Annotated in this window: 56 protein-coding genes and 1 riboswitch (2 of these 57 cut by a window edge); of the genes, 30 read left to right on the forward strand and 26 right to left on the reverse strand. The window is 69.0% G+C overall.

Translation table 11 applies throughout. The features are described 5' to 3' along the window. On the forward strand, positions 1-91 hold the 3' end of the coding sequence (locus tag AS181_RS10915) for a DUF6928 family protein (protein ID WP_058251606.1). The gene continues 677 nt to the left of window position 1, outside the view; the window shows 91 of its 768 coding nt (coding positions 678-768); its start codon lies off the left edge, out of view; the stop codon is at positions 89-91. Here AS181_RS10915 and AS181_RS10920 read toward each other — a convergent pair. Then, positions 88-387 (reverse strand): DUF2537 domain-containing protein, encoded by a 300-nt coding sequence (locus AS181_RS10920; protein ID WP_058251607.1) that lies wholly within the window; start codon positions 385-387, stop codon positions 88-90. The genes AS181_RS10915 and AS181_RS10920 overlap by 4 nt on opposite strands. Further along, the gene (locus AS181_RS10925; RefSeq protein ID WP_058251608.1) at positions 384-1,238 is read right to left on the reverse strand and encodes a TrmH family RNA methyltransferase; all 855 of its coding nucleotides are present in this window, start codon (positions 1,236-1,238) and stop codon (positions 384-386) included. The genes AS181_RS10920 and AS181_RS10925 overlap by 4 nt, the downstream gene beginning before the upstream one ends. Positions 1,239-1,318: 80 nt before the next feature. On the opposite strand from AS181_RS10925, the gene AS181_RS10930 reads away from it, so the two are divergent. Further along, on the forward strand, positions 1,319-2,542 hold the full coding sequence (locus tag AS181_RS10930; RefSeq protein ID WP_058251609.1) for a GNAT family N-acetyltransferase: 1,224 nt from the start codon (positions 1,319-1,321) through the stop codon (positions 2,540-2,542). 1 nt (position 2,543) lies between these two features. Here the strand turns inward: AS181_RS10930 and AS181_RS10935 are convergent, their stop codons facing one another. Beyond that, complete coding sequence (locus AS181_RS10935) at positions 2,544-3,008, reverse strand: MarR family winged helix-turn-helix transcriptional regulator (protein WP_058251610.1); 465 nt, start codon at positions 3,006-3,008, stop codon at positions 2,544-2,546. A gap of 105 nt (positions 3,009-3,113) precedes the next feature. Then, a complete protein-coding gene (locus tag AS181_RS10940; RefSeq protein WP_058251611.1) occupies positions 3,114-4,682 on the reverse strand; it encodes an NCS2 family permease in 1,569 nt (522 codons plus the stop codon). A 24-nt stretch (positions 4,683-4,706) separates the two neighbouring features. Between AS181_RS10940 and AS181_RS10945 the strand changes: the two genes are divergently transcribed. Beyond that, positions 4,707-4,955, forward strand: a complete 249-nt coding sequence (locus AS181_RS10945; protein ID WP_058251612.1) for a DUF2530 domain-containing protein — start codon at positions 4,707-4,709, stop codon at positions 4,953-4,955. Here the strand turns inward: AS181_RS10945 and AS181_RS10950 are convergent. The 4 genes from AS181_RS10950 to AS181_RS10965 form a co-directional block, all read right to left on the reverse strand. Beyond that, the gene (locus tag AS181_RS10950) at positions 4,952-6,463 is read right to left on the reverse strand and encodes an APC family permease (RefSeq protein ID WP_058251613.1); all 1,512 of its coding nucleotides are present in this window, start codon (positions 6,461-6,463) and stop codon (positions 4,952-4,954) included. The genes AS181_RS10945 and AS181_RS10950 overlap by 4 nt on opposite strands. Before the next feature lie 22 nt (positions 6,464-6,485). Further along, entirely contained in the window at positions 6,486-7,556 is a 1,071-nt protein-coding gene (locus AS181_RS10955) for a phosphotransferase family protein (protein ID WP_058251614.1), read from the reverse strand. 13 nt (positions 7,557-7,569) lie between these two features. Then, positions 7,570-8,820 carry an acyl-CoA dehydrogenase family protein gene (locus tag AS181_RS10960; RefSeq protein ID WP_058251615.1) on the reverse strand — a complete coding sequence of 417 codons (1,251 nt, stop codon included), beginning with the start codon at positions 8,818-8,820 and terminating at the stop codon, positions 7,570-7,572. Between the two features lie 70 nt (positions 8,821-8,890). Beyond that, a complete protein-coding gene (locus AS181_RS10965) occupies positions 8,891-11,461 on the reverse strand; it encodes an outer membrane protein assembly factor BamB family protein (RefSeq protein ID WP_058251616.1) in 2,571 nt (856 codons plus the stop codon). A gap of 327 nt (positions 11,462-11,788) precedes the next feature. On the opposite strand from AS181_RS10965, the gene AS181_RS10970 reads away from it, so the two are divergent. Further along, complete coding sequence (locus AS181_RS10970) at positions 11,789-13,048, forward strand: HNH endonuclease signature motif containing protein (RefSeq protein ID WP_058251617.1); 1,260 nt, start codon at positions 11,789-11,791, stop codon at positions 13,046-13,048. 125 nt (positions 13,049-13,173) lie between these two features. Here the strand turns inward: AS181_RS10970 and AS181_RS10975 are convergent, their stop codons facing one another. Continuing rightward, a complete protein-coding gene (locus AS181_RS10975) occupies positions 13,174-13,755 on the reverse strand; it encodes a phosphatase PAP2 family protein (RefSeq protein ID WP_058251618.1) in 582 nt (193 codons plus the stop codon). Between the two features lie 111 nt (positions 13,756-13,866). Here AS181_RS10975 and AS181_RS10980 point away from each other — a divergent pair, with 111 nt between their 5' ends. Continuing rightward, the gene (locus AS181_RS10980; protein ID WP_058251619.1) at positions 13,867-14,598 is read left to right on the forward strand and encodes a hemerythrin domain-containing protein; all 732 of its coding nucleotides are present in this window, start codon (positions 13,867-13,869) and stop codon (positions 14,596-14,598) included. 19 nt (positions 14,599-14,617) lie between these two features. Here AS181_RS10980 and AS181_RS10985 read toward each other — a convergent pair whose 3' ends face one another. Further along, a complete protein-coding gene (locus AS181_RS10985; protein ID WP_058251620.1) occupies positions 14,618-15,757 on the reverse strand; it encodes an acyl-CoA dehydrogenase family protein in 1,140 nt (379 codons plus the stop codon). A gap of 88 nt (positions 15,758-15,845) precedes the next feature. Between AS181_RS10985 and AS181_RS10990 the strand changes: the two genes are divergently transcribed. After that, positions 15,846-16,442: a TetR/AcrR family transcriptional regulator gene (locus AS181_RS10990; RefSeq protein ID WP_058251621.1), complete on the forward strand. Its 597-nt coding sequence runs from the start codon at positions 15,846-15,848 to the stop codon at positions 16,440-16,442. Here the strand turns inward: AS181_RS10990 and AS181_RS10995 are convergent. Next, positions 16,399-19,215, reverse strand: coding sequence for a sacsin N-terminal ATP-binding-like domain-containing protein (locus tag AS181_RS10995; RefSeq protein WP_058251622.1), 2,817 nt, complete (start codon positions 19,213-19,215; stop codon positions 16,399-16,401). The two genes, AS181_RS10990 and AS181_RS10995, sit on opposite strands and share 44 nt — an antisense overlap. A gap of 17 nt (positions 19,216-19,232) precedes the next feature. Then, a complete protein-coding gene (locus AS181_RS11000; RefSeq protein ID WP_058251623.1) occupies positions 19,233-20,039 on the reverse strand; it encodes a DUF3027 domain-containing protein in 807 nt (268 codons plus the stop codon). 87 nt (positions 20,040-20,126) lie between these two features. Between AS181_RS11000 and AS181_RS11005 the strand changes: the two genes are divergently transcribed. Both AS181_RS11005 and AS181_RS11010 read left to right on the forward strand, forming a co-directional pair. Then, the gene (locus tag AS181_RS11005; RefSeq protein ID WP_058251624.1) at positions 20,127-22,133 is read left to right on the forward strand and encodes an MFS transporter; all 2,007 of its coding nucleotides are present in this window, start codon (positions 20,127-20,129) and stop codon (positions 22,131-22,133) included. After that, positions 22,130-22,642: a DUF2771 family protein gene (locus AS181_RS11010; RefSeq protein ID WP_058251625.1), complete on the forward strand. Its 513-nt coding sequence runs from the start codon at positions 22,130-22,132 to the stop codon at positions 22,640-22,642. The genes AS181_RS11005 and AS181_RS11010 overlap by 4 nt, the downstream gene beginning before the upstream one ends. Positions 22,643-22,648: 6 nt before the next feature. Here AS181_RS11010 and AS181_RS11015 read toward each other — a convergent pair whose 3' ends face one another. Then, a complete protein-coding gene (locus tag AS181_RS11015; protein ID WP_004020198.1) occupies positions 22,649-23,062 on the reverse strand; it encodes a cold-shock protein in 414 nt (137 codons plus the stop codon). Positions 23,063-23,292: 230 nt separating this feature from the next. Here AS181_RS11015 and AS181_RS11020 point away from each other — a divergent pair, with 230 nt between their 5' ends. The 5 genes from AS181_RS11020 (at position 23,293) to AS181_RS11040 (ending at position 26,484) form a co-directional block, all read left to right on the forward strand. Beyond that, positions 23,293-23,502, forward strand: coding sequence for a hypothetical protein (locus tag AS181_RS11020; RefSeq protein ID WP_058251626.1), 210 nt, complete (start codon positions 23,293-23,295; stop codon positions 23,500-23,502). 5 nt (positions 23,503-23,507) lie between these two features. Continuing rightward, positions 23,508-24,053: a flavin reductase family protein gene (locus AS181_RS11025; protein ID WP_058251687.1), complete on the forward strand. Its 546-nt coding sequence runs from the start codon at positions 23,508-23,510 to the stop codon at positions 24,051-24,053. 13 nt (positions 24,054-24,066) lie between these two features. Further along, positions 24,067-25,155 carry a GTP 3',8-cyclase MoaA gene (gene moaA, locus AS181_RS11030; protein ID WP_058251627.1) on the forward strand — a complete coding sequence of 363 codons (1,089 nt, stop codon included), beginning with the start codon at positions 24,067-24,069 and terminating at the stop codon, positions 25,153-25,155. 11 nt (positions 25,156-25,166) lie between these two features. After that, positions 25,167-25,415 (forward strand): hypothetical protein, encoded by a 249-nt coding sequence (locus AS181_RS11035; RefSeq protein WP_058251628.1) that lies wholly within the window; start codon positions 25,167-25,169, stop codon positions 25,413-25,415. A 257-nt stretch (positions 25,416-25,672) separates the two neighbouring features. Further along, positions 25,673-25,857, forward strand: a riboswitch (cyclic di-AMP (ydaO/yuaA leader). Positions 25,858-25,863: 6 nt separating this feature from the next. After that, positions 25,864-26,484, forward strand: a complete 621-nt coding sequence (locus AS181_RS11040) for a transglycosylase family protein (RefSeq protein ID WP_058251629.1) — start codon at positions 25,864-25,866, stop codon at positions 26,482-26,484. A 169-nt stretch (positions 26,485-26,653) separates the two neighbouring features. On the opposite strand, the gene AS181_RS11045 is transcribed toward AS181_RS11040, so the two are convergent. From AS181_RS11045 to AS181_RS11060, 4 genes are read right to left on the reverse strand one after another with little or no spacing between them, the layout of a single operon-like run. Then, positions 26,654-27,100 (reverse strand): molybdenum cofactor biosynthesis protein MoaE, encoded by a 447-nt coding sequence (locus AS181_RS11045; protein ID WP_058251630.1) that lies wholly within the window; start codon positions 27,098-27,100, stop codon positions 26,654-26,656. Then, entirely contained in the window at positions 27,097-27,588 is a 492-nt protein-coding gene (locus tag AS181_RS11050) for a MogA/MoaB family molybdenum cofactor biosynthesis protein (protein ID WP_058251631.1), read from the reverse strand. Before AS181_RS11050 ends, AS181_RS11045 begins: the two co-directional genes overlap by 4 nt. Beyond that, entirely contained in the window at positions 27,581-28,132 is a 552-nt protein-coding gene (moaC, locus tag AS181_RS11055; protein WP_058251632.1) for a cyclic pyranopterin monophosphate synthase MoaC, read from the reverse strand. Before moaC ends, AS181_RS11050 begins: the two co-directional genes overlap by 8 nt. 5 nt (positions 28,133-28,137) lie before the next feature. Beyond that, on the reverse strand, positions 28,138-28,410 hold the full coding sequence (locus tag AS181_RS11060; protein ID WP_058251633.1) for a hypothetical protein: 273 nt from the start codon (positions 28,408-28,410) through the stop codon (positions 28,138-28,140). Between the two features lie 100 nt (positions 28,411-28,510). Between AS181_RS11060 and AS181_RS11065 the strand changes: the two genes are divergently transcribed. Further along, positions 28,511-30,625, forward strand: coding sequence for an RCC1 domain-containing protein (locus AS181_RS11065; RefSeq protein WP_058251634.1), 2,115 nt, complete (start codon positions 28,511-28,513; stop codon positions 30,623-30,625). 126 nt (positions 30,626-30,751) lie between these two features. Beyond that, entirely contained in the window at positions 30,752-33,124 is a 2,373-nt protein-coding gene (locus tag AS181_RS11070; protein WP_058251635.1) for a protein kinase domain-containing protein, read from the forward strand. A gap of 11 nt (positions 33,125-33,135) precedes the next feature. Here AS181_RS11070 and AS181_RS11075 read toward each other — a convergent pair whose 3' ends face one another. Continuing rightward, entirely contained in the window at positions 33,136-33,897 is a 762-nt protein-coding gene (locus AS181_RS11075; protein ID WP_058251688.1) for an IclR family transcriptional regulator, read from the reverse strand. A gap of 153 nt (positions 33,898-34,050) precedes the next feature. Here AS181_RS11075 and AS181_RS11080 point away from each other — a divergent pair, with 153 nt between their 5' ends. The 8 genes from AS181_RS11080 (at position 34,051) to AS181_RS11115 (ending at position 42,452) form a co-directional block, all read left to right on the forward strand. Continuing rightward, complete coding sequence (locus AS181_RS11080; protein ID WP_058251636.1) at positions 34,051-35,325, forward strand: DUF6986 family protein; 1,275 nt, start codon at positions 34,051-34,053, stop codon at positions 35,323-35,325. Further along, complete coding sequence (locus tag AS181_RS11085; protein ID WP_058251637.1) at positions 35,322-36,137, forward strand: bifunctional allantoicase/(S)-ureidoglycine aminohydrolase; 816 nt, start codon at positions 35,322-35,324, stop codon at positions 36,135-36,137. The genes AS181_RS11080 and AS181_RS11085 overlap by 4 nt, the downstream gene beginning before the upstream one ends. 43 nt (positions 36,138-36,180) lie before the next feature. Further along, on the forward strand, positions 36,181-36,837 hold the full coding sequence (locus AS181_RS11090) for a response regulator transcription factor (protein ID WP_058251638.1): 657 nt from the start codon (positions 36,181-36,183) through the stop codon (positions 36,835-36,837). A gap of 3 nt (positions 36,838-36,840) precedes the next feature. Further along, positions 36,841-38,262, forward strand: a complete 1,422-nt coding sequence (locus AS181_RS11095; RefSeq protein WP_058251639.1) for a sensor histidine kinase — start codon at positions 36,841-36,843, stop codon at positions 38,260-38,262. A gap of 136 nt (positions 38,263-38,398) precedes the next feature. Further along, positions 38,399-39,790, forward strand: a complete 1,392-nt coding sequence (locus tag AS181_RS11100; RefSeq protein WP_058251640.1) for an MFS transporter — start codon at positions 38,399-38,401, stop codon at positions 39,788-39,790. Positions 39,791-39,799: 9 nt separating this feature from the next. Then, positions 39,800-40,738: a TAXI family TRAP transporter solute-binding subunit gene (locus tag AS181_RS11105; RefSeq protein WP_058251641.1), complete on the forward strand. Its 939-nt coding sequence runs from the start codon at positions 39,800-39,802 to the stop codon at positions 40,736-40,738. Positions 40,739-40,811: 73 nt separating this feature from the next. Further along, the gene (locus AS181_RS11110) at positions 40,812-41,462 is read left to right on the forward strand and encodes an LGFP repeat-containing protein (RefSeq protein WP_058251689.1); all 651 of its coding nucleotides are present in this window, start codon (positions 40,812-40,814) and stop codon (positions 41,460-41,462) included. A 3-nt stretch (positions 41,463-41,465) separates the two neighbouring features. Then, on the forward strand, positions 41,466-42,452 hold the full coding sequence (locus tag AS181_RS11115) for an alpha/beta hydrolase (RefSeq protein ID WP_091344340.1): 987 nt from the start codon (positions 41,466-41,468) through the stop codon (positions 42,450-42,452). On the opposite strand, the gene AS181_RS11120 is transcribed toward AS181_RS11115, so the two are convergent. After that, positions 42,453-43,859, reverse strand: a complete 1,407-nt coding sequence (locus tag AS181_RS11120) for an HNH endonuclease (protein WP_058251691.1) — start codon at positions 43,857-43,859, stop codon at positions 42,453-42,455. Between the two features lie 168 nt (positions 43,860-44,027). After that, positions 44,028-44,420 carry a winged helix-turn-helix transcriptional regulator gene (locus AS181_RS11125; protein WP_058251692.1) on the reverse strand — a complete coding sequence of 131 codons (393 nt, stop codon included), beginning with the start codon at positions 44,418-44,420 and terminating at the stop codon, positions 44,028-44,030. A gap of 94 nt (positions 44,421-44,514) precedes the next feature. Between AS181_RS11125 and AS181_RS11130 the strand changes: the two genes are divergently transcribed. Then, positions 44,515-44,970 carry a hypothetical protein gene (locus tag AS181_RS11130; protein WP_058251642.1) on the forward strand — a complete coding sequence of 152 codons (456 nt, stop codon included), beginning with the start codon at positions 44,515-44,517 and terminating at the stop codon, positions 44,968-44,970. 87 nt (positions 44,971-45,057) lie between these two features. Beyond that, positions 45,058-45,468, forward strand: a complete 411-nt coding sequence (locus tag AS181_RS11135; RefSeq protein ID WP_058251643.1) for an STAS domain-containing protein — start codon at positions 45,058-45,060, stop codon at positions 45,466-45,468. A gap of 10 nt (positions 45,469-45,478) precedes the next feature. Here the strand turns inward: AS181_RS11135 and AS181_RS11140 are convergent, their stop codons facing one another. Beyond that, positions 45,479-46,243, reverse strand: coding sequence for an alpha/beta fold hydrolase (locus tag AS181_RS11140; RefSeq protein WP_058251644.1), 765 nt, complete (start codon positions 46,241-46,243; stop codon positions 45,479-45,481). Positions 46,244-46,344: 101 nt separating this feature from the next. On the opposite strand from AS181_RS11140, the gene AS181_RS11145 reads away from it, so the two are divergent. Next, on the forward strand, positions 46,345-46,953 hold the full coding sequence (locus AS181_RS11145) for a TIGR03086 family metal-binding protein (RefSeq protein WP_058251645.1): 609 nt from the start codon (positions 46,345-46,347) through the stop codon (positions 46,951-46,953). Here the strand turns inward: AS181_RS11145 and AS181_RS11150 are convergent. Beyond that, entirely contained in the window at positions 46,950-47,672 is a 723-nt protein-coding gene (locus AS181_RS11150; RefSeq protein ID WP_058251646.1) for an aspartate/glutamate racemase family protein, read from the reverse strand. The genes AS181_RS11145 and AS181_RS11150 overlap by 4 nt on opposite strands. An 18-nt stretch (positions 47,673-47,690) precedes the next feature. Next, positions 47,691-49,202 carry an NCS1 family nucleobase:cation symporter-1 gene (locus tag AS181_RS11155; RefSeq protein ID WP_058251647.1) on the reverse strand — a complete coding sequence of 504 codons (1,512 nt, stop codon included), beginning with the start codon at positions 49,200-49,202 and terminating at the stop codon, positions 47,691-47,693. 246 nt (positions 49,203-49,448) lie between these two features. Here AS181_RS11155 and allB point away from each other — a divergent pair, with 246 nt between their 5' ends. The 4 genes from allB (at position 49,449) to AS181_RS11175 (ending at position 55,926) form a co-directional block, all read left to right on the forward strand. After that, positions 49,449-50,822, forward strand: a complete 1,374-nt coding sequence (gene allB / locus AS181_RS11160; protein WP_058251648.1) for an allantoinase AllB — start codon at positions 49,449-49,451, stop codon at positions 50,820-50,822. A gap of 42 nt (positions 50,823-50,864) precedes the next feature. Next, a complete protein-coding gene (locus AS181_RS11165; RefSeq protein ID WP_058251649.1) occupies positions 50,865-53,213 on the forward strand; it encodes a helicase-associated domain-containing protein in 2,349 nt (782 codons plus the stop codon). A 55-nt stretch (positions 53,214-53,268) separates the two neighbouring features. Continuing rightward, positions 53,269-54,198, forward strand: coding sequence for an oxygenase MpaB family protein (locus AS181_RS11170; RefSeq protein ID WP_058251650.1), 930 nt, complete (start codon positions 53,269-53,271; stop codon positions 54,196-54,198). A gap of 75 nt (positions 54,199-54,273) precedes the next feature. After that, positions 54,274-55,926 (forward strand): DNA repair helicase XPB, encoded by a 1,653-nt coding sequence (locus AS181_RS11175; protein WP_331456752.1) that lies wholly within the window; start codon positions 54,274-54,276, stop codon positions 55,924-55,926. Between the two features lie 17 nt (positions 55,927-55,943). Here AS181_RS11175 and AS181_RS11180 read toward each other — a convergent pair whose 3' ends face one another. From AS181_RS11180 to AS181_RS11190, 3 genes are all read right to left on the reverse strand, one after another. Next, on the reverse strand, positions 55,944-56,348 hold the full coding sequence (locus tag AS181_RS11180) for a type II toxin-antitoxin system VapC family toxin (RefSeq protein ID WP_058251652.1): 405 nt from the start codon (positions 56,346-56,348) through the stop codon (positions 55,944-55,946). Further along, positions 56,345-56,617 carry a type II toxin-antitoxin system Phd/YefM family antitoxin gene (locus tag AS181_RS11185; protein ID WP_058251653.1) on the reverse strand — a complete coding sequence of 91 codons (273 nt, stop codon included), beginning with the start codon at positions 56,615-56,617 and terminating at the stop codon, positions 56,345-56,347. Before AS181_RS11185 ends, AS181_RS11180 begins: the two co-directional genes overlap by 4 nt. A 141-nt stretch (positions 56,618-56,758) precedes the next feature. Next, a protein-coding gene (locus tag AS181_RS11190; protein WP_058251654.1) for a serine/threonine-protein kinase crosses the window boundary here: on the reverse strand, positions 56,759-57,671 show its 3' portion. The gene runs 767 nt beyond the window's last position; 913 of the gene's 1,680 nt are visible here — the last part of the coding sequence; its start codon lies beyond the right edge, outside the window; it ends in the stop codon at positions 56,759-56,761.

Below are 57,671 nucleotides of genomic sequence, written 5' to 3' on the forward strand. Positions count from 1 at the left end.
CGCAACGGCTTCGCGCGCCCGGGAGCGGACGGGATCGCCCGGTCAGGACGCGCGCAAGCGCGGGCGCATCCGCGAGTACTTCGGGTTCTAGGGTGCGGGGCGTCCCAGCGCGAGCAGCGCGATCGACGACGCGACCCCGGCGAGGAAGCCGAGCAGCAATCCCCACACGACCCACCGCCACACGGGCCGCGCCCGGAACTCCCAGAGGGTCCACCCGAGTCCGCCCGCGACGACCAGTACGGCGGCGATTCCGAGGAACCGCAGGATCTCGCCGATGAGCAGGTAGACGCCGACCAAGACGAATGCGGCGAACAGCGCGCACGAGGCACCGACGATCAGCCCCAGGGCCCACGGCGTCGGTTCGACACCCTCCCGCTCGACGGTCACAATCCCATGGTGCCCGACCGGGCGCGCTCGTAGAACGCAACGGCCGCAGCGGTCGCCACGTTCAGCGAGTCGGTGCCCCGGCTCATCGGGATTCGCGCCTTCACGTCGGTGGCCGCCATCGCCGATGCGGTGAGACCGGGGCCCTCCGCACCGACCAGGAAGCCGACCTTGTCGGCGGTGACGGCTTCGGCCAGTGTCACGGCGGCGGGATCGGGCGTCAACGAGACCAGCTGGAAGTCGCGTTCCCGCACCAGGTCCAGACCGCGCGGCCAGTCGTCGAATCTCGCGAACGGCACGAGCAGTGCGTGGCCCATCGACACCCGCACGCATCGGCGGTACAGCGGGTCGGCGCAACCCTGACCGAAAAGCACTGCGTCGACGCCCAATCCGGCGGCGTTGCGGAAGATCGATCCGATGTTCTCGTGGTCGTTCACACCTTCGAGGATCGCGACGGTCCGCGCGCTCTCGAGGACCTCCGGCACCGTGAGCACGGGCGGTCGGCGCGACACGGCGAGCACGCCGCGGTTGAGGTGGAAGCCGACGATCTCGGCCATGACCTCGGCGGTGGCGCGGAAGAACGGGACACCGGCCAGCCCGGGATCACAGAGATCGGCGTCGAGCTCGTCGAGGCGTTTCGCGACACCGAGGAAGGCGTGGGTCGCGAACCGTGACGCGATCATCCGCTGGGCGACGAGAACGCCTTCGGCGATGACCAGACCGCGGCCCGGGCGCCCGCCGGGCAGAACCGGGAGATCGGGCCGTCGGTCGACGGAGTTGAGGTCGCGGAAGTCGTCGACGCGCGGGTCCTCCGGGTCGTCGATGTCGATCACGTTCACTGCGAGCCCGGGCACCGCAACAGTCTGCCACCCGGACGAAACCGGCAGCGCACGGGTGTGAAACTGTGGAGGGCGTGACCAGCGATTCGACTCCGATGTCACGTCTGACCCTCACCCGCGCCACCGACGCGGACTGGGCCGACATCATCACCACCGATGCCCGCGCGTTCGCCATGCGCAATCCGCTGCCCGACGACGAGGTCGCCGATCTGCGCGGCAAGGTCGCCGACGACGACGTCGTGCTGGTGCGCGACACCGGGTTGGACACGCAGCCCCTCGTCGGGGTGGCGATGTTCTACCGGATGTCGATGTCGCTGCCCGGCGGTGGCGTGTCCGACGCGGCCGGACTGTCGTGGGTCTCCGTGGCGTCGACCCACCGGCGACGCGGCATCCTCCGCCGCATGCTCACCGAACTCGTCGAGCAGTGGGAATCGGAGAAGTACACCTTCGGAATCCTCACCGCGAGTGAGGGCACCATCTACGAACGCTTCGGCTTCGGACCGGCATGCTTCGCGAACTCGGTGTCGCTGAGCCCGGGCGCACAGATGCGAGCGGCCCAGCCCGACGATGCCACCGTCCGGTATGCCGACGCCGACGCGGTGGCCGCCGCGATCCCCGACCTCCACGCACGGTGGACGCTGACCACCCCGGGCGCGCTCACCCGCACCCCCGCCTGGTGGAATCCCATCCTGGCCGACCGGGCGTCGGAGCGACCGCTGTCGGCGAGCGGTCTGCACTACCTCCTCCACGCCGACGGCTACGCGAGCTATCGCATCTACAAGGACGAGACCGGGGCGGTGCGCGGCGAGGTCAACGAGGTCTTCGCGGTCACCGACGACGCTCACACCGATCTGTGGCGCGTCCTGATCAGCCTCGACCTCATCCCCTCGCTCAGCGCGACCATCCCGGTCGACGACCCGCTGTCGCAGAAACTCGTGAATCCGCGGTCGGTCTCGGTGACCGGGACCGCCGACACGATGTGGCTGCGCATCCTCGACGTCCCGGCCGCACTCGGTGCCCGTCATTATGCCGCCGACCTGGACGCCGTGATCGAGGTGACCGACGAATTCCGCGGGCACGGAGGCGTTTTCGACATCTCGGTACGCGAGGGCGGGGCGATCGTCGCGCCGGCGAAGTCGGGAGCGACGCCCACCGTCTCGCTCGACATCTCGGTGCTGTCGAGCATCTACCTCGGCGGGATCCGACCCTCGGCCTTCGCGGCGGCGAGACGGCTGCGCGTCGACTCCCCGGCGACGCTGCGCGCGCTGGATCACGCGTTCATGACCGACCGCGCACCCTTCTCGGGCACGTTCTTCTGAGTCAGATCGCGCGTGAGCGCGGGACGTCGGTGTCGGCCTGCCCGAGGATCTTGTTGGCGATGCGCACGGCCTCGCGCAGGATGTCCCGCTCCTCGGCGGACAGTTCCGCGAGGCGGTCGCTCAACCATGCCGTGCGGGCGGCGAGTTCGTCGGTCACGACTTCGACGCCCTCCGGGGACAACGTCACGATGGCCTGACGGCCGTCGGTGGGATGGGGTTCGCGCTTGATCATCCCGAGATCCGACAGCGAGGCGATGACCCTGGTCATCGACGGCGGGCGGACCCGCTCGGCGGCCGCGAGCGCACCTGGTGTCATCGGGCCCTCGTGGTGCAGCGTGTTGAGGGCGGACAGCTGAGTGAGCGAGACCAGCTTGTTCTCCCGCCGACCTCGGAGTCGGCGCGCCAGGCGCACCACGGCGAGGGACAGGTCGCCGGACAGACTTCCGTCACCATAAGGTGCATGCATTGCCAAATCGTAGGCCAGGAAATCGGCCTCACTGCCCGTCCGCGACGAAATTGAACCGGGTGGACGACACCGAAACGGGCAAACCCGGACAGATGACCAAGTCCGTCAGCCGATGAGGTCGGAGATCGGTCCGCGCGCGAAGTAGGCGACGAAGATCGCGGCGACGAACCAGAGCAACGGATGCACGGTGCGGGCCTTGCCCGCCGCGGTCGCCATCACGACCCAGCTGATAAAGCCGATGCCGATGCCGTTGGCGATCGAGTAGGTGAAGGGCATCGTGACCACGGTCAGGAAGGCCGGGAGCGCATAGTCGAGCCGCTTGAAGTCGACGGTCGTGAGCTGGCCGATCATCATCGCGCCGACGACCACCAGCGCGGGGGCGACCGCCTCGAGCGGGATCACCTCGTAGAGCGGTGTCAGGAACATCGCGACCAGGAACAGGATTCCGGTCACCACGTTGGCGAGGCCGGTGCGCGCACCTTCGGCGATACCGGACGCAGACTCGACGAACACCGTGTTCGACGACGCCGAGGCGGCACCGCCGGCGATGGCGCCGGTCCCCTCGACCACCAGCGCACGCCCGACCCCGGGCAGGTTGCCCTTCTCGTCGGCGAGCCCGGCCTCCTTGCCGAGGCCGGTCATCGTGCCCATGGCGTCGAAGAAGTTCGAGAGCACCAGCGCGAACACCAGCACCGACGCCGCGAGCACACCGATCCGGGTGAACGCGCCGAACAGGTCGACGTCACCGATCAGGCTGAGATCGGGCAGACCGCCGAGGGCGCTCGGGATGTCGGGCACGCTGAGACCCCAGCCGGAGGGGTTGGCGACGCTGGACCCGTAATCGAAGATCCGCTCCAGCACGATCGACAGCACCGTAGTGATCGCGATACCGATCAACAGGCCGCCGGGGACCCGACGCACCACCAGGACGCCCATCAGCAGCACCCCGACCGCGAAGATCAGTGTGGGGATCGTGGAGATCGAGTTGTCGCTGCCCAGCTGCACCGGGACGGTGGTGCCGGCGGCGTCGGGAATGCGCTTGACGAATCCCGCGTCGACGAAACCGATGAACGCGATGAACAGGCCGATCCCCGCCGCGATCGCGGCTTTCAGTTCGGCGGGCACCGCGTTGAACACCGCGGTGCGGAATCCGGTGACGGCCAGCAGGACGATGATGATGCCGTCGACGACCACCAGACCCATTGCCTCGGGCCAGGTCACCTGCGGCGCGATGGACACCGCCAGCAGGCTGTTGATGCCGAGACCCGCCGCGATCGCGAACGGATAGTTGGCGACCAGGCCGAACAGGATCGACATCACGCCCGCGACGAGCGCGGTGACCGCGGCGACCTGCGCCAGCGGCAGGACGTTGCCCAGGACGTCGGTGTTCTTGTCACCGCCCGGGATACCGCCGATGATGATCGGGTTGAGCACCACGATGTAGGCCATCGTGAAGAACGTGACCAGGCCACCGCGGAACTCGCGGTTGATCGTCGAACCACGTTCGGAGATCTTGAAGAACCGGTCGAGCGGGCCGCGCGGGACCGCCGAATCCGGCCCCGGGGTGGTCGCGGGAAAGTCGGGCTCGGTGGGGAGGTTCCCCCTCGACGTGTCCGCACCCGGGATGTCGGAGGACCTCAGATCGCGAGACTCACTCGGCTCATCGTGTGGCACGTTCCGAAAGCTACCCTGTTGTCCATGTCCACGACACTCGAGATCCCCGAACTCCCCCGCGCGCTGCGCGCCCCGGAGCCGGTGATCGTGGTCGGGATGATCGGGTGGGTGGTGGCGACCGTGATCGTCGCCCTCACCGATCTCGGTGGCGACCGCGCGCTGCCGGTGTGCCTGGTGGGCCTGGCCGTCGGTCTGCTCGGGACGACGATCGTCCTCGTCCAGCGCGCCGGTGTCCGACGCGGTGATCGGGGCGCGCAGGAAGGTCTCGACTAGCTTCTGTCCGGTTCAGCCCCGTCCGGTTCTGCGGCCGCGGCGAATTCGTCGACACCGGGTTCGTGTTCGAGGACGCGACCGGGTCCGAACAGCAGGGCGACGAAGTAGATGCCGCCCGCCGCGATCAGCCCGAGCACGATCAGGGTCGGCACCCGCGCGTCGTCGGGCGTGACGAGTACGAGCAGGGCGACCCCCACCCAGAGCAGCGCGGCGACGGCGACCGGCATCTCGAGACGTCCGAGACTGAACCCACCGGACTTGCGCTCCAGACGCTTTCGGACGACGAGGTACAGCACGACGGTCCCGCCGTAGATGAGCGCGGGCAGGATCGTCGACGCGATGATCAGCTCGATCAGCGCCGCCCCGGGCAGGGCCAGCATCAGCACCACCCCGACGCCGAGGATGAGCAGCGTCGCCGGCACCGGGGTCTGGGTCCGGGGGTTCACCCTGGCCATCAGCCGGTGCGCCGGGAAGCGCCGGTCGCGGGACATCGCGAAGACCTGCCGGGCGCAGGCCGCCATCACCACCATGCCGGCGCCGAACATCGCGAAGACGATGCAGGCGAGCAGGATTCGCTCGGCGACCGGCCCGAGTTGTTCCCGGATGATCGCGGCGACCGGCGACCCGTCGGCCGTGACCGCCCGGACGTCCTCGATCGCCGTGGTCAGGACGATGAGGAAGACCAGTCCCAGGGCTGCGGCGGCGACCACCGATCCGACGATCGCCCGGGGCACGCTGCGGAACGGATCCTTCGCCTCTTCGGCGAGGTTGGCCGCGGAATCGAAGCCGACCAGGGTGGTGAGTCCCATGACCATCGCGGCCATCACCCCGCCACCGATCGCCCAGTAGTCCGGCGCACCGGCGGCCATCCCCTCGGACACCAGATTGCCCGGGTGACCGCTTCCGCTGAACACCATCACCGCCGCGAGCACCAGGATCAGGATCGCCACGATCGCCAACTCGACCGCGACCGCGCCGGAGGTGAACAGGCCGAGCAACCGGGTCGAGGCGATCACCAGCACGGCCTGGATGACGAGCACGACAAGGGTGATGACGCGGGCGACGTCCTCGTCCTCGGCCATCCCGGCGAGCGGCATCAGCGCCTGACTGGCCAGCGCGTTGTCCATGGCGACCACGCCGATCGCGAGGTACCAGAAGCTCAGCCAGCCGAAGAACCAGCCGATCTTCGGGTTCGCCAGCCTCGACGCCCACTGATACGACGACCCGCTCAGTGCGATTCGGGCGGCGAACTGGGCGACGACCAGCGCGATCAGGGTCTGGCCGACCGCGGCGACGATCCACAACCAGATCCCGACCGGACCCGCCGTGGCGAGCACGCTGCCGTAGGTGGCGAAGATCCCGACCGCGACGGAGATGAACGCGAAGGAGATCGCGAACACCGCGAACCCGCCGAGCGTCCGGCGCAGCTCCGGACGGTACCCGCTGGTGCGGATCTCGTCGGGTGATCCGCTGCCGGCACCCGCCGGGGTGACCACGTCCTCCGCCATGGCGGTCCCTTTCGTCGGGCGATTACACGAGCAGGTCGTCCAGCCGTTGCGCGATGATCCCGACCGCGTATCCGAGACGTTCGAACGCCTTGTTGGTGGTCTGGCCGTGGTAGTAGCGGTAGTAGATCTGCTGCGCGATCACCCCCGCCCGGAACAGTCCGAACACCTCATACCAGCGCCAGCGTTCCGGCGTCATGTCGAATCCCATGCGCTCGCAATAGTTCTCGACGAACTCGGCACGACTGAGCATGCCGGGCAGGTGCGTCGGGACACGTCGCATGAGCTGCATGGCATCCGGGTCGTCGGCCTGGATCCAGTAGGCCATCGAACCCGCGACATCCATCAGGGGATCGCCGAGGGTTGCCATCTCCCAGTCCAGGATGCCGATCACCCGCGTGGGATCGTCCTTGCCGAGGACGACGTTGTCGAGCTTGAAGTCGTTGTGGATGACGCAGTTGGCGACGTCGTCGGGCTGGTTGTCGGCCAGCCACGTCATCGTCGACTCGAAGTCGGGCACGTCATCGGTGTGCGCGTTGCGGAATCGCGCCGACCAGCCCTCGACCTGCCGTCGCACATAACCCGGCCCCTTGCCGAGATCGGCGAGTCCGGTCGTGCTCGGATCGACCGAGTGGACCTCGACCAGGGTGTCGATGAAGTTCAGACAGAGCCGGCGTGCCTGCTCGGCGTCGAGCGGGACGTCGGCGGGCCACTCGGTCCGCGGGATGACACCGTCGATGCGGCCCATCACGTAGAAGTCCGCGCCCAGGACCGACTCGTCGTCGCAGAAGGCGATCATCGGCGCGATGTAGCGGATGGCGGTCGCGAGTTCGGACTGGATCCGGTACTCGCGTGCCATGTCGTGCGCGCCCCGCGCCTTGGTACCCCGGGGCGCCCGGCGCAGGATCAGGTCCTTGGACGGATAGCGCAGCAGATACGTGAGATTCGAAGCGCCACCGCCGAATTGACGGACCTCCGGCACGGCGTCGAGACCGGTCGGGTCCGCGGCGTTGGCCTCCAGCCACTTGGCCATCGCCTCGACGTCGAATGCATCCTCGGTGCGGACCTCGCCCGCACCGGCCACCTCGTTGGTCATCCTCGTCCCCCGATCAGCGGTACTTGCCGAACTCGATGCGCGCAACCACGTTGCGGTGCACCTCGTCCGGGCCGTCGGCCAGTCGGAGCGACCGCGCGCCCACCCAGGCCTGCGCGAGCGGGAAGTCGTCGGTGAGACCGGCGCCGCCGTGCAACTGGATGGCGAGGTCGATGACGTCGAGTGCCATGTTGGGCACCTCGACCTTGATCTCGCTGACCGCCGACAGGGCTTCGCGGGACATGCCCTGGTCGAGCAACCAGGCCGCGTGGTGGACGAGGAGCCGCGACCGGTTGATCGCGATGCGAGCGTCGGCGATGCGCTCGCTGTTGCCGCCGAGCCGGGCGAGTTGCTTGCCGAACGCCTCCCGCGAGAGTGCGCGACGCACACCGAGTTCCAGCGCCCGCTCGGCGAGTCCGATCGCCCGCATGCAGTGGTGCACGCGACCCGGGCCGAGCCGGCCCTGGGCGATCTCGAAGGCGCGGCCGGGTCCGAGCAGGATGTTCGACGCCGGGACGCGCACGTTGTCGAAGCTGACCTCGCCGTGGCCGAACGGCTCGTCGAAGTAGCCCATGGTGGTGAGCATCCGGTCGATCGTGACCCCGCGGGCGTCGATCGGGATGAGCACCATCGTGTGCCGCGACTTCCGGTCGGCCTCGGCGTCGGTGACGCCCATGAAGATGAGCACCTTGCAGTCCGGGTGGCCGACGCCGGTGGAGAACCACTTGGTCCCGTTGATGACGACGTCATCGCCGTCGAGTACGGCGGTCGCGGCCATGTTGGTGGCGTCCGACGACGCGACGGCCGGCTCGGTCATGCAGAAGGCGCTGCGGATCTCGGCGGTCAGAAGGGGTTCGAGCCACTGTTTCCGCTGCTCGTCGGTGCCGTAGCGCAGCAACACCTCCATGTTGCCGGTGTCGGGGGCGTTGCAGTTGAAGATCACCGGCGCGAGCCCGGACGATCCCATCGCCTCCGCGATCGGCGCGTACTCGGAGTTGGTCAGCCCGGCCCCGCCGTCGGTGCCGAAGTCGGCGGCATAGCGGCCGGCGTGCTCGGCGGGCAGGAAGAGGTTCCACAGCCCCTCCGAGCGGGCCTTCTTCTGCAGTTCGGCGATGATCGGCGACGGCGTCCACGGGTTGCCGTTCTCGTCGCGGCGGGTCTTGATGTCCCGATCGATCTCGGGTTCGACCGGCTCGATCTCGGTGGTCACGAAGGTGCGCACGCGTTCGGTGAGTTCGGCCGACCGCGCTGACGGGGAGAAATCCATACCCGACCGTATCGCGATGAACCGATTAGTCGTCATCGTTCCGAACAAACCGGCGCGGCGTCGGGCACCGTCACTTCCAGTACAGGGTCGTTCGCTCCGGTCCGGCCGTGGTGCTCACCAGTTTCGCGAAGCAGTTGTCCGGGCCGAATCCCTGGGCGCGACACCAGTTGTTGGCCTCGACCGGGCCCGGGAAGGTCGCCGCGGCCACCGTCACCCACCAGCCCCGGTACGAGAACACCGGCCACTCGTCACTCCACAGGAGCCGAACGTCGTTGAACCGCAACCGGAGTGCCAGGAACTCGTCGAGGATGGCCTGGTCGGTCCAGGTCCGCCCCTCGGCGACGAGACCCGGCCGTTTGGAGCTCAGCTGCGCCACCCACCGGTTGTTCAGGTTCGCCACGATGAAGGCCCGATCGGCGTCGGCCTGCAGACGGAGGGCGCTGACGCTGCTCGCCGTCACGTCGGCTCCGGCCGGGAACGACACCCCGGTGGCGGTCGACGACGCGGCCGTTCCCGACTGCGGAGTCGCGAGCTTCGGCGCGGCCCCGGAGGTCGGGCCCTTGTCGCAGTCGACGAGGTAGCGGCCGTCGCCGGCCTCACTCCCCTGGGCACCGAGCGTGTCCGGCAGCCGGAAGAAGCTCCCGGGCGGATAGGTGAGTTCCATCGTCAGCGCCTCGCCCGCCCCGTCGAGCGAGGGCACCGCGACCGGTGCCCGCTGGAAGTCGAAGTTCCCCGACGCGACGATGCCGCTGCCGTCGGAGATGGTGATGCGTGTCTGCGGCCCGTACAGGACGTCGCCGCCGGGACACTTCGCGGTGACCTTCATCGTCACGCCCAGCCCACCCGCCGACGTGCGGAACGACTGCGGCGTGAACACCGGGGGCGCCCCGCACGGCGTGACGTACTCGGGTTCGCCGCCGTCGGCGGTGCCGGCCTCGCGAGTCGTGCCCGGGACGATGGCCTCCGGACCGGTGGGCGCGAAGCCGGTGATCGTGGTCGCGGTCATCGTGATCAGGCGGTCGCCGACGGCGAACGTCAGCGGCGGACGCGGTTCGGTGACACCCGCAGCGGGGGTGTTGCCGATCGTGGACGGGGGCACCGACCACACCGGCGCACCGCCCACCAGATCCAGGGCGGTCACGCCGCCGTCGGCCATGGGCGCGATGAGGCGTTCGCCGTCGGTGACGGCGTGGCCGGTCGACCCGTAGACCGGCCCGGTCGGAGTCGTCCACAACGTCTGGCCGGAGATGGCATCGACTGCGGTGACAGCGTCGTGCGTCGTCCACACGACTTCACGGTCATCGGCCAGCACGACGGTCGGCGAGGTGTGGGCCGGGAGATCAGTCGTCGTCCAGATCCGCGCGCCGTCCGCGACGTCGGTGTATGCACCGTCGATGAGCACACGCCCGCTCTGAGTCGGAGTCATGACAGCAGCGGACTCCCCGCTCATACCCGCCAAGTCGCTGGTGGTGCCGTCCGGCCGGACCACGACGACCGGACCATTCGTCGGTGTGCCGCTTGTCATGCTGCCCGTCACCACGAGGATCGATCCGTCCGGGCGTGGCGACATCCCGGTCCGGCCCGGACTCGTGAAGATCTCCCGGCCGTCGTCGGCCGAGATGACGGCGACCACGCCGTCGGCGCTCGCGACGAGCTCGTCGGTGGCGATGAACTGCGAGGCGTCCCCGCTCGGAAGCGCTTCGGGCAGGTCGATCGTTCGCTGCCACTCCATGCCTCCTGGTGTCACCTTGTGGAACACGACCTGGCGTTCGTTGCCACCACTGAAGTCGCGGACGAACGCCGCTCTCCCGTTGAACGCGATCCCGAACGCCTGCGGCGGAGCGGGAGCACGGCCGATCTCGCGACCTGTCCGGACGTCGACGAAATACGCGGCGCCCCGACCCAGGCAGGCGATGGTGCTGTCCACGATGGAGGCCGAGCACCCGGACACGGGTTCGTCGAACGACCACGCCCGGCCGGACTCGGCGTCTATCCCGATGGGCCGCAGTGCCGGGCCGTTCGTGGAGTCACCTACCTGCACGAGCGTCACCAATGTGTGGTCGTCGTGGACCGCACCCTGAGTCCTGTACGTCGCCTCGAGCGGCAGACCGGAGACGTACCCCGTACCACCCAACGAACTCGCGTCGACGCTCCAGGCTGGACTCGGCGCGGTCGGGAACGAGCCGGTGAGCTGACCGGCGACGAGGTCCGGCGTGTCGTCGGAACCGCCGTCCGACGAGGACACCTTCCACCACACGACGCCCCCGAGGACCAGCGCGAGGACACAGACCAACGCGACGCCCGTGATCAGGTACGCGCGCCGGTTGGATCTGCGCGGGTATCCGGGCTGGGGGTACCCCGGTGGTGGATAACCCGGCGGTGGGTAGCCCGGCGGTGGGTAGCCGTACCGGGCTTGTCCGGGTGGCGGAGGATAGCCACTCGGCGGCTGCTGATACGGCGGTGGGTACTGCGGCGTCGGACCTGTCTGCGTGGCGGCGTAGGGGTCCGGCGCCGGGGCCTTGTTCAGTGACACCCCCGGGACCACCGTTGGGCGGGCAGGTTGGATCGTCGTCGGCGACTCGTCCCGGTCGGCTGGTCCGGGCACGGTCGCGTCATCGTCGGGTGGCCCCGCATTCGACATCCGTCCAGTGAATCCCAGTCCGACGCGGTTCGACTGTCCCCCACCCGGGGGAATTTCGGCGGCCGCTCACGCCGACCGAGCAGCTCCCGCATCTGCACAGCTAGCCCGGGTGCGCCCCGCCGGCTGAGTAGCTCGCGCTCGCCGAGCGACCCCGAGCGACCGTCGAGGCCTTCGTTCGTGACAAACCCACCACTTTTCGACCGGAAATCGAAACGGGTGTGACTGAAGTTCATCACTGTCAACGATCAACGCGCATTCAACGAAATCGACTGCGCAGTCGACAATTTCGGGATCTCGAGCCTGTGGAGAAACCTCGAGATCGAACGAATGTTCCTGTACCTTGGAGTCATGCCAGAGCTCGCCACTCTCCTCGATCAACTCGTCGAGACCACCCCACCCGCCGACGACCCAACCGGCAGAGCAACATTCGACGCTCTCGAGACACTGCGCCTGATCCGCAACACCGTCGACCACCAGATCGTCACCCACACAGCGCAACTCGACGACCTCCGTGTCGCCCAGAAAGCGGGCAGCACCACCAAGAAACTGCTGATCGAGTCAGGCCATGCCCCGGTCGCCGCTCTTCGCACCATGCGGAGTGTCGACGCCCTGCCCACGCTGCCCGCCCTGGCGAGTCACGCGGCCGACGGGCGGCTGTCCAGCGAGATCGTCGACGCCATCGTCCGAGGCATCAACCAGATCGACAAGCGTTGTCACAAAGCCCTTTCCGACGACAAGCGCTCACGGTACGAACTCGAACTCATCGCCCAAGCACTCTCCGGCGCAACACCGACACAAGTACTCAAGCATGCCCGAGCCATCGCCAACACTCTGGCGGACACCTCCGACACCAGCGTACCGGCCGCCGACGACCCATCGCTGAACGCGGTCAACGCCCACACCACCGACGACGGCCGCGTCGAAATCCGGGCCGACCTCACCCAGATCGTCGGCGAGAAGTTCCAGGCCATGATCGACGAACGATCGTGTCCACGGCCCGAACCCGACGGCACCGAGGACCGGCGCACCGCCGAGCAACGCCGCGCCGACGCCTTCGAACTGATCCTCGATCAAGCAGCGATCGGCGCCACCCTCGACACCGTCGGAAGCCCACGCACGCAACTGATGCTGACGATCCCCGCGACCGGAGACCTGGCGACGCTGCCGTGGACCGGATCGGTCAGCCATGCCACCGCGAAACAGGTCTCCTGCGACGGATCCCTGACCGAGATCGTCCTCGACAGTGAGGGCGTACCACTACAGATGGGTCACACCCGTCGGTTGTACCCGGCACACCTCCGCAAGGCGATCATCGTCCGCGACGCCTGCTGCATCAAATGTGGTGCACCACCGTCCCATACGCAGGTCCACCACATCAAGTCGTGGGCCGACGGCGGACCCACCGACCTCGACAACGGCTGTTTGCTGTGTCAGCGCTGCCACACGCAGGTCCACCACCACGGCTGGGACATCGTGATGGGTTTCGACCGCCATCCCTGGCTCGTCCCACCCGCCAGTATTGACCCGCAACGCCGACCACTACCCGCCTACAACCGACGCACCATGCGACTCGACGACGCCGCCTGACCGCTGCCGCCACAGACCACCAGACTTTCGCGTAGCACCTTCCGCACCCGGGCCACACCCGGGACCGCATCAGTCCCTTGACAACTCCACAGTGAACCCCGGCCGGATACCGCGCTGGGCGTGGTCTACTGCTGAACCCCGGCGAGACCACCGGAGCTGCGGCGTGATTCGTACCGGAGCAGTATCCAGGTACAGAACACCACCCAGATCGCCCCGAACAACCATCCGGCCACGACGTCCGTGGCCCAGTGCACGGCGAGTTGTATTCGGGTGAGGCCGACGAGGATCGACAGCACGGGGGCGATCACGAGGATCCAGCGATGCGCCCGCACCCAGGGCGAGCAGCGAAACGCGGCGACAGCGAACAGCCCGAACACGACCATCGTCATCATCGCGTGCCCGGAGGGGAACGAGAAGGTGTCGATGTTCAGTAGACGGTCTTCGACGGGTGGCCGGTCCCGCGCGAACGAGTACTTGAGTGCCTGCATCAGACCGTATCCGAAAAGCACTCCGGCGCCGACGAAGACCGCGTCGACTCGGTGCCGGGTCACGGCGAGTGTCACCACGACCGCACATGTCAGCATCAACATCGTCACCGTGTTGCCGAGCACCGTCACCACTTCGGCGATCGAGACCCACGGCTCCGACCGGTTCTCGACCACCCAGTTCAGGATGTTCTCGTCGATCGTCGTCGGAGAGATGAACATCCCGCCACCCTATCCAGGCGTCGCTCAAGTCGCCCTCAAGCACATCGCAAGCGTCACCGCCCACTGTGGTCCTCGAACCCGCCCGACCACGTATCGATGAGGACCCCCGCGATGACGACCCACCCCGCCCACCCCGCCCACACCGCTCACCCGATCCAGCTCCGGCTCCCCGGCCAGGCGGCCGCGCCCGACGGACCGCTCGACCCGTTCATGATGTACGTCCTGCACCACGGATTCCGGCGAGACCTCGCCGACTTCGCCGCCACCGTTCCGGCCACCCCCGTCGACGACGCGGGGACCTGGCGTGCGCTCTCCCGTCGATGGGCGATGTTCGCCCATGCGCTGCACCACCACCACACCGGCGAGGACCTGGAACTGTGGCCGCTGCTGCTCGAGCGGTGCGACAACGCCGAGGCGGAGGTCCTGCAGGCGATGGAGGACGAGCACGACGAGATCGATCCGCTGCTCGAAGAGTGTGCGGCCGGCTTCGCGCGGATGAGCGAACGCGCCGACGAACAGACCCGGGCCACCCTCGCGGACGCGCTGCAACGCGCCCAGGAGGTCCTCGGCAGACACCTGGCCCATGAGGAGACCGATGCGATCGCCATCGTGCAGCGCCGCCTCACGCCGCAGGACTGGGACGCCTTCGAGGAGAAGATGAGCAAGCGCTCCGGTCTGGCCGAGACCCTGCGGACGTGCCCGCTCATGGCGAAAGGGCTGACCGGTCCCGACCGCGAGGCGGTCTACGCCCGCATCCCCGCCATCCTGCGGCTGATGATCAGACTCGGCGGACCGAGATTCCGGCGCCTCGACGACCGCGCGTTCTACTACAACCCGCGCTGAACACCGACGGCCGGCGAACTCACCGCGCCAGCGACCGACCGATCACCAACCGCTGGATCTGGTTGGTGCCCTCGAAGATCTGGGTGATCTTCGCTTCGCGCATGTAGCGCTCGACCGGGAAGTCGCGGGTGTAGCCGTAACCGCCGAACACCTGGACCGCATCGGTGGTGACCTTCATCGCGGCGTCGGTGGCCACCAGTTTGGCGGTCGCCGCCGCCCGCGTGTAGTCGATGCCGGCATCGCGGCGTCGAGCGGCGTCGAGGTAGGTCGCGCGGGCCGAGTCGACCGCGGCGGCCATGTCGGCGAGCACGAACGACAGCCCCTGGTGGTCGATGATCTTGCGGCCGAACGCGGCTCGTTCCTGCGCGTAGTCGACGGCGGCGTCGAGCGCCGCCTGCGCCAGGCCGGTGGCCACCGCAGCGATGCCCAGGCGTCCGGAATCAAGCGCGGAGAAGGCGATCTGCAGCCCCTGCCCCTCCGCCCCCAGCCGGCGTCCCTCCTCGACGAACGCGTCGTCGTAGGTGGCGCCGGTCGTCGGGACCGCGTGCAGGCCCATCTTGTCCTCCGGCTTGCCGAAGCTGAGCCCCTCGGTGTCCCGGGCGACGAAGAAGCAGGACACCCCCTTGGAACCCTCACCGGTGCGGGCGAAGACGTTGTACACATCGGCGATGCCGCCGTGCGTGATCCACGCCTTCGAGCCCGTCATCGAGTAACCGCCGTCGGTCGGTGCGGCGCGGCACGCGAGCGCCGCGGCGTCGGAGCCGGCCTGGGGTTCGCTCAGGCTGTAGGCACCGATCAGCTTGCCGTTCAACAGGTCCGGCAGCCACTGCTGCTTCTGTTCGTCGGTGCCGAAGTTGAACAGCGGATGGCAGGCCAGCCCGTGCACGCTGACCGCCACGGCGACCGCAGCCCAGCGCGCGCCGAGCTCCTCGAGCACCTGCAGGTAGACCTCGTACGGCTGGCCCCCGCCGTCCCACTCCGTCGGGTAGGGCAGCCCGAGCAACCCCGCCTCACCCAGTTCGGCGAACAACCCGTCCGGGTACCGACGGTCCTTCTCGTGCTGATCGACGATCGGCGCCATGCGCTTGTCGGCGATGTCGCGGACCAGCGCGATCAGGTCGCGCGCCTCGTCGTTGGGGAGCAGGCGATCGACCGGCATTCCAGACCTCCAGGGTTACGAAACTAGTACTCAGGTCTTCTGCACAGTACTATTTCGGGCAGCGTTCGTACAGCGGAAGGGAGCACGCATGGCCACCCAGGGTTTCGCCACCCGCCGACGGGCCGCGCTGTTCGACGCCCTTCTCGAGCTGATCCTGCGCGAGGGGTTCGCGCACCTGTCGATCGGTTCCATCGCGGCCGAACTCCGTTGCTCGAAGTCGACGCTGTACACCCTCGCCGCCAGCAAGGAACAACTGGTCACCGCCACCGTGACGCATTTCTTCCGCAGCGCGACCGAACAGGTCGAGTCACGGGTCGCGGCGTCGTCGAGTCCGCGCGAACGGGTCATCGTCTACCTGGTGGCGGTGGGTGAGGCACTCGCACCGGCCTCGGAGGCGTTCATGCGCGATCTCGACGCGTTCGAACCGGCACGCGCACTGTACGAGCGCAACACCGCGGCGGCATCGTCCCGGGTCCAGGCGCTCATCGCCGACGGGGTGTCGGCCGGCGAGTTCCGCAACGTCGACGCCGCGTTCGCCGCCGACCTCGCCTCATCCATGATGACCCGGATCCAGCGTCGCGAGGTGTGGGCCGCGACCGGACTCGACGACGCGGCCGCCTACCGCCAGCTCGCGTCGATCCTCACCGCGGGGATCGACGCCGGCCCGGACGCTCGAGGTGGGTGACACCCGCGTCGTCGACCCACCATTCGACCCGCACTTCCCGTGCGACATCGGGGCCGTCTCCGCCGTCGTTGCTGCGCAACGCGATCCACAGTTCGTCGTGTAGCCGGACATCGCCGTGCGGGATCTCGATCCCCCGCGACGCCCCGAAGCGCACCACCGCGGGGTGCGCCCAGCCGACTGCCTCCCCCGGCGCGGACACCGTCGCCGAATACTCCTCGCTCGCGAGCGGCAGGTCGAGCAGCGTGCCCAGCAGGTCGGCGTCGGCCGAGACCACGGTGGGTCCGGCGAGTACCGCCTCGTCGTCGGCCAGCGTCTGCAGGAACCACGGCCGGTCGACGACCACCGCGCGGTCGGCGGTTGTGCCGGCGAGGGTGCGCACCCGCTCGGGCACCTCGACGTCGTGCGCATCGACGACGCCGCTCCGGCACGCCGCGACGACGGCGGCATGCACGGACACCGTTGCGCCCGCACTGATCTCACGCTCCCGATCGCCCAGCCGGGTCAGCAGCAGCGTCGCGTCGTCGGCGGAGTCGGGTTCCAGCCGGGCGAGGGTGCCGGCGAGCTCGTCGGCATACGGGTGGTCGAGGGGATCGATGATGTTCTCGAGAACCTCATCCGACGGCGACCGGTACTCCCCCAGCAGCAGACCGTCGATCTCCGCATGGCGTCGTAACCACCACGCGGTGTAACCCGTCCGGTCGGCGAGCAGCGGCCGGATCCGTTCGTCGGTGGCCATCATGGTCAACGCCTCCGGCCAGCGCCGGTCCTCGATCAAGTCGAGATCCCGTACTGCACTGAGCTTCTCGGGCGCGTCCGGGAGGGTGGCCCACCAGTCCTCCTCGTCGGGCAGGTCATGCTCGGGCGCGACGGGCAGGTCGTCGTCGACGGTCACGAAACCCCAGCCGACGCCGATCCGCCGCAGTTCCTCGACGCCGCACTCGGCGACCACCTCGGCGTCGACCACACCGAACGGGTGATCGTCGACCAAGACCTCGAGCAGCGGGCTGCCCGGCAGCAGGAGTTCGTCGGCCGGCCGCAACTCGCCGTCGGCGTCGGGGAGGGCGAGCGCCGAGAGCCACGAGGGAACCGGTGCTTCCGGATCGGCTCGCAACACCGCACACACCTCGACGGCGAGCCGGTCATCGTCGGGGCCGGCCGAATCGAAGTCGACATCTTCGACGAGGCTGCGCAACAGCGGGTCCGAGACTGCCTGCGCGACCGTCAGATCCGCGACGCCGAGTCGGGTCAGCAGTTCGTGGCGCGCCTCGGGATGCACGGTGGGGATCCACCGCATGGGGGTCGAGATCCGGTCACTGACAAAGAGTCCACGTACCCCGATCGCCATCCGTCCGTCCGATCTCGGGATCGGCAGGGCGCCGAGTTCTTCCACCTCGCGGCCGGTCGACACCAGGGGCGCAAGGGCGGCGTACAGGTCGTGCCACCACGACGGTTCACGTTCGACGCCGACGAGACGTTCGGCGAGCCCCGCGAGCCCGAGCTCCGACACACCCAGCCGGCCCAGCGTCGGGAGATGTTGTGTCAGCGACAGATCCGGGTGGATCAGATCACCGAACAGGTCGCCGAGGATCTCCGCGAGCCGATCGGTCAGCCCCACGAGCATCACCCCGCGCGGTGGCACCAGGTCGGCACCGGCCGCCGCCGGAAGCCACGCGACATCCCGCAGTTCGCGACGAACGGCCTCGATCAGGCGCGCGTCGTCGGGATTACGCGCGAGATGCAGTTCGGGTACCAGTTCGACCCTGCGCACCGGTTCGACGAGCCGGACGAGATCGACGTAACCCGCTGCCGCATCGCCGATCTCGGCACGTGGATGGAGGTGCCGTCGATCTGGCGTGAGTGCCAGGTCGGTGATGCACCGGCACGGCAGGCTGAGTTCGATGTCGGTGGGCGTGGGGGCGCGCAGGACCTCGCCGGCCGCCGCGGGCTCACCGTCGGCGTCGACGAGCCAGCGGGTGCCGCCCCGGGCGACCTCGAGCCATCGGCGCGTCGACGGCAGGCCGGTCGCGTCCGGCGCACCGACGACGGACACCGTCGTCACGACCGAGCGCGCGGCATCGTCGTCGACGTCCGGCCCCGCCGACCGTTCGGCCCACACCTCGACATCACCGACGCTGATCCGTTGCAGCGCAGTCAGTTCGACGACCAGATCCGGTGCCTGGCCGAGCATGGCGTCGAGGAGCGGGCCGGGTTCCTCGCGGAGGTGCAGGACCACCTCGGTGTCGAAGCCATCGCTCGGCGTCTGATCCGTCGGCCACACCAGCCGCAGCACCGGCACGTCCGCGGGCCCGTCGACGGAGATCCCGGCAGCTCGCGCGACGTCCATCGAGTCCGCCCGGTCGAAGACCACCGACCCACTGCGCGAACGGATCTCGATGCGATCGGCGACCGTCGCGGTGGCGGTGAAGCCGACCCCGAACCGCCCGATCTGCCGGGCGCCCGAGTCGTCCGCGGTCTTCGCCGACACCCGCAACGCGGCGAGTGAACGCACCCCCGCATCGGTCAGCGGGGCGCCGGTGTTGGCGACATGCAACTCGGTGCCGTCCACCCAGACCGCCAGCCGCCCCGCGACACCGGCCGCCGCGGCCGCGTCGGCGGCGTTCGCGGCCAGTTCGGTCAGCAGTCGATCCCGGTAGCCGACGGTCACCAGATCCGCTTCGGCGGCCGCGTCCTCGGCCAACCGGGTCGGCGACGCCGCCCACGCATCCAGGGTCGACGACCGCAATGTCGCGGTGCCGAACGGATCGTCGGTCACGGTCGGTTCGCGCCGGATCAGGTCCGGGCCGGTTCCGCGTCCCGGGAGATCTCGACGACCTCGATCGCGCCGTCGTCGTAGGCGTCGTACGCGGGCGATCCGTTCCCCTTGGGGCCCTGCACGTCCGAGTGCGCACCGCATCCGTATTCGGCCGACACCACGCGCCCGTCGGCCGCCAGTTCGTTGGTGCAGGCGCCGAAGCCGGCGCGCAGCGCACCCGCGAGCGGGACGTAGAAACCACAGGTACAGCACGAGTACGGCGCGGCCTGCGCCATCTCCGAGCCAGGACCGAAGTCGCCGTCGTACCAGCGCTGCGCGGCCTCGGCGCGTCCCTCCGGGCTCAGGAGTCTCTTGCGGCCGAGCCCCAGCTCGCCCGCGACCTGACCGATGTCGTCGGGTTCCACGGACTCGGACTCGAATCGGAACTCGTCACCGGTGTCGATCTGGTTCGGCACGAGACGCGGGTCGTCGGGTTCGGCGGCGAGCAGATCGCCCGGTGCGAGATCGCCCGACGCGACCCGCTCCGACCACGGCACCCACGGCGGCGCGAGCAGCGAGCCGTCACCGGGAAGCAGCACGACCTCGCTGAGCGTGATCTCGTCGCTGCCTGGCGAACCCGCCAGCACGACGCACCACTGCCAGCCCCGGTAGCCCGTGAGCTCGGCATCGAAGTAGTGCGCGGCGGCCCAGTCGCCCTCGGCGACACTGCGCCGGTGCGCTCCGGGCCGCTGACCTTCATCGAGCAGCGCGGAACGCGCGATGTCGACGGCTGCCAGCAGCCGTTCGGTGTCACCGTGCCGTTCGCCGTCACCAACCTGAGTCACCGCTCCAGTGTGCAATACCGCCGACGTGTGCCACACAACCGACCCGCTTCAAGCGACCACGGTCGGAGATGAGGAACAATCGTCTGCGTGATCCCACGGAGTTCCCGACACGACGAGGGGCGCGGGGCCCCCAGGGGTCCCGCCGACCAGCACCCTCGGCAACCGCAACCCGACGGTCGCGCACGACGCGCCGCGCAGCACCCCGGTTCGACGAACTATCCGGCCGACGAGACGCGGCAGATGCGGACCCGGCGACCGGCGCCGGGATGGGGAGAGCCGCCGTCCGGGCCGGGTCCCGGCCGCAACGCCTACCTCCCCCCGCCGACCCACAATCCGCATCTCCCGCCGCTCGACGACCGCGCCCGTCCGCCGGCCGACGAGGCGACCCGGGCGATGCCGACCGACCACGGGCCCCAGAACGGTGGAAGCCGTACACCCAAGAAGCTGACGGTGATGCGGGTCGCGGCGATGCGGAGTCGCGAGCTGACCGGCAGGGGGATCGGCAAGATCCACCGGGCGGCCACCGCCGACGGCGCCGACCAGTCGGGCCTGACCGCGCTGACGCTGCCGGTGATCGCCAACTTCGCCGCCGACGCCGCGATGGCCGTCGCGCTGGCGAACACGCTGTTCTTCGCCGCCGCGACCGGTGAGTCGAAGACCAATGTGGCCTTGTACCTGGCACTGACGATCGCGCCGTTCGCCCTGATCGCTCCGCTCATCGGCCCGCTCCTCGACCGACTGCAGCGCGGCCGCCGCATCGCCATGGCCACGACCTTCGGCCTGCGCGTCGTCCTGGCCCTGCTCATCATGGCCAACGTCCAGTGGAACGACATCACCCAGCAGCTCGAATACGACCCATGGGTGCTCTATCCGTGTGCCCTCGGTCTGCTGGTGCTGTCCAAATCGTTCGGCGTCCTCAAGTCGGCCGTCACGCCGCGTGTGGTGCCGCCGACCATCGACCTTCCCCGGGTCAATTCACGGCTGACCACTTTCGGCCTCATCGGGGGCACGGTCGTGGGCGGCGCGGTCGCCGCGGCCATCGAGTTCCTCCTCGGCCAGCTGCTCCCGCTGCATCTGCCGGGTGCCATGGTGTGGCTGGCCGTCGTCGCGGCCGCGGGCGCCTATCTGTGCATGCGCATCCCGGCGTGGGTCGAGTCCACCGAGGGCGAGATCCCGACGACCCTCACGTACCACGGCGAGCCCGCGCGGTCGGCTCCCGGCGACTCCGAGCAGCCGACGAGCGCTCGCGACGGCGCGAAGATGCTCGCGGCGAAGATGCGCCAGCCACTCGGACGCAAGGTCGTCGCCGGGTTGTGGGGCAACGGCACGATCCGCATCCTGACCGGCTTCCTGACGCTGTTCGTGGCGTTCTACGCCAAGGCCCAGCAGGGCGACGCCTCGGACTGGACCCAGCTGCTTCTCCTCGGCGCGGTCGGCGCCGCCGCCGGCGTCGGCAACATGATCGGCAACGGCGTCGGCACCCGCCTCGAGCTGAAGAACCCGCCGGACATCGTCGTCGGCGCGACCGCCGCCTGCTTCGTCGTCGCGGTCCTGGCCGCCATCTTCGGCAACATCGCCGCGGCTGCCGTGGCAGCCCTGGTCGCCTCCGGCACCAGCGCGATCGGGAAGGTATGCCTCGACTCGTCCATCCAGGACGACCTGCCCGACGAGTCCCGCGCCTCGGCGTTCGGCCGGTCGGAGACGGTGCTGCAGCTGTCGTGGGTCTTCGGCGCCTCGCTCGGGGTGCTGCTGCCGCCGACCCTGTGGATCGGGTTCACGGTCGTCTCGGTACTGCTCGGCCTCGGGCTGCTGCAGACGGTGATGACCACCCGCGGCAAGTCACTGGTCCCCGGTCTGGGCGGTCGACGCCCCGACCACGCCGCGCCCACCGTCGCCTTCCGCGCGGCAGAAGCCCGATCGGCCACCCGGACCGGTCCGGCGGACGCCGACACCCGACCGCACGCCGCGCGGCCCTCGACCGCCCGCATGCCCACCCGGACCCCGTCGACCGCCCCGTTCGAAACCCGGGGTGAGCGCCCGTACAGCCCCGGCGATCACCCGCCGCCCAACCAGACAGGACAACGTCGTCAGTGATCAGCAGTGGTGAGAAGAAGGCTCTGTCGATCATCGCGATCGTCGTCGTGCTGTTCGTCGCGGTGGTGGGGACGTCGGTGTTCCTGCTGACCCGCAACGCGGCGCACGACGATCAGCCCTACCTGCACGTCGCGGTCGGCGACGAATTGCACACCGTGGACCCGCGCTGGTGGTGCGATTTGATGCTGACCGCGTGCGATCCCGAGATCACCGCGCCGAACGAGACCGCGACGGTGCCGGTGCCGGTGGGTTCGACGATCATGCTGACGGTCTCGAGCGAGATCGCGCAGGGTCCGTGGAACCTCGCGGCGGTCTATCGGACTCCGCGCGGGATCGTCGAGGACGAGCAGCAGCAGGGTGCGGACGACACCTTCACCCTGACGCTCCGGTCGGAACCGGACCGGGTGCTGGTCGGGTTCACCGTGATCTCGGCGTCGGCGCGGCTAACCCCCGCCGACGACGTCCTGCCGCGCGGCGAGCTCGCGGTTCAGACCGCGCCCGCCGCGTAGTCGGCCCTAGGAGTCGAGCTCCCGCGCGACGGCACGCACGACTTCGGAGATCCGCTGTGCGGTCTTACGGTCGGGGTAACGCCCCTTGCGCAGGTCCGGCTGGACCTTGCCCTCGAGCAGGGTGATGAGGTCGGCGACCATCCCGTGCAGTTCGTCGGGGGTGTGCCGCTTCACGTCCTTGCGGGCGGCTTCGCGCACGTTCTTGGAGACGCTGGGTGCCGGTTCGAGCACCTTCACGCTCAACGCCTGCGGGCCGCGACGACCGGCGGCCATGCCGAACTCGACGCGCTGGCCCGGCTTGAGCGCCTCGACTCCGTCGGGCAACGCTGCCGAACGGACGTAGACGTCCTCACCGCTCTCCTGGGAGAGGAAGCCGAAGCCTTTGTCCGCGTCGTACCACTTCACCTTGCCGGTCGGCACTGTGCTCACCCTCATCTGTTCTAGATCTGTCGAAAAACGACCCGTCACGACAAAAGACGCCGTCACCCATCTCGCGGCCCGGACGGTGGAAGACCGTGCGAGCCCAGACGGATGCAAGGCGCCTGCTTCGGACCATCCTAGCCAACGCCCCACCGCGCGGTCACACCATTACCCGGCGGGCACGGATCGCGCGGCGTCGCACCGGCGCGCGTTGCACTACCGTGGCGGGTATGCAGAAGACATCCTCCCCGCGGTTGCTACAGGCTGCCGGGGTCGTGTTCATGATCGGAATTCTGGCGATCGTGGCGTTGTTCCTGACACCGTTGGTGACCGGCGGCGACACCGCGCCGACCGCCGTCTATCTGCTGACCATGTGCGCACCGCTGGGCTTCGTCCTGGGCCTGGTGTACGCACTCCGTGCCGGACGCCGAGCCAGGTGAGGACCGTGACCACAACCATCGACACCACCCCCGATCTCTCCCCCGTCTCCGACGGGCGGGCGCTGCGTGACGCGTACAGCTGTTTCCCGTCGGGCGTCGTGGCGGTGTGTTGCGAACAGCGTGACGGGGATTCGACCACGCTGATCGGAATGGCCGCGAGCTCGTTCACCACCGTGTCGCTCGACCCGCCGCTCGTCTCGGTCTGCGTCCAGAACACCTCGACGACCTGGCCGCGGATCCGTACCGCACCGGCCATCGGGGTCAGCGTGTTCGCCGGCGACCAGATCGAACTCTGCAAGCAGCTCGCCGGGTCGTCGGAGCACCGGTTCGACGGCATCACGCCGCTGAGCACCGATCGCGGGGCGGTCTTCGTGCCCGACGCGGCCGCCCACCTGTCGTGCACGATCCACAACGAGATCCAGGCCGGCGACCACACCGTCGTGTTGCTGGAGATCGAGACCTTGCGCGCCGATCCCGACATCGAGCCCCTGGTCTTCCACGCCAGCACCTTCCGCGCCCTGGAGGCGCGCACGGACCCGACCCGGAAGTGAGTCGCCCAGCACCATGAGCACGGTCGGCCTCGGACTGCCGCTGCCCCGCTCCCCGCGGGAAGCAGCGACCTCCGACGCGCCCACCGACGGGCCGTTGCTCGACACCTTCGGTCGGGTCGCGAAGGATCTCCGGGTCTCGGTCACCGACCGCTGCAATCTGCGGTGCTCGTACTGCATGCCGGCCGAGGGTCTCGACTGGATGCCCACCGACCAGGTGCTGTCCACCGACGAACTGATCCGGGTGCTCACCGTCGCAGTGCGCCACCTGGGAATCGAGCGCATCCGATTCACCGGCGGCGAACCACTGCTGCGCCGCGACCTCGAGGACGTCATCGCCGCCGTCGCGGGCCTCCCGCAGTCGCCCGAGATCGCGATGACGACGAACGGACTCGGACTGACCCGGCGGGTCGGCGGTCTGGTCGACGCCGGCCTCGGCCGTATCAACATCTCGCTGGACACCATCGACCCGGCCCGCTTCGCCGAGATCACGCGCCGGGACCGTCTGTCCGATGTGCTCGACGGCCTGGCGGCGGCCCGCCGCGCCGGGCTCGACCCGGTCAAGGTCAACGCCGTGGTACCCGACCGCAGCGACCTGCCCGGAGTCCCCGACCTGCTCGCCTACTGTCTCGAGCACGGTTACGAGCTGCGCATCATCGAACAGATGCCACTCGACGCCGACCATGCGTGGCAGCGAGCACAGATGGTGACCGCACAGGAGATCCTCGCGACCCTGCGGAAGCGGTTCACCCTGCTGCCCGACCCTGCGCCACGTGGGAGCGCGCCCGCCGCCACGTGGCTCGTCGACGGCCACCGCGGCGCGCACGGCCCGGCACGCGTCGGGGTGATCGCGTCGGTCACCCGGCCGTTCTGCGGGGACTGCGACCGCACCCGGCTCACCGCGGACGGATCACTGCGCAACTGCCTGTTCGCGACGTCGGAAACCGACGTGCGGCACGCGTTGCGCACCCTCCCCGACGACGAGATCGACGCCGCCCTCGCGCGCCTGTGGCGCGCGAACATGTGGGCGAAAGCGGCGGGCCACGAAGTGAACGCGGCGGGCTTCACCCAACCGGATCGGCCGATGTCGGCGATCGGCGGCTAGGCTCGCGTCCGATGCAGCTCACAGTTCGTTTCTTCGCGGCCGCGCGCGCCGCGGCCGGTGCCGAGGAGAAGGTGATCGACGTCGACCCGTCGACCCCGCTCGGCGCCCTCGAGGGCATCCTCGCCGCCGGAAACCCCTCCCTCGCCACGGTTCTCGAACGCTGCTCGTATCTGCGCGACGAGATCGCGTTCTCCGATCGGACGCGTGCGCTCGGCACGTGCACGACACTCGACGTCCTCCCCCCGTTTGCCGGTGGCTGACGCCACACCCGGCCTGTGACCTTAGTCACATCACGGCGCGGTAACAGGATGGGCACGGGACGGCCACTAACCCGTTGAACTGGGATGACGGCCGAAGTGGGTCGGAAGACCCGGATCCGGGCCGAAAATCGCTTGCGTCCAAGCAGGTGATTCAGTCCAACGAACGACGTACTGTTCGAAGCGTCCTCCTCGGAGGTCACGACACAGCAACCAAGACATAACGTCCCACCGGCCGCGCCGAGCCTCGTTCCGCCGGTGGGAACGACAAGCAATCTAGGAACGAGGACGGGGGACCCAACCTCATCCCCTGAGACCGGGCACCACACCAGGTGTCCTCGGGGTTAAGTCCCGGAAGTCGCGGCGACCACCACGACGACCCGGGACCGAGCACCTCTCGCTCGAACCCGACAGCTGACTTCGTAGGCGCGTGGAGAGAGGAAACACAGACATGTCCGGACGTCATCGCAAGCAGACGACCAGCACGGCCGCCAAGACCATCACCAAGGTCGCCCTCACCGGCGCGGTCCTCGGCGGCGGAGCAGCCCTCCTGGGCACCGGTACCGCCAATGCGGCCACCGACGCCGAGTGGAACCAGGTCGCGCAGTGCGAATCCGGTGGCAACTGGGCCATCGCGACCGGCAACGGCTACCACGGCGGCCTGCAGTTCTCCCCGAGCACCTGGACCGGCCACGGCGGCGGCGAGTTCGCCCCAACCGCCGATCAGGCCTCGCGCGAGGAGCAGATCGTCGTCGCCGAGCGTGTGCTCGGTTCGCAGGGCAAGGGTGCCTGGCCCACCTGTGGCACCGGCCTGTCGGGCTCGACCCCGCGCAGCGCGCCGACCGACACCCCGCGTGAGATCGCCCCGGTGCTCCCCGGCGGCAACGGCAGCGTCGACCTGGCGAAGACCACCGAGGACGTCGCCAACCAGGTCACCGACGCCCTCACCGAGGCCGGCGTCAGCCCCGAGATCAAGAACCTCTGGCAGGCGGCCAAGGACAGCGGCGTCACGCTGAACCAGGACCAGATCAAGCTGTTCAACGACAACAAGCACCTGCTGCCCAACCCCTGATCGCCGCTCGACGCCTGATCTGGGACCCAGACGAAGGGCCCCGCACGATGGACCATCCGTGCGGGGCCCTTTTCCATTGGTTTCGACAAGCTCAACCAGCGGGGGTCAGCTCAACCAGCGGGGGGTCAGCTCAACCAGCGGGGGTCAGCTCAACCAGCGGGGGGCGGGGTCAGGCCGAGTTGACCCATTCGTCGGTGCCGTCGTCGAAGAACTGGTGTTTCCAGACTGGCAGGCGGGCCTTGACCTCGTCGACGAGGCGCGAGCAGGTCTCGAACGCCGCCCGACGATGGTCGGCCGCCACCGCGACCACGAACGCGATGTCGCCGATGACGAGGTCGCCGACCCGGTGGGACACCGCGACCGCGCGCACCCCGTGGACCGCGGAGACCTCCGCGACGACCTCGGCCAGGACCTTCGTCGCCGTGGGATGCCCCGAGTAATGCAGCGCGGTCACGGTGCGGCCGCCGTCGTGGTCGCGGACCGCGCCCACGAACCCGACCACCGCACCGGCTTTACCTTCGGCGGCGTCGATGACCATCGCCTCGTGGTCGGCCAGCGTGATCGGCTCGTCGACGACCGCGGTGTGCACCACGTGCGAGCCGGCCTCTCGGGTCATCGGTGGTCGCCTCCGCGGATCTGATCGAGCGCGTGGTGGACGACGCCGGCGAGGACGCCGAGCCCGTCGCGGACCCCGCCGGTCGAACCGGGCAGGTTCACGACGAGGGTCGTCCCGGCGATTCCGGCGAGTCCGCGTGAGAGGACCGCGGTGGGCACCGTCGGCAGCCCGGCCGACCGGATGGCGTCGGCCAGACCCGGGATCTCGACGTCGAGGAGCGGGCGGGTCTGCTCCGGAGTCCGGTCCGTGGGCGTCAAACCCGTTCCGCCCGTGGTGATGACGAGGTCGACCTCGGCGTAGATCGCGGCGCGGAGGGCCTCGCCGACCGGCGGGCCGTCGGCGACGACGTCGCACTCGTCGACGGTGAAGCCCTGCTCGACCAGCCAGGCCTCGATGATCGGTCCGGACCGGTCTTCGTAGACACCGCTGCTGGCGCGGTTCGACGCGACGACGACGCGCGCCACGCGAGGAGTTCTCTGGTCAGTCATGAGCCGGGTCAGACGGTTCGCGGTACCAGTCGCCGGATTTGCCGCCGGTCTTGGCGAGCAGGCGGATGCCGTCCATCTGCGCCCGTCGGTCGACGGCCTTGACCATGTCGTGGAGTGTCAGCCCGGCGACTGCGACCGCTGTCAACGCCTCCATCTCCACACCCGTCTGGCCGGAGGTCGCCACGGTCGCGGTGACCTCGATCGTGTCGGCGCCGATCGCGAAGTCGACCTCCACCGACGACAACGCCAGCTGATGGCACAGCGGGATCAGCTCGTCGGTGCGTTTGGCCGCCATGATCCCGGCGATGCGCGCCGTGGCCAGCACATCTCCTTTGGGCAGCCGCGACTCGCTGAGGAGACCGATCACCTCGGCGGTGGTGTGGAACGTGCCGGCGGCGACGGCGCGACGCTTCGTCGTCGGCTTGGCGCCGACGTCGACCATGCGGGCCGTTCCGGACTCGTCCAGATGACTCAACCGGGAGCCGCCGGCCGGCCCGGTGTCCCGGGCGTCCGACCCACCTTCGTCAGTCCCGGTGGGCGGCATCGACGTCAGCGGTTGACGATGGTCTTCGACTGCACGAACGGCAGGTCGTCGACCGGAAGCGGGAACTCGGTGTCGCCGAACGGCGACAACGCACCCGAGATGTGGGTCGCGAGTTCGGAGACCGCGTGCTCGGCGGCATCGCCGTTCTCGTCCTGCGGCCAGCCGTTGTCGACGTAGTGCTTCTTGCCCTTGGCAGATTCGACGACCTTGCCGGTGCCGGCCCCCGCTTCGCCGGAGGAGGGTGTTTCAGCGCCAGATTTGTTTGCCACGTCGTGCATTGTGCCATGCCGTTCGAATGAACAAGACCCGTGTCCGGGGCGGAAGTCCCGTGCCGGGGCTATGGTCGTCGCAACACAGGTCACGCCCCAGGAGGCGCCCATGGTCGCCCAACCGGTCCAGGTCGCCGGCTACCGGGTGATCACGCGGCTGGGGAGCGGCGGAATGGGCACCGTCTACCTGGTCGAGAATCCGCAACTTCGTCGGCGCGAGGCCCTCAAGGTGATCTCGATCGCCGAGACCGTCGACGAGGAGTTCGCGCGCCGGTTCAGTCGCGAGGCACAGACCGCGGCCGCCCTCGACCATCCGTCGATCGTCACGATCTACCACTACGGCGTCGCCGACGGCGACCCCTGGTTCACGATGGCCTACCTCGACGGCCGTGACCTCCGACGCGCCTCGCTCCGCCCGGACGAGGTGGTGGCCGTCGCCTCCCGGGTCGCCGACGCCCTCGACTACGCACACGAGCACGGCGTGATCCACCGCGACATCAAACCGGGCAACATCATGGTCACTCGCCGCGCGATTAACGACGCCCTCGACCGCGTCGTCGTGCTCGACTTCGGGATCGCGAAGCTCACCACCGCGAGCACCCTGACGGCGCCGTCGTCGTTCGTGGGCACCCTCGTCTACGCCGCGCCGGAGATCCTCGACGGCAAACCCGCGGGCCCCGCATCGGATCAGTACGCGCTGGCCTGTACCGCCTACGAATTGCTCTCCGGCGCAACCCCGTTCGATGCCGACACGCAGACCCGTCACATCGTCGCCAAGCTCACGACACGCCCGGCGCCGATCAGCACCTACCGCCCCGAGCTCGCCGCCCTCGATCCCGTCTTCGACCGTGCGCTCGCGCGCGGCCCCCTCGACCGCTACCCCACCTGCGGTGCGTTCGCCGCGGATCTGCGCGCGGCGCTGGGGCGAACCCACTCCGACAACCGGCCACCCGCGCCCGTGGCTACGACCCAGGTCATCACCCCGCCTCCACCGGCGAAACCGACCCCACCGTGGGTCGCCCCATCCCCCGCGCCCCCGACGCCCTCCCACCGGCGACGGTGGCCGCTCGCCCTCGCCGCGGTCGCCGTGGTCGCGGTGCTGGCCGTCGTCGTCGCGATCGGGGTCCTCACCCTCGGCGGCGGCGATGGCGGGGACGCGTCCGACGCCCCGTCGTCGCCGATCGCGGCGGCCGATGCCGGCGCCCAGCTCAGCGCCGGACTCGGGGCCACGTGTTCGATCCGGCACGGAACCGCCTATTGCTGGGGCGACAACGCGGCCGGCCAACTCGGCGACGGCACGACCGACACCCGCCAGACGCCCACGCCGGTCGCCGATCTCAGCGGCGTCACCGCGATCAGCACCGGCGGACCCAACAGCTGTGCGATCGCCGAGCGACTCGCGTACTGCTGGGGAAACAACGACTACGGGCAGATCGGCGACGGCACGACCGACGCGCGGCTGACGCCGACCCGGGTCGCCGGTCTCGCCGATGTCACCGCCGTCTCGACCGCCAACTGGGCCACGTGCGCGATCTCGGCGGGCTCGGCGTACTGCTGGGGCACCAACGACTTCGACCAGCTCGGTGACGGTTCGACCGCGAATCAGTACCGGCCGGTCCGGGTCGCCGGGCTCGACGACGTGACCGCCATCAGCGTCGGTGTGAACTTCACGTGTGCCGTCGCAGCCGGCGACGCCTACTGCTGGGGCCTCAACGACAACGGACAGGTCGGCGACGGCACGACCACCAACCGGGCCCGCCCGACCCGGGTCGCCGACCTGGACGGCGCGACGTCGGTCTCCGCGGGCGCCGCGACCGCCTGCGCGATCGCCGGGGCGAGTGCATATTGCTGGGGCGACAACGCGTTCGGCCAACTCGGCGACGGCACCACCTACGGCCGACGCACGGCGACGCCGGTGTCCGGCCTGGACGGAGTCGAGGCCATCAGCACCGGCACGTCGAACACCACCTGCGCACTCGCGGCCGGGATCGCGTACTGCTGGGGCGCCAATGCCTGGGGCTCGGTCGGCGACGGCACCCTGACCGACCGGCCGGCGCCCACCCGGGTGAACGGATTGTCCGATGTCGGCGCGGTGTCCACCGGCGAACGAACCACGTGCGCGCTCGCGTCGTCATACCTGTGGTGCTGGGGTTTCAACGCCACCGGACAGCTCGGCGTCGGGGGCACCGACGACCGTCTGACCCCCACTCAGGTCACGTTCTAGCGTCGGCTCCGTCATCCGGTTGAAGGGTGCCCCGGACCTTTCCCGGTTCGGTATCGTCCCTGCATACGTCTGCGAGAGCAGCCATTTGGCAGCCGCTCTCCCGCCAAGCCAGAAAGAGGTGACGCCGTGCCGTTGAGTCCCGGCACCCACATCGCCGGTTATCGCGTGGTCTCCCAGCTCGGCGCGGGCGGTATGGGCGAGGTGTACCTCGTCGAGAACCTGCAACTCGAGCGGCGAGAGGCCCTGAAGGTCATCTCCACGGCGGTCAGTGCCCAGCCCGGGTTCAACCAGCGCTTCACCAACGAGGCCCGCACCACCGCGAAGCTCGACCATCGCAGCATCATCACCATCCACCAGTACGGCATCGAGGACGGTTCGCCCTGGTTCTCGATGAGTTACGTCGAGGGCAAGGATCTCACCGAGGAACGTCTGACGCCGGCGGAGGTGTCGACGGTCGTCGGACAGGTGGCCGACGCCCTCGACTACGCGCACCGCCACCACGTGGTGCACCGGGACATCAAGCCCGCCAACATCCTCGTCACGCGCGACCCGGCGACGAACGCCGTCGAACGCGCCCTCGTGCTCGACTTCGGCATCGCCAAGCTCGCCGGTTCGGCCAACCTGACCGGCACCCATTCGTTCATCGGGACGGTCGCCTTCTCGGCCCCGGAGACACTCGAGGGCGCCGACGCCACGGCCCGGTCGGACCAGTACTCGCTGGCCTGCACGGCCTACGCGATGCTCGCGGGGCAGCCGCCCTTCGTCGGACAGTCCGAACCGTCGGTGATGCTGGGCCACATCCAGCGCCCGGTCCCCCACATCGGCCAGCTGCGCGGCGACCTCGCGCACCTCGACCCGGTGTTCCAGCGCGCCCTGTCGAAGAATCCCGCATCCCGCTATCCCGACTGCCGCAGTTTCGCGGCCGCCTTGAAGTCGGCGCTCGAATCCCCTGCCGCACAGGGAAACACGATGATCGCGGGTTCGGTTCCGCCGCCCACCCTCGTCGGCGGTGGCACCGGCGGCCCGTCCACGGGTCACCCCTCGGGACCCCAGCAGCAGTTCGGCCCACCCCATGGCCAGTACACCCCGCCGCCGCAGCCGACCATGACCGGGCCGTCGGGCCCGCAGCCGCTGATGAACAAGCCGTCGGGTCCCCAGCCGATGTACTCCTCGGCCCCTCACCTCTCGGGCCCGCACGCGCAGCCCGGGCATCCCCAGGTCGGCTACCCGGGTCTGCCGCCGGTCCCGCCGAAAAAGAAGAAGCGGACCGGCCTCATCGTCGCCGGCGTCCTCGGCGCCGTGCTGCTGCTGGTGGTCGCCGCCGTCGTGGGACTCGCCGTCCTGGGCAGCACCGTCGCCGACCCGGAGAAGGCGACCGTCGCGCAGCCGGTGGTGAGCACGAACTTCGGCAGCAGCTGCGCCGTGGTCAACGGCAGCGTGCACTGCTGGGGCGACAACGACTCCGGTCAGCTCGGCGACGGTTCCACGACGCCGCACACCCGACCGGTGGCGGTGACCGGGGTCGCCAACGCGACCGCGGTCACCACCGGCGGCTACCTCACCGGCGAGAACGCCTACGTCTCGACGGCCTGCGCCATCGCCGCCGGCGACGCATTCTGTTGGGGCAACAACCATTACGGCGAAGTCGGCAACGGTTCCAGCGGTTCGACGGTGGACTCCGCGACCAAGGTCGGCGCCATCTCCGACGTCAAGGCGATCTCCACCGGCTGGGGCACCACCTGCGCGGTCGCCGGCACCGACGCCTACTGCTGGGGCAACAACGAATACGGCCAGCTCGGCACCGGCGGTGGCACCGACCCGGTCTCGGCACCGACGAAGATCCCCGGGCTCGGCGTGGTCACCGACATCACCACCGCCTACGGCACCACCTGCGCGGTGTCGGACGGCTCGGCGTTCTGCTGGGGCGCCAATGACAACGGGCAGATCGGCGACGGCAGCACGACGGCGCGCTCGGCACCGGTGAAGGTCGGCTCGCTGACCGATGTCACCGACATCACCGTCGGCGGCTATCACGAGGCATCCGACGACGACGATCCGAACACGAACACCAGCACGTACTTCCAGACGACCTGTGCGGTCGCCGGTGGCGACGCGTGGTGCTGGGGTTCGAACGCCTACGGCCAGATCGGCGACGGCACCACCGAGACCCGCCAGGCCCCCGTTCAGGTCGGCAATCTGAGCGGCGTCTCCGCCATCTCCACCGACTGGGGCACCACCTGCGCGGTCTCCGACGACCGGGCCTTCTGCTGGGGAGACGACGACCGCAGCCAGCTCGGCTCGTCCGGCGGGTCGGTGAAGATCCCCCGCGAGGTCTCGACGCTGACCGACGTCACCTCGATCTCGACCGGCAACGGGACGTCGTGCGCGATGGCGGCCGCGTCGGTGTACTGCTGGGGATTCAACAACGACGGTCAGGTCGGCGATGGTTCCAGCGGCGACGGCGCCAACCGCACGACGCCCACGAAACTGACCATCTAGCCGCCTCGCCCCTAGGACTCGCGCGATCCGATCAGCGCCTCGGACACGGTCTCCGCGGCCGTGCGGAGCGCCCCGACCGCGCGGGCCCGGAGCCCGTCGTCGAATCGGGCGACCGGCCCGGAGATCCCGACCGCCATGGGCGTGGGCGCACCGGGGACGGCGACCGCCATCCCGCAGACGCCGACCTCGTGTTCCTGTTCGTCGGTGGCGACCCCGCTCGCCCGTACCTGCTCGACGGCCGCGAACACACCCGACAGCGACGTGACGCTCCACTGGGTGGCGGGGGTGAGCCCGGCCTGCGTGACGTGTTTGAGGATGCGTGCATCGTCGAGTTCGGCGAGCACGGCCTTGCCGACCGCGGTGTTGTGCATCGTGACCCGACGGCCGACCTCGTTGTTGGTGCGCATGCTGTGCGGGGACGGAACCTGGGCCACGTAGATGACCATGTCGCCGTCGAGGACGGCGAGACTGGCGGTCTCGCTGAGTTCGCCGACCAGGGAGGCGAGGACGGGTGCGGCGACCGCGCCGAGCTGCCGGTTGGCCACCTCGCCGAGTCGGATGAGCCGGGGCCCCAGGGCGTACGACCGGTTCGGGAGCTGCCGGACATAGCCGATTCCCACGAGTGTCCGCAGCAGCCGGTGGATGGTCGGGGGCGGCAGCGGGGACTCCGCCGACAGATGGCTCAGTGAGCACTCGCCGCCGGCGCGGCCGATGAGCTCGAGCAGTTCGAATGCGCGCTCGACGGATTGCACACCGCCGGAGTTCCCCGCCATCACCACCTCCACAGTCCGACATCACGCTACGTTCCATGATGTGAAACCACAATCCGGTCCGTCAGCTCACATGGGTGGCCGCATCCGGCAGTTCTGGAGTAAACTCCGCTCTGCGGAATTTGATTTCCATTGATTCGACATGAAGGGGCGCCCGTGAGCGTGCAACCCGGTCGCCTCGGCGCGGCCTTCCTCGCCGAGATCGAGGCCGCCCTCGCAACGTCGGACGCGGTCCTGTCCGATCGGTATCCGGGTGACGACGGGAGCCGGCAGCCGGTCCACACGGTCTATGTCCCCGCCGACCGGTACTCCGCGGATCTCCCCCAGGCGTGGGGACGCGCGGCTCTCGAGGCGGCTGCCGACCACGGCGGTCTCGCCGCGATCGCCCGCTCGACCGTCGCCCGGACCGACTCGGCGGCCACCGCCCTCGCAGATCTCGTCGAGAACAAGCTACGCACCGAGCCCATCGAGGATCTGCGCATCGACTTCGAGGACGGTTACGGTGTCCGCGCCGATGACGAGGAGGACGCGCACGTCAGCGCCGCCGTCGCCGCGATCCGGGCGGCCGGCGACGCCTCACCGCCGTTCCTCGGCATCCGCTTCAAGTGTTTCGAGACCGACGTGCGCGCCCGCGGCCTGCGCACCCTCGACCTGTTCGTCTCCGGTCTCGCGGACACCGGCGAACTCCCGGCGGGGTTGACCCTCACCCTGCCCAAGGTCACCTCGACCGATCAGGTGCTCGCGATGGTCACGGTCGCCCGGGAACTCGAGCGGGTCCACGGATTCGCCGACGGCCGTATCGGTTTCGAGATCCAGGTGGAGACGCCGCAGTCGGTGATGGGTGCCGACGGCACCGCGGCCGTGGCGGCGATGATCCAGGCCGGCGAGGGCCGGGTGACCGCACTGCACTACGGAACCTACGACTATTCGGCGTCCCTCGGCATCGCCGCGGCGTATCAGTCGATGGAACATCCCGTCGCCGACCACGCGAAGGCCGTGATGCAACTCGCCGCGGCCGGCACCGGTGTGCGGTTGTCGGACGGGTCGACGAACATTCTCCCCGTCGGAGACGCCGAGGCCGTCGAAGCCGGCTGGGCGTTGCACGCGCGACTGGTCCGGCGCCACCTCGAACGCGGCTTCTATCAGGGGTGGGACCTCCACCCCGCGCAGCTCGTCACCCGCTTCCTGGCCACATACGCCTTCTATCGCGACGGATTCGATTCCGCCGCAGTGCGTCTGCGCAACTACGCGCACAAGCTCGAGTCGTCGGTGCTCGACGAACCGGCGACGGCCCGCGCACTCGCCGGCTTCATCCGACGCGGCGAGGTGTGCGGCGCTCTGACCGTCGACGAGGTCGAGACCGCGACCGATCTGCCCATCGAGAAGGTGCGCGACTTCGCACTCCCCCACTCACAGAGGACAACCCGATGAACGCGACGCCGTACTACACCCCCGCCGGTGGACTCCCGCCGCAGACCGACCTGCTGAGCGACCGCGCGGTCGTCACCGAGGCGTACACGGTGATCCCGCGCGGCGTGCTCCGCGACATCGTCACCTCGGTCTTCCCGGAGTGGACCGACACCCGCGCCTGGGTACTCAACCGCCCGGTACCCGGCGGCGCGCAGACCTTCGCCCAGACCATCGTCGAGGTCGCCCCGGGCGGCGGATCGGCTGCGCCCGAACCCCAGTCAGAAGTCGAGGGTTTCGTCTTCGTCACCGCCGGATCGCTGACCGTGACCATCGCGGGCCAGGAGCACGTCCTGTCCGACGGTGGCTTCGGCTACCTGCCCGCGGGCACACCGTGGTCGGCACACAACCGCGGCGACGTCCCCGTCTCCTTCCACTGGATTCGTAAGCGTTACGAGCCCATCGCGGGTCACGAGCCGGCCCCGAAGTTCGGCAACGAGCGCGACATCGAGCCCTCCCCGATGCCCGACACCGACGGCGCCTGGCGCACAACGCGAATGCTCGACCCCCAGGACCTCGCCTACGACATGCACGTCAACATCGTGACCTTCGAGCCCGGCGCGTCTATCCCCTTCGCCGAGACCCACGTGATGGAACACGGCCTGTACGTCCTGGAGGGCAAGGCCGTCTATCGGCTCAACGAGGACTGGGTGGAGGTCCAGGAGGGCGACTACATGTCCCTGCGCGCCTTCTGCCCGCAGGCCTGCTACGCCGGCGGACCGTCGAACTTCCGGTACCTCCTCTACAAGGACGTCAACCGGCAGATCGTGCTCTGAGAGGCCGCCTCCGGTTCCTGTCGTACCGTGAGACACGAAGCGTATCGCGGTAGTGGAAGACGACGACGGGGTCGGCGACGCGCTCGTGGACGCCCTGAACGAGGTCGGCCACGAGCCCCGTCGCATGCGTCGCGGCGCCGATCTCCTCCTCGGTCACCGGGAATTCGACCTCGCACTGCTGGACCTGGGATTGCCTGACGAGGACGGGCTGACCGTGCTGCGCCGATTGCGGGCGGTGAGTGAGATGCCGGTCGTGGTGCTCACCGCGCGGCAGGACGAGCGGTCGGTGGTGCGGGCGCTCCGCGGGGGCGCCGACGACTATGTGGTGAAACCGGCGCGCCTCGGCGAGCTGATGGCGCGCCTGGAAGTGGCCGCCCGTCGGCGTACCGTCGACGCACCGGCCCCCGCGGCGCGACAGATCGCCACCGGCGACATCGTCGTCGATCTCGACGCGCGACTGGTGACCGTGGCGGGTAGCGGCGTCGCCCTCACTCCCAAGGAGTTCGAACTCCTCGCGCACCTCGTCACCCGCCGGGGTGAGGCGGTGAGCCGCGAACAGTTGATGGACGCGATCTGGGGCGACGCCTATGTCGCCATCTCGCGCAGCCTCGACGTCCACATGACCGCGCTCCGGGCGAAGCTCGGCAGGCCCGGCGTGATCGAGACGATCCGCGGGTACGGCTACCGCTGGGGTTCCTGAACGATGTGGCGCCGCGTGCTGCTCGTGCTCGTCGTCTATTCGGCGATCGTGGTCCTGGGCCTGGCGGTGCCCCTCGCGACGACGGCGAGTCGTGAACGGCTGCAACGGTTCACCGAGAGCCGGACCGCATCGGCGGTCTATTTCGCCGACCTCGCGGATCGGGACCCGGAGATGCGGGGTACGGAACTCCAGCAGGCCGCCGAGCGCTACCGAGACCTCTACGACGAAGGTGTCGTGGTGGTCGATCGAGCCGGCACGACGCGCGCCTCGGCCGGCCTCGCAGCCCGGTCACCGGAGGTCGCCGAGGCCGTCTCCGAGGCATTGCGCAATCAGCGCACGCGGATCGCGTCGGGGCTGACGCCCTGGTCGCCCGACTCGGTACTCGTGGCCATGCCGATCGGCACGGGCACCCAGGTCGACGGCGCGGTCGTCATCGAGGCGTCGACGACGGCGGCGAAACGCGATGTCGTCAGAACGTGGGCCGTGATCGCCGCCGGGGCCCTCGCGATGCTCGTGATCGGGTCGATGATCGCGGTTGCGTTGTCGCGGTGGACGGTTCGCCCACTCACGGCGTTGTCGGCACGGGTGCGCTCACTACGCGCCTCGATCATCGACAGCGGCCCGTCAGCGCACGACACGCCCCCGGGTGGGCCGCCCGGTCAACGGCACACCGGCCCACCGGAGGTCCGCGAGCTGGCCCGGATCTTCGACGCGATGGCGGACGACGTCGAGAACGCCACCGCCGCCCAGCGCCGCCTGGTCGCCGACACCGCGCACGCACTTCGTAATCCGTTGGCGGCGGTCCGCTTTCGCCTCGACACCCTCGGCCTCGGATTGACCGGCCGCTCGCTGGAATCGCATCGGAAGACCGTCGTGGAGATCGACCGGCTCGACCGCATCGTCGACGACCTACTCGTCCTCGCCACCGCCGAGTCGCGGCCCGCCGGTTCCACCACGGGGGTATGCGACGTCGCCGCCGTGCTGGTCGAGCGCCACGATTTCTGGGCGGACGCGCTCGCCGACGCGGGGATGTCGGCGTCGATCGCTTCGCCTCCCCGGCCCGGGTCGGTGATCGCCGCGCTCGACGAGGACGACCTCATCCGGGCGATGGACGTCCTGATGAGCAACGCGGTCAATTACGCCGGGAAAGGTGCCCACGTAGAGCTGGGCTGTCGATCCGAGGGAGCGCGTATCCGGGTCTGGGTCGCCGACACCGGACAGGGCGTGACGGCCGACGACTTGCCACGCATCACGGAGCGGTTCTTCCGCGCGTCGGCCGGCAGCGGGCCCGGCTCCGGACTCGGATTGGCCATCGCCGCGGCCCTTGTCGAAGGAGCCGGAGGCGAACTGGAGGTGACCGCCGGACGCCCCGCGGGACTGCGGGTGGACCTCTGGATCCCGGCGGCCGACGTCCCGTTCCACTAGGCCGTGGACGACGTGTCCTAAGGGACTGTTAGGAAACCGCGATCGGCTTCCGTTCCGCCTGTGACTGCGTTCACAGTGTTAGGGGCACCGACGCCGGACCGGGTCGGGTGCACGTTCGACGACCTGGAGGACCCTGATGACCGACTCGCCCACCCGGCAACCCGCGAACGCCCGGAGCGCACCGCCGACGTCGTCGGCCGCGGCGACGCGTCGTGCCGTGCTCAACACCCTGCGCGGGTCGTCCGGCAACCTCGTCGAGTGGTACGACGTCTACGTCTACACCGTCTTCGCGACGTACTTCGAGAGCCAGTTCTTCGACTCGGCCGACAAGAACTCGACCGTCTACGTGTACGCCATCTTCGCCGTCACCTTCCTGATGCGGCCGGTCGGCTCCTGGTTCTTCGGCCGGTACGCGGACCGTCGGGGCCGCCGGGCGGCGCTGACCTTCAGCGTGTCGTTGATGGCGGCGTGCTCCCTCGTCATCGCGCTGACACCGGGTCGCGAGTCGATCGGCGTGTGGGCGGCGGTCGTCCTGGTGCTCTGTCGACTGGTACAGGGGTTCGCGACCGGCGGTGAGTACGGCGCGTCGGCCACCTACATGTCCGAGGCGGCCACCCGCGAGCGTCGCGGCTTCTTCTCGTCGTTCCAGTACGTCACACTTATCGGCGGACACGTACTGGCGCAGCTCACCCTGCTGGTGATGCAGGGCTTCCTCGACTCCGACCAGATCTCCGACTTCGGTTGGCGCATCGCGTTCCTCATCGGCGGCGTGGCCGCCGTGGTCGTCTTCTGGCTGCGCCGCAGCATGGACGAGTCGCTCACCCCGGAGCAGTTGGAGGCCGTCCGCAGCGGGGCCGACTCCGAGTCCGGCTCGATCCGCGAACTCGTCCTGAACTACTGGCGACCCCTGCTGGTCTGCTTCCTGGTCACCATCGGCGGCACCATCGCCTTCTACACCTACAGCGTCAACGCACCGGCCATCGTCAAGACCGCCTACGAAGACCACGGTCGCACCGGAACCTGGATCAACCTCATCGGTTTGATCTTCCTGATGGTGTTGCAGCCGATCGGCGGAATGATCAGCGACAAGGTCGGACGCAAACCCGTCCTCATCTTCTTCGGCGTCGGCGGTGTCCTGTACACCTACGTCCTGATCACCTACCTGCCCCAAACCACCTCGGTGGCAACGTCGTTGACCCTGCTCGCCATCGGCTACATCATCCTCACCGGCTACACCTCCATCAACGCGATCGTGAAGGCGGAGCTCTTCCCCTCTCACGTCCGCGCGCTGGGAGTGGGTCTGGGCTACGCGCTAGCGAACTCGGCGTTCGGCGGCACCGCGCCGCTGATCTATCAGGCCGCGAAGAACGGCGGTCATGTCCCGTGGTTCATCGCCTACGTCACCGTCGTGATCGCGGTGTCGCTGATGGTCTACATCTTCGTGCTGCGCAACAAGGCGGAGACCCCGCTCGATCGCGAGCAGGGGCGGGCCTTCCTCGACGCAGAGGCCGTTGCCCGGCGGGCCTAAGGTGTCACCATGTCGTTCGCGCGCGGGCCGGTGGACCGGCGGACTCTGCTCCGCGGGACCACCGGCCTGGGCGCGCTGCTTCTCCTGACCGCGTGCGGAACCGAACGCGGCGCACCGGTCCGCCTCGCGGCGGGCGAGCCCGGTGGCTTCTTCTGGGAGTTCGCCGGTCTTCTCGCCGCGGCGGCGGACCGGTCCGGCGCGCCGGAGATCCGCCCGCGGCAATCCGGCGGCTCGGCCGAGAACCTCGACGCCCTGGCGGACGGTTCCGCCGAACTCGCGATCAGCCTCAGCGACACGGCCATCGAGCGCGCGGGGACGCAGCTGACCGCTCTCGGCTGCGTGTACGAGAACTACTTCCAGGTGGCGGTCCGCACCGGGTCCGGGATCGCGACGGTCGCCGACCTGCGCGGGCGGTCGGTGAGTGTCGGAGCACCGGGGTCCGGCGCCGCCGGGCTCTCCGAGCGGGTACTCGCCGCGGCCGGCCTCGACGCCGGCCGCGACATCCGGCCGGTCCAGCAGACGATGGCCGATGCCGGCGCCGCCCTCGCCGCCGGAGAGGTCGACGCCGTCATGTGGGCGGGCGGTCTGCCGACCCCGGCGTTCACCGACCCGCGCGTGCCGATCGCCCTGCTCGACCTCGGTGGCATTGTCGCGGACTTACGACAGCGGTTCGGACCCGCGTACGAGCCCGTACGCATCCCGGCCGACATCTACGGCCGGCACCCGGCAGTCACCACCGTCGGGGTCGCGAATCTCCTGCTCGCCCGTCGGGACGTGCCGGATGCGACCGCCGCGGCCATCGTCGACGTGCTGCTCGACCAGGCCGCTCACCTCGTGCCCGCCCAGGCGATCGGCAGTCAGTTCCTCGACGCGCAGTCGTTGATCCTCACCGGACCCATCCCCCTGCATCCGGGTGCCGCGGCCGAGTACCGCCGTCGGCACGGGTGAACCGCAGCCGCACGGCGACGGGTCGCGGTCCGTGATACACCTAGGCCGACGAGTCGAGGGTCGAGAGGATCACATGAAACTGGTGGCATCCCGCCGCTCCGAGTTGGTCGCCGGGTTGCTCGCGATCACACTGATCGCCGCCGGTTGCGGCACGTCAGACGCCGGCGAGTCGCCCTCCGGAGCCCCGACGACCGGGGGTTCGACGACGACCTCAGCGGCCGGCGACACGACGGGCCCCGTTCCTGTCGTGGAGAATGCGAAGCCCACCGAGACCACGGTCATGGGCGAGGACGATGTCGAGGTGACTCTCACCGGCCCGATCGCAACGAAGTACGCGTCGGCGACCGAGGCACAGCGGGCCGCCCTGGGCAAGCCGTTGACCGGCGATCACAACGCGGGGACACGAGAGAGTGGCGTTGTCTACCAACAGTTCCGCGGTGGCGTGATCATCGCGAGGAACAGCGACCCCGCAACGCCTGGGTACATCGTCACCTCCGGCAAGATCCGGGACGCCTGGAACACCGAGCGCGCCCCGGACGGCACCCCGTTGCTCCTCGGCTCCAACGGCTCGGCCGGACCGCTCGGTGTGCCCACAAGCGACGTGACAGTCGACGGCGACCTCGAGGTGGTCACCTTCGAGCACGGCGAGATCTCCGAGAACACCGAGACCGGCGAGGTGACCGTGACGGTCAACGGCAAGATCGTGCCCTCCGGTCTGCGATAACCGATGAGACGTCGGATTGTCACGGTGGCCGTGGGCGTGATCGCGCTCGTGGCCGGTGGTTGCTCGACGCCGCCGGACCGGCAGTCGTCAACGCCGTCACCGTCTTCCGGTACGCCGTCGGATGCGCACGGACCCGCGACGGCTCCCCCGGTCCCCGCGGGGACCGAATCCTTCGACGTCGTCCGCGTCGAGTATCTCGATTCCGACGATGCCGACCCCGCCGAGAACTGGGCCGACCTGTACCTGCCCGCGGGCGCCCGCGACGACGACTCGCTGCCGCTGGTGACGATCATCCACGGTGGCGGTTGGGAAAGCCAGGCCGGTGCAGAGCAATTCGACGAGATGGCCAGGGATCTCGCCGACCGCGGGTTGGCCGTCTACAACGTGGAGTACCGACGTCTGGGCACCGGCGGAGGGTGGCCCACGACCTTCCACGACGTGGCCCGAGCACTCGACCATGTGCCCGCGATGGCCGAGACCTACCCGCAGTTGCGAATCGACGACGAGCCGGTGGTCGGTCACAGCGCCGGTGCGCAATTGGCCGTGTGGGGCGGCACGCGCCATCGCCTCACCGATGACGAAGTGGGTTCGCGTCCGGCCTTCGTTCCATCCCGGGCGGTGTCCATCTCCGGCCCGCTCGACATGCACTACGCCGTCGGCCACGGCAACAACCGGGTGATCACCCATGTCCTGGGTGGCACACCACGACAGGTCCCCGCGCGCTATGACTCGGTCGACCCCATCCGCAATCTCGATCCGGCGCTACCGGTCACCTTGTTCCACGGACTGGCCGACGACGATGTCGACCCGACCAACTCCCGCCGCTACGCGACCGCCCTTGACGCCGCCGGCGGCTCGGCCGAGCTGCACATGTTCGACGGCGAGACCCACACCTCCCTCGTCCACCGCCAGTCCCCGTCCTACACCCGAATCCTCAACCGGCTCACCGAGATCGCGCGGACCGACATCGATGAGCTGCGCGACGAATAGCTACGCCGCCTCTCGGACGACTGGTGCTGAGCGAGTCTCGTTGCGCTGCTTCCATTCCCACACCGCGTAGAGCACCTCGGTGGTGTACCCCAGGTCCATCCGACCCCCACCGATCGGCACCGTCGCGTCGATACCTATGGCAGGGTTCGGTTGCCACCCCGACGGTTTCGACGTCGGTGGCGCCACCTCGATCTCCGTCCCGTCTGGCCGATGAAAGCTGAACCGCTGCTCACCATGCGCGGTGATCGCAAACTCGCCCCGATGCAACGCCCGATGACACGACCCACACAACAAGATCAGATTGTCCGGATCCGTCCGCCCACCCGCCGACCAGAACACCACATGATGGGCATGCAGATGACGCGTCCGACCACACCCCGGCACCTGACAACACCGATCCCGCACGAACAACGCCCGCACCAACGCCTTGTTCGGCACCCGCTTCCGACGCCCCACCCCCAACAACGCCAACTTCCCCGGCCGGCCGGGCACCCGGCGACTCACCACATCCCGAGTCGACGCCCCGCACCGAGCTTCGGCCACCTCAGCCTCCGACAACGCCGGACCATCATCGAGATGAGCATGCTCCACCCCGTCACCGGCATGAATCAGGATCTCCGCACCTGGCGCAAGATCGGGCATCGCCATCCCGTCATGCACCATGTCGGCCATCGCCACCACCGCCGGCGCCACATTCGACGGCACCTGCCGCCACAGATCCCGACGCCGCGACGGCACCACCCCCGACCCCTGCCCCGAATCGCCGTCACCCGACTCCGGTTCAGTGTTCCGCGGAACACTCCCCGCGGTTGGTAGATCCGGATCGTCGACGGTACGGGTGCGTTCATACTCTGCGCGCACCGCCCCAGCGAGAAATCGCGCACCATCCAACGGACTCAGCGTCAACGACACCGACAGCGACCCATCGGTGTTCCATTTCCACCGGCCCGTCGACTCCACCGGCGGCCGGCTTTCTTCCTCGACGCCACGGTTGCGGTCGATCTGGCCCATCGCCCGCACCGCCCGATCCAACTGACTCGCCGTCGCAGACAACGCCAGATTCACCAACTCCTGCTCGCGCTCAGGCGTGGCGACTCGCGTCAACGCGCGGACCTTCGAATACGACAACCGACCCTCGCGAAACGCCGTGCGGATCACCGGCAATTCCCGTATCGCCTTGGCGACCCTCAACTGCTCATGCGCCGTTCGCGGTGCGATGCCGGCCTTCCACGACAACCAGTGCGCCAGCGAATGAATCCCCGGCCCCCGCCACGACTCCCGCTCATCCAGTTCTGCCACCAGTTCAAGGAAGTCCGCTGTCAGCGCAGTGATCTGCGCGGCGTAACCCAGCACCCGACCCTCGAGCACCTCATCAGACAACGACGCCGGATCCGCATCGTCGAACATCGACGACACATCCCCACCGCAACGAAAAGCACTGACCCCCACCGCAACCCCCAGACCCGAACGAGATGTACAGCAACAAGATATCGCCCGGCACCGACAAACTTTCGGAGCTCAACCCGAGGTCGAGAGTGTTCCGCGGAACACTGCGCCGGCTGCGGCGACCTCGACTCAGCTCGCCGCACTCTCCCGCTGCGCGACCTTGGGTTCGATCACCTCGGTCGCGTAGGTCTTCCCCCACTCGTTGAGGGCGGTGACGAAGGGGCGCAGCGCCCGTCCCTGTTCGGTGAGCGAATACTCAACTCTCGGAGGGACTTCGGGATAGGCCGTGCGCTGCACGATGCCGTCGCATTCGAGTTCACGTAGCTGGCGGGTGAGCACTCGTGGCGTGACCGGACCGACTGCCCGCCCGAGGGCGCCGTATCGCAACGGCCCCTCGAGAAGGTTCTTGACGATGGTCATCTTCCAGGAACCGCCGAGCACGGCGACGCTCACCTCGACGGGGCACACCTCGTAGGCACGTCGAACCGGGTCGCGCAGAACGGACTCGCCCTCGTTCTCCATCGTCAGACCCCTGCCGTCGGCGTGGACATCCTCGTCCATATGGACAATATTGTGCATACTACCGCCGAAGTGCATCAGGCGTTAGACAGAAGTCATGCACCTTTCCGTCGACAACCCCGAGACCTCTGTAGACCAGGACTTCGCGCGCTTCACCTCCCCGACGGTCGGAGCAGCCCTCGGCTCGGTCGCGATTCTCGCGACCGTCGCGACTGCGGCCCTCTCCGACACCGGAACACTGCCGGGGTTGCTCGGGATGGCCGGCGCCGGGGCGCTCCTGGCCCTGATGCAGATCGCCGTGCAGTGTCAGGCGGCGATACTCGTCCTGCGAGACAGACGATGGCTTCCGGCACTGCCGGCCGCGGCGATCTGCGCCGCGACACTGACCGCGCTCTACCTGCTGGCCTTCGATCACGCTGCCGGCTGGTACCTGCTCCTCATCAGCGCAGTAGCTGTCGCCGGGTATGTCGCGGTGCTCGGGGAGGGGCACGCAGCCATCCGCGTCTTCGACGGCGCCGAACGTCATATCGAGGACACACCAAGGCACCGGTGAAGCCAACTGCCGACGCCACCAGGCGGACCTCGAGGCGCTGCCATCTCACGGACGGGCGACTTCGAGCGAACAGGGAGGCAGGGCTACATGAGGGCAGACAGCTTCGAACCGGTGGTCGTCGACGATGACCAGGACGCGTCCCGGGCAGGTCGCGCGCTGGCAGTGATCTCGACGCAGCGCGATCAACTCATAATCCTGACTGTGCACGGCAGCATCGACCTGCTCACCGTCCCGCAGTTGGGTGCCGCCGTTCTGGAAGCAGTGAGCGAGCAACCCCGAGGGCTGATCATCGATCTCACCGCCACCGACTTCCTCGCGTCGTCCGGCATCGCCGCGCTCCTCGCCGCACACGCGTCCGTCACCCCGGCCGGCGGCCGGTTCGGCGTCGTCGGCGGGCATCCCGCCATCACTCGGCCCCTGCGGCTGACGGGCCTGGATGACACTCTCGACCTCTACCCCACCCTGGCCGACGCGTTCTCGGCGATGGTCCCGGACTGAGGGCGCCGGCTCACTCCGCCCCGAGAAACTGGACAAGGATCGCGTTCACGGCCTGCGGGGCCTCGATCGGGATGAGGTGCGTCCCGGGGATCACGGCCAGCCGGGCACCCGGAATGGCGGCGACGACGTCGCGGCTGTGCTCGAGGGTCACCTCGTCGCGGTCACCCTGCATGACCAGCGTCGGTGCAGTGATCGCGGCCAGATCACCGAGATCGATCTCGGGTTCGGAGTTGATCATGGCCATCGTCTTGTCGAAGACGACCTGGAAATGCTCTGCCCCGTCCGGGGATTCGGACGCGTAGTCGGCAGCGAAGAACTCCATCAGCTCGTCGTCGGCGGAATCGAGCGCGTCGAGGATGCCGCCGACCGCCCGGCCCGAACTGTTGTAGTACTGGCCGATCAAGACGAGATGCCGGACCAGATCGGGCCGACGCAGCGCGACCAGCACGCCCACCACCGCACCGTCACTCCACCCGACGATCTCGGCTGGACCACCCACCACCTCGTCGAGATAGGCGATCGTCTCGTCGGCCATGTCCGCATAGTGGAACTCGTCGGTCACGTCCGGGCTGTGACCATGGCCGTGGCGCTCGGGACAGAACACCTTCCAACCCGCGTCCACGAGGGCGGGTACCTGCCCACCCCACGACGACGCACCGGAGAACGCGCCGTGCAGCAGCACGACCGGCTGCCCGTCACCCTGGATCTCATGCCACACACGGGTGTTCGGTTCCGGATGGCTGATGGTCGTGTACTCGCGTGTCGGAGACGTCACGTAACCACAATACGGGGACATCGATGCGCGCGACCGATGAGAAATCGGCGTCGAGCGAGTCGGTCCCGGTGACTGTTCGAAAGACGACGAGAGGGATACGCATGCCCACCGACACGACCCAGGCGCGTCTGATATCCGAGGCCGCCGATCACATGCTCGGCTACACCGCCCGGATCACCGACGCGGAACTGGACCGTCCGACCCCGTGTCCCGACATGGCACTTGCCGCGCTGCTCGCCCATGTCGATGGACTCTCGCAGGCGTTCGCGGCCGCGGCGCGCAAGGACTTCGGTCCATTGACCTCGACGCCGCCGGACCCGGCGGAGAGCCGACTCTCATCGGAGTGGCGCGATGATCTCCACCGCCACGTCCGCGAGCTCGCGGACTCGTGGAACGACCCCGCCGCCTGGGACGGCATGACCCAGGCCGGCGGTGTCGACCTGCCGGCCGAGATCATGGGGATGGTGGCGCTGTCGGAGCTCGTCCTGCACGGCTGGGATGTCGCGCGCGCCGCGGACATCGCATTCGACATCCCCGACGAGATCCTCCAGGTCGTCTTCGACTTCCACCATCCGCCGCAACCGCAGGAAGAACGCGACGGCATGTTCGGACCGGTGATCGCGGTGCCCGATGACGCACCGCTCGTCGACCGTCTCGCGGGCCTGGCCGGGCGCGACCCGCGGTGGCCGAACGGTACCCGCCAGGACTAGCGGTTGAACGGCCAGCCGGTGATCTTCTTCTCCCGCGGCGGGGCGTAAGTCCGGACCTTCGAGGTTGAAAGCCCCATTCGGACAAGACCCTCGGCGATCGTGACCGCCGCCCGCACGCCGTCGACGATCGGCACCCCAGTCGCCTCGCGTACCTGTTCCTCGAGCTCGGCCATCCCGCCGCAGCCCAGGCAGATCACCTCGGCGTGGTCGTCGGCCACCGCGCGGGTGGACTGCTCGACGATCGCCCGGACCGCCCGCTCGGGGTCCGATTCCAGTTCCAGCACACCGAGTCCCGACGCCCGGACCGACGCACAACGCTGGTCGAGGCCGGCGAGCTTGAGCCGGTCCTCGATGAGCGGGACCGTTCGGTCCAGCGTCGTCACCACCGAGAACCGGTGTCCCAGATACATCGCCGTCGACGCCGCGGCCTCGGTGATGTCGACGACCGGCACCTCCAGGAGCTCTTGGAGTCCCTCTCGACCGTGTTCGCCGTAACCGGCCTGGATGACGGCGTCATACGGTTCGGGGTAGGCGAGGATCGCGTCCATCACGGCGATCGCGGCGAGGTAGGACTCGAAGTTCCCCTCACACGAGTCGGCGCCGAATCGCGGTGTGATACCGACGATCTCGGTCCCCGGGGAGGCGACCGAGCGGGCCGAGTCGGCGATGGCCTCGGTCATCGACACGGTGGTGTTGACGTTGGCGACCAGGATGCGCACGGTGATGTCCTTTGTGGGTCAGTGGGTGCTGGCGACGGAGATCGGCTCGCCCGACACCTCGGCGAACGGACCGCGACGGTCGGCGACCGCCAGGTACACGATCGCACCGAGACCGGCGCCGATGAACCAGGAGAACTCCGAGATCACCTCGAAGGCCGGGACGAAGGCCATCACCAGGGCGATGGCTGCAGTCGGGACGAGCGCGAGGATCGCCCGCATGTTGACCCCGTTCCGGTAGTGGTAGGCGGCACCCGGCGCCTCGGTGAACAACGCGGGCACGTCGATTCGCGAACGGCGGACGAGCCAGTAATCGGCCATGACGATACCGAACAGCGGGCCGAGAAGGGCACCGAGTCCGCCGAGGAAGTAGTTGATCACCGCCGGCGAGTTGTAGAGGTTCCACGGCAGGATGACCAAGCCGATGATCGCGGCGACGAGCGCCGCGCGCCGGAAGTCGAGGTGGCGCGGGAACAGGTTGGACAGCGCGTAGATCGGCGCGACGAAGTTGGCCATGAGGTTCACGGCGACGGTGAGGATCAGCAGCGCGAGGCAGGCCAGCACCAGCAGGAAGGTGTTGGGAACGGTCTGGACGATGTCCGACGGCGACTCGATGACGGTGCCGTTGATGCGGAACTGGGCTCCGGCGAGGGTGATCACGATGGCGCCGAAGAGCAGCATGTTCAGCGGGATGCCCCAGAAGTTGCCGCGCACGATCGCTTTTCGCGATTCCGCGTTGCGGGTGAAGTCGCAGAAGTTGAGGACGAAGGTGCCGTAGATCGCCACCCACAGGCTCGCGCCGCCGATGATCTGGAGCCACATGTCCACGCCGGTCAGCGAATCGGGCGTCGACCACGCGATGGTCCAGTCGGCGTTGCTCAGCATCCAGACGGCCAGGGCGACCATGGTGACCAGGATGACCGGACCGGCGAAGGCCTCGTAGCGACGGATCATCTCCATGCCGTAACTGACGATGATCACCTGGATCACCCACAGCGAGACGAACGAGATCCAGCCGAGGGTGGAGAGCCCGAGGAAACGGTTGGTGTCCAGGTCGGCGGCGCCGGGGAACAGCGCCACCAGCATGATCCGCAGGACGACCGACGCGAGGTAGGTCTGGATGCCGAACCACGCGATCGCCACCCCGCCGCGGATGAGGGCGGGGATCTGCGCGCCGCGGAACCCGAACGAGATGCGGCTCATGACCGGGAACGGCACGCCCGTCTTCTCTCCCATGAAGCCGGAGAGATTCAGCAGCAGGAAGAGGAACACCCCACCCAGCACCAGGGCGGTCAGGATCTGCCACCCGCCGAGCCCGAGCGCGAACAGACCGATGGCGAAGGCGTAGTTGCCGAGACTGTGTACGTCGTTGGCCCACAACGTGAAGATGTTGTAGGTGTTCCATCGTCGTCCGACGCGGCTGGTCGGTGCCAGGTCGTCGTTGTACAGCTTCGGACTCAGCCCGGCCGGGACGGTGCCGGTGACCTCGGAAACCGGTCCGTCGACGGGGGCTGTGTGCTGCTCAGTGCTCATGTCTGCACTTTCGGTCGGACGGTCATCGATGACCGCGCTCCTACACTCGCGGAGTTCCGTGATGTGGAATGAAGTTTCCGCGTTCGTGACAGTTAGCCTGACGATCGAGGCCGTTGTCAATAGCACGACACCGGCCTACTCGCGAGTTGAGTTCCGAAATGAGACGGCTTCATTCCATGATGAGGAATAACCTGGGTTAGTCTCTGGAACGACACCGGACACGGCACCAGCAAGGAGTCCCGCCCCATGACCGCAGCACCCGATGCCCCGGCCGCTACTCCCGACGCACCGTTCGACCTGGTCGTGCGGGGTGAACAGACTCTCACCACGGCCGGGATCGTGGCCCGCGAGATCGGTATCCGCGACGGTCGGATCGTCGCGATCGAGCCCCTCGGCAGCGGGCTGACCGGGGCCGAGGTCATCGAGCTCGCCGACGATCAGGTCATGATCCCCGGACTCGTGGACACCCACGTACACGTCAACGAGCCCGGGCGCACCGAGTGGGAGGGTTTCGACTCGGCCACCCGGGCGGCGGCCGCGGGTGGTGTCACCACGCTCATCGACATGCCGCTCAACTCGATCCCGCCGACCGTGAACGTCGACGCGTTGGCCGAGAAACGTGCTGCGGCACAAGGTAAGACGCACATCGACGTCGGATTCTGGGGCGGCGCCATCCCGGGCAACGAGGACGATCTGCGCGGCCTGCACGACGCGGGTGTGTTCGGCTTCAAGTGCTTCCTGCTGCATTCGGGAGTGGACGAGTTCCCGCACCTGACGGCCGACGAGATGGAAGCCGACATGGCCAAACTCGCCGAGTTCGACTCGCTGATGATCGTCCACGCCGAGGACTCCCGCGCCATCGACAAGGCCCCCTCCCCCGAGGGCGATGAGTACACCCGCTTCCTCGCGTCCCGTCCGCGCGGCGCCGAGAACCTGGCGATCGCGGAGGTCATCGAGCGGGCGCGCTGGACCGGCGTCCGCGCCCACGTCCTCCACCTGTCGTCGTCGGACGCGCTGCCGATGCTGGCCAGCGCGAAGCGCGACGGTGTGAAGATCACCGTCGAGACCTGCCCGCATTACCTCACCCTGCTGGCCGAAGAGGTACCCAACGGCGCGACGGCCTTCAAGTGCTGCCCGCCCATCCGCGAGGCCGGCAACCGTGAACTGCTGTGGGAGGGGCTGCTGGCCGGCACCATCGACTGCATCGTCTCCGACCACTCGCCCTCGACCGTCGACCTCAAGGACCCCGAGAACGGCGACTTCGGCGTCGCATGGGGTGGGGTCGCCTCGCTTCAGCTCGGGCTGTCGCTCATCTGGTCCGAGGCAAAGAAGCGCGGCATCGACCTGCCGCAGGTCATCGAGTGGATGGCGTCGAAACCCGCCGACCTCGCCGGCCTGCCGACCAAGGGACGCATCGCCCTCGGCTGCGACGCCGACTTCGCGATCTTCGAGCCGGAATCCGCGCAGATCGTCGACGTCAACCGCCTCCACCACAAGAACCCGGTGAGCCCGTACGACGGCCGCGCGCTCGCCGGCGTGGTCAAGGGGACCTGGGTTCGCGGGCAGAAGGTCGACTTCGAGACCGCCCGCGGTCGCATGCTCCGTCGCGGCGACGTCTGAGCCCCGGTCCCCGCTGCCTGAGCCCCCGGTAAGCTGGGCCGAATGAGTTCGGATGACCAGCACACCGGCCTGGCCGATGAGTTGGCCGCGCGTTCCGACGATGCGCTGACCGAGCTCCTCCTCGAGCGCCCCGACCTCGCCTCACCGACTCCGTCGGGGACGCGGGTACTGGCGCAACGGGCGCTGTCGGCGGCGTCGTTGGCCCTGGCCGGCGAGGATCTCGACATCCTTGCCGTCGCGGTTCTGGAAGAGGTCGCCGCCCGCCACAGCCGCAGCCCGAAGAAGTCGCGGCGTCCGTCGGTCACCACGATCGTCAAGGCCCTGGCCGGCCGCGCCGATGCGGCCGCCGTCCGCGCCCGTCTCGATCTCCTCCGACGCCGCGCGATCCTCTGGGGCGAGGACTCGTCCCTCGGCGCCGGTGAACACGTCGACTCCGCGATGCCGTGGAAGGCCAAGCACCTCAGCGGTCCGCTCGTCGGACTGTCGGGCGAGGAGATCGCCGCGCTGATCGCCGGTCTCGACGAGCGGCCCCTCGAACTGCTGCAGACCCTCGCCCGCGGACCGGCGCTGGGCCGCAGCCGCGATGCGGCACCCGACGCCGACCCGGATTCCCCGGTCGCGCGCCTCATCTCGTCGGGCCTGCTGGCCCGCGTCGACACTCACACCGTGGAGCTCCCGCCGATGGTCGGTGCCATCCTCCGCGACGAACCACCCTGGCACACAGACGTTCTCACACCACCGCCGTTACACGAACCCGGCGCCAAGCCCCGTTTCGGGGCCAAGGCGGTCGACGCGGCCGCCGGCGGCGAGGCACTCGAACTCATCCGTCATCTCACCCAGCTGATCGCGGTCCTCGGCGCGACGCCGGCGGCGGTGCTCCGCTCCGGCGCGCTCGGCGTCCGCGAGCTGCGTCGTCTGGCGAAGCTGACCGGTCTCGAGACACAGCGGGTGGCGTTCCTCGTCGAACTCGCCGCCTATCTCCGCCTCATCGACGCGGGCTTCCCGGATCCCCCGCCGCCCAACGATTCCGGCGAACAGTCCTTCGCGCCCACCTCCACCGCCGACACCTGGCTGCACCAACCGCGCGAGCGCCAGTGGCTCGCGCTGGCCGACGCCTGGATGCACATGCCGCGCCGCGCCTGGCAGGTCGGCGAACCCGATCGGGACGGCAACGCGCTGCCGACGCTCGGCTCCGACCTCCACGACGCCTACGCCCCGGTGCAGCGTCAGCTCATCCTGTCCACCCTCGCCCACGCCGACCCCGGGGTGGGAGTCCCCGCCGACACCCTCCTCGCGAACCTGCACTGGCACCGTCCCCGTCAGATCCGGCGCTTCAGCCGCCGCGTCGTCGCCGAGACCCTGCGTGAGGCAAGGGAATTGGGCCTGGTCGCGCACGATGCCCTGACCACCGTCGGTCGTGCGTACACCATCGAGGAGTCGCCGGACTCCGACCCCGCCGACGTCGACGCAGCGGTGCTCGCCGCGATGCGCAAGGCCCTGCCCGAACCGGTGGACCACTTCCTGACCCAGGCCGATCTGACGCTGACCGTCCCCGGCCCGATGACACCCGAACTCGCCGAACAGGTGGAGCTCGTCGCCGATCTGGAGTCCGGTGGTGCGGCGTCGGTCTATCGGGTCTCACCCGAGAGCGTGCGCCGAGCGCTCGACGCGGGCCGCAGCAGCAACGAACTGCTCTCGATGTTCACGAAACACTCGAGAACCCCGGTGCCACAGTCACTCACGTATCTCATCGACGACGTCGCACGACGCCACGGCCAGTTGCGCGTGGGCGTCGCGTCGGCGTTCATCCGCTGCGAGGACCCGACCGTGCTGGCCGCCGTGCTGCGCAGTCCGGCCGCCGAACCGCTCGCGCTGCGAGCGCTGGCCCCCACGGTCGCGGTGTCGCCGTCGGAGGTCCGCGACGTCATCGATCAGCTGCGGGCGGCGGGATTCGCTCCGGCAGGCGAAGATTCGTCCGGAGCCCTGGTCGACCTCCGCGAACGCGGCAGCCGGGTCACGGTGTCGCGGGCACGACGACAGAGCCAACCGCGCCGGAACGCGCCATCGGAGGCCCAATTGCGGTCGGTGGTCACCCGGGTTCGATCGACCGATCGCGCGGCCGCGGCGACACCTGTTCGGAGCACCGCCACGACGACCCCGGTCCGGGCCACCGGTGCGGGCGAATCCGCCACCGCGCTCATCCAGCTCGCGCTCCGCGCCAACCGCAGGCTGCGCGTCGGGTACGTCGACGCACAGGGATCGGCGAGCAGGCACGTGGTGACCCCGAAGATCCTCGGCGCGGGCCAGCTCGTGGCCGTCGAGGAGGGCAGCGACGACGAGCAGCGGTTCTCGCTGCACCGGCTCACCAGCGTGGAGTTGCTCGACACCTGAACCCTGGCGATAGAGACATCATGTGACAGACGTCTCATCCTTGGTATCCTCGGGTATGACCGCGGCACGCGAGATCTCCGCAGGACAACCACCCGGCGGCGTGGCTGACACGTATCAGCACGACCTCGTCACCCGGATGAAACCCTCGCGCAAGCGCCCCCGGGTGACCCGACCCGCCGATCTGGTCACCGCCATCGGGCCTTCTCTCGCCGGCACCAACGTGATCATGCAGCTCGCCAATCCGAAGGTCGGGTACGGCGTCCACGAGAGCCGTGTGCCGTCGGGCAATGCGATCAAGCGACCCATCAAACGGGGGCGCACCACCGGCACATTCCTCGCCGTCGCACTGATGGGCTCCGACGACGACAAGGCCTACATCCACGAGGCCGTCGGCCGCATCCACGACGAGGTGTACTCCACCCAGTCGAGTCCCGTCCGCTACAGCGGGAACGACTCGCGTCTGCAGCTGTGGGTCGCGGTGTGTCTGCTCAAGTACTTCATCGACCAGTACGAACTGCTTTACGGTCCGCTGAGCGCCGAGGAGAAGCAGATGGTGCTCACCGAGGCGCACCCGCTGGGCACCGCACTCAACGTTCCCCGGGACAAGTGGCCGGCGACCTACGACGATCTGCTCGTCTACTGGAACGCCGAACTGTCCTCGCTGCGCATCGACGACCCGGTGCGCGACGAGCTCCGCAGCCTCGCCGACCTGTCCTTCCTGGAGTACCGCGTCGGAAAGCTCGGCACGCTGCTCCACGCCACGATCGGGCCGTCGCTCGCCTACGCGATCAAGGCCGGGCTGCCGCCGGAGTTCCGCACGATGATGCGGTGGCGGTGGACCGAACGCGACGAACGCCGCTATCAGCGGGCGCTCGCCGGCTTCCGCCGCGTCGACCCACTGGTGGCACCCGTACTGCGCGGAATCTTCCGGCTCAACATCATCGATCTGCGGGTGCGCCGCAAGCTCGGCATCCCCGTCTTCTGACTTCGCCGAGGTCACTCTCGTCACAGCGCAGGCCCGACGCTGACAATCGTCGGTGCGATCTGGACAATGGAGCGGGTGACCGATGGACCCCTGATCGTGCAATCCGACAAGACGCTGCTGCTCGAGGTGGATCACCCCGACGCCGCGGCGGCGCGCGCGGCGATCGCACCCTTCGCCGAACTCGAACGCGCCCCCGAGCACGTCCACACCTACCGGGTCACCCCGCTCGCACTGTGGAACGCCCGCGCCGCAGGTCACGACGCCGAACAGGTCGTCGACGCACTCGTGACGTACTCGCGCTACGCGGTGCCCCAGCCGCTGCTGATGGACGTCGTGGACACCATGGGCCGGTTCGGCCGGCTGCAACTGGTCAAGCATCCCGCCCACGGGCTGACCCTGGTCAGCCTCGACCAGGCCGTCCTCATCGAGGTGATGCGCAACAAGAAGGTCGCCCCGATGCTGGGTGCGCGCATCGACGACGACACGGTCATCGTGCACCCGTCCGAGCGGGGCCGCCTCAAGCAAGTGCTGCTGAAGGTCGGCTGGCCGGCCGAGGACCTCGCCGGGTACGTCGACGGCGAGGCACACGCCATCGACCTCGCCCAGGACGACTGGCAGCTGCGTGACTACCAGGAGATGGCAGCCGACTCGTTCTGGGCCGGCGGCTCGGGTGTGGTGGTGCTCCCCTGTGGTGCCGGCAAGACGATGGTCGGTGCAGCGGCGATGGCCAAGGCCGGCGCGACGACGCTGATCCTGGTGACCAACACGGTCGCCGGCCGCCAGTGGAAACGTGAACTCATCGCGCGCACGACGCTCACCGAGGAAGAGATCGGCGAGTACTCGGGCGAGCGCAAGGAGATCCGTCCCGTCACGATCGCCACCTACCAGGTGATGACACGGAAGTCGAAGGGCGAGTACAAGAATCTGGACCTGTTCGACTCCCGCGACTGGGGTCTCATCATCTACGACGAGGTCCACCTCCTCCCCGCCCCCGTCTTCCGGATGACCGCCGACCTGCAATCGCGTCGTCGACTCGGCCTCACCGCGACCCTGGTCCGCGAGGACGGCCGCGAGGGCGACGTCTTCAGCCTCATCGGACCCAAGCGCTACGACGCCCCGTGGAAGGACATCGAGGCACAGGGCTGGATCGCCCCGGCCGACTGCGTCGAGGTCCGGGTGACGCTGACCGACGAGGAGCGTCTGCAGTATGCGGTCGCCGAGCCCGAGGAGAAGTACAAGCTCTGCTCGACGGCCCACACGAAGGTCAACGTGGTCAAGGCGATCCTCGACAAGCACCGGGGTCAGCAGACCCTGATCATCGGCGCCTACATCGACCAGCTCGAGGAACTGGGCCGCGAACTCGATGCCCCGGTGATCCAGGGATCGACGAAGAACAAGGAACGCGAGGTCCTGTTCGACCGGTTCCGCTCCGGCGAGTTGCAGACCCTCGTCGTGTCGAAGGTGGCGAACTTCTCCATCGACCTTCCCGAGGCGTCGGTCGCGGTGCAGGTGTCGGGGACGTTCGGGTCACGCCAGGAGGAGGCGCAGCGCCTCGGCCGGTTGCTGCGCCCGAAACGCGATGGCGGACAGGCACATTTCTACTCGGTGGTGTCGCGCGACACCCTCGACGCCGACTACGCGGCACACCGTCAGCGGTTCCTCGCCGAGCAGGGATACGCCTACCGCATCACCGACGCCGACGACCTCCTCGGCCCGACGATCGGGTGAGGGTTCAGCCGGGTGATTCACAACTCGGCGCCTGGAGCGACCACCGGATAACCGAGCGCAGACGCACCCGCCGTGAGTCGTTGGTCGTAGGCGACGAACGCGGTCATCTCGGCGCGGATCACGGTTGCCGAGGCCAAGTGCAAGGCGTCGAGCGAGCGCAGCGAAGACGGGCCGATCGAGTCGGCGATGTCGATGACGGCGGCGCTGAGCGGGATCACGTCCAGAGCATCGAGGAGATCACGAGCTCGCTCATGAAGGCCCGGGCTGCCATCACGCAACGCGGTGCGCATCAATTCGACTCGTCCCAGCGCACTCGTCACGGTCGGGACCCCTGGATGCAGCGCGAGCCACTCGATCAGCGGTGCGGTCTCCGCCTCGCGCACCACGAGTTTCACCATCGCTGAGGTGTCGAGATAGATCAACGATCCTCGCGAACCTGCTCGAGGACTTCGGTGAGCGCGCGCGTCGGCAACGTCTCGGGGTGCAGCCCGGTTATGCCTCCCGCACGGCGGGCCGGCACGAGTATCCCGGCCTCGATGAGCGCGTCTCTACTTCTTTCCCCCGCAGACACCGGGACCAACCGCGCAACCGTGCGGCCTCGGTTGGTGATGGCCAACTCTTCCCCGGCCTCGACTTGCGCCAGATACTGCGAGGCGTGCTGCCGGAGCTCGCGGATACCGATCGATCTCATTCCTGCAGGGTAGCACCTGAAGTGCTACTTGACCCCGTGCTTCCGGAGGAGCCTCACCTTCCGCTCCCTGATCCGGAAGAACGACCTGCCCCCTGCTCCCTGAGGAGCGCCCGGAGCTTGCGGAGGGCGCGTCACGAAGGGTCAGATCTCTACGAGGCAGTACCCGATCGACTCCGGCTCGTAGAAGACCCATGTCGTCTCCCCGCCCGGGCAAGTCACCGACGCATCCGACCGCGTCGTGACACGGGCGAGGACGGTCTGCGCCGTTGCGGCGCTCGTACAGGGGGCTTCCCGGTAGTCGGCGAGGGAGCCGCCCGACAGCGGCACCAGATAGCACAGATTCTCGTAGAAATTCGGTGTGAGACAGACCTTGTCGGAGCTGCCCGGGAAGGTGAGCGTCGAGTTCTGCGGGCTCGCGCACGACGACGACGCGGCGATCTTCGACGCGGTGTAGAAGTTGAGACCGGCCGAGTCGCAGTCGACCTTCGACGCGTTCACGCTCGTTGACGACGCGGCGTCGGTCGCGATGCCGATGCACTCGCCGACCTGCACGTCCCCCGGTCCGTTGACCGGCGACGTCGAGGAGTCGGTGGTGCGGGGAGCAGACGTGCCGGCGCCGGAGGTCGGGGTCTCCCGCCCGGCGGCCGTGGTGGACCGCGACGTCGAGGTGTCGCTCGCGGTGGGGGCGCTCGACACCTGCGTCGCCACATAGACGACCCCGGCCACGATCGCGAGCACGAGGACCGCTGCGAGTGAGCCCAGTGCGATCGGCAGGCCGGACCGCCTCTTCGGTGGTGGTGGCGCGTAGCCACCCTGCGAGGGGAATCCGCCGGGGTAGGTCCCCGGCTGCGACTGGTACGGCGAATACTGCTGCGGCCCGTGCGGATAGGACACGGGGTTCACCGGAACGGGCGGCGGGGCCACCGGAACCGGTGGCACGGGCGACGGTGCGCGCACCGTCGGCTCCTTGGACAGCTGAGGAACGGTGAGCGCGCGTTCGAGGTCGACGGCGAAGTCGCGGCACGACCCGTACCGGCGGTCCGGCTCTTTCGCG

This window comes from Gordonia sp. SGD-V-85 (assembly GCF_001456905.1).
Taxonomy (GTDB): domain Bacteria; phylum Actinomycetota; class Actinomycetes; order Mycobacteriales; family Mycobacteriaceae; genus Gordonia; species Gordonia hongkongensis.

Coding starts and splice junctions, on each gene's coding strand:
- AS181_RS10930 (WP_058251609.1), top strand. CDS start 1,319: ATGTCACGTCTGACCCTCACCCGCGCCACCGACGCGGACTGGGCCGAC.
- AS181_RS10935 (WP_058251610.1), bottom strand. CDS start 3,008: ATGCATGCACCTTATGGTGACGGAAGTCTGTCCGGCGACCTGTCCCTC.
- AS181_RS10945 (WP_058251612.1), top strand. CDS start 4,707: ATGTCCACGACACTCGAGATCCCCGAACTCCCCCGCGCGCTGCGCGCC.
- AS181_RS10950 (WP_058251613.1), bottom strand. CDS start 6,463: ATGGCGGAGGACGTGGTCACCCCGGCGGGTGCCGGCAGCGGATCACCC.
- AS181_RS10955 (WP_058251614.1), bottom strand. CDS start 7,556: ATGACCAACGAGGTGGCCGGTGCGGGCGAGGTCCGCACCGAGGATGCA.
- AS181_RS10960 (WP_058251615.1), bottom strand. CDS start 8,820: ATGGATTTCTCCCCGTCAGCGCGGTCGGCCGAACTCACCGAACGCGTG.
- AS181_RS10965 (WP_058251616.1), bottom strand. CDS start 11,461: ATGTCGAATGCGGGGCCACCCGACGATGACGCGACCGTGCCCGGACCA.
- AS181_RS10970 (WP_058251617.1), top strand. CDS start 11,789: ATGTTCCTGTACCTTGGAGTCATGCCAGAGCTCGCCACTCTCCTCGAT.
- AS181_RS10975 (WP_058251618.1), bottom strand. CDS start 13,755: ATGTTCATCTCTCCGACGACGATCGACGAGAACATCCTGAACTGGGTG.
- AS181_RS10980 (WP_058251619.1), top strand. CDS start 13,867: ATGACGACCCACCCCGCCCACCCCGCCCACACCGCTCACCCGATCCAG.
- AS181_RS10985 (WP_058251620.1), bottom strand. CDS start 15,757: ATGCCGGTCGATCGCCTGCTCCCCAACGACGAGGCGCGCGACCTGATC.
- AS181_RS10990 (WP_058251621.1), top strand. CDS start 15,846: ATGGCCACCCAGGGTTTCGCCACCCGCCGACGGGCCGCGCTGTTCGAC.
- AS181_RS11020 (WP_058251626.1), top strand. CDS start 23,293: ATGCAGAAGACATCCTCCCCGCGGTTGCTACAGGCTGCCGGGGTCGTG.
- moaA (WP_058251627.1), top strand. CDS start 24,067: ATGAGCACGGTCGGCCTCGGACTGCCGCTGCCCCGCTCCCCGCGGGAA.
- AS181_RS11035 (WP_058251628.1), top strand. CDS start 25,167: ATGCAGCTCACAGTTCGTTTCTTCGCGGCCGCGCGCGCCGCGGCCGGT.
- AS181_RS11040 (WP_058251629.1), top strand. CDS start 25,864: ATGTCCGGACGTCATCGCAAGCAGACGACCAGCACGGCCGCCAAGACC.
- AS181_RS11045 (WP_058251630.1), bottom strand. CDS start 27,100: ATGACCCGAGAGGCCGGCTCGCACGTGGTGCACACCGCGGTCGTCGAC.
- AS181_RS11050 (WP_058251631.1), bottom strand. CDS start 27,588: ATGACTGACCAGAGAACTCCTCGCGTGGCGCGCGTCGTCGTCGCGTCG.
- moaC (WP_058251632.1), bottom strand. CDS start 28,132: ATGCCGCCCACCGGGACTGACGAAGGTGGGTCGGACGCCCGGGACACC.
- AS181_RS11060 (WP_058251633.1), bottom strand. CDS start 28,410: ATGCACGACGTGGCAAACAAATCTGGCGCTGAAACACCCTCCTCCGGC.
- AS181_RS11065 (WP_058251634.1), top strand. CDS start 28,511: ATGGTCGCCCAACCGGTCCAGGTCGCCGGCTACCGGGTGATCACGCGG.
- AS181_RS11075 (WP_058251688.1), bottom strand. CDS start 33,897: ATGGCGGGGAACTCCGGCGGTGTGCAATCCGTCGAGCGCGCATTCGAA.
- AS181_RS11085 (WP_058251637.1), top strand. CDS start 35,322: ATGAACGCGACGCCGTACTACACCCCCGCCGGTGGACTCCCGCCGCAG.
- AS181_RS11095 (WP_058251639.1), top strand. CDS start 36,841: ATGTGGCGCCGCGTGCTGCTCGTGCTCGTCGTCTATTCGGCGATCGTG.
- AS181_RS11100 (WP_058251640.1), top strand. CDS start 38,399: ATGACCGACTCGCCCACCCGGCAACCCGCGAACGCCCGGAGCGCACCG.
- AS181_RS11105 (WP_058251641.1), top strand. CDS start 39,800: ATGTCGTTCGCGCGCGGGCCGGTGGACCGGCGGACTCTGCTCCGCGGG.
- AS181_RS11110 (WP_058251689.1), top strand. CDS start 40,812: ATGAAACTGGTGGCATCCCGCCGCTCCGAGTTGGTCGCCGGGTTGCTC.
- AS181_RS11115 (WP_091344340.1), top strand. CDS start 41,466: ATGAGACGTCGGATTGTCACGGTGGCCGTGGGCGTGATCGCGCTCGTG.
- AS181_RS11120 (WP_058251691.1), bottom strand. CDS start 43,859: ATGTTCGACGATGCGGATCCGGCGTCGTTGTCTGATGAGGTGCTCGAG.
- AS181_RS11125 (WP_058251692.1), bottom strand. CDS start 44,420: ATGGAGAACGAGGGCGAGTCCGTTCTGCGCGACCCGGTTCGACGTGCC.
- AS181_RS11130 (WP_058251642.1), top strand. CDS start 44,515: ATGCACCTTTCCGTCGACAACCCCGAGACCTCTGTAGACCAGGACTTC.
- AS181_RS11135 (WP_058251643.1), top strand. CDS start 45,058: ATGAGGGCAGACAGCTTCGAACCGGTGGTCGTCGACGATGACCAGGAC.
- AS181_RS11145 (WP_058251645.1), top strand. CDS start 46,345: ATGCCCACCGACACGACCCAGGCGCGTCTGATATCCGAGGCCGCCGAT.
- AS181_RS11155 (WP_058251647.1), bottom strand. CDS start 49,202: ATGAGCACTGAGCAGCACACAGCCCCCGTCGACGGACCGGTTTCCGAG.
- allB (WP_058251648.1), top strand. CDS start 49,449: ATGACCGCAGCACCCGATGCCCCGGCCGCTACTCCCGACGCACCGTTC.
- AS181_RS11165 (WP_058251649.1), top strand. CDS start 50,865: ATGAGTTCGGATGACCAGCACACCGGCCTGGCCGATGAGTTGGCCGCG.
- AS181_RS11170 (WP_058251650.1), top strand. CDS start 53,269: ATGACCGCGGCACGCGAGATCTCCGCAGGACAACCACCCGGCGGCGTG.
- AS181_RS11185 (WP_058251653.1), bottom strand. CDS start 56,617: ATGAGATCGATCGGTATCCGCGAGCTCCGGCAGCACGCCTCGCAGTAT.